At 59.9% G+C, this 55,565-nt stretch carries 58 protein-coding genes and 1 pseudogene (2 of these 59 running past the window's edge); 31 read left to right on the top strand and 28 right to left on the bottom strand.

The genetic code is table 11. From position 1 onward, the window contains the following. A protein-coding gene (locus HU724_RS11805; protein WP_186569273.1) for an SDR family oxidoreductase crosses the window boundary here: on the bottom strand, window positions 1-722 show its 5' portion. The gene continues 43 nt to the left of window position 1, outside the view; only the first 722 of its 765 coding nucleotides appear in the window; its start codon is at window positions 720-722; the stop codon falls past the left edge of the window. Between the two features lie 116 nt (window positions 723-838). Here HU724_RS11805 and HU724_RS11810 point away from each other — a divergent pair, with 116 nt between their 5' ends. From HU724_RS11810 to HU724_RS11830, 5 genes are all read left to right on the top strand, one after another. Next, on the top strand, window positions 839-1,783 hold the full coding sequence (locus HU724_RS11810) for a GlxA family transcriptional regulator (RefSeq protein ID WP_133339968.1): 945 nt from the start codon (window positions 839-841) through the stop codon (window positions 1,781-1,783). 432 nt (window positions 1,784-2,215) lie between these two features. Further along, complete coding sequence (locus HU724_RS11815; protein ID WP_186569274.1) at window positions 2,216-2,575, top strand: DUF6124 family protein; 360 nt, start codon at window positions 2,216-2,218, stop codon at window positions 2,573-2,575. Window positions 2,576-2,711: 136 nt separating this feature from the next. Beyond that, a complete protein-coding gene (locus HU724_RS11820; RefSeq protein WP_186569275.1) occupies window positions 2,712-4,253 on the top strand; it encodes a T6SS phospholipase effector Tle1-like catalytic domain-containing protein in 1,542 nt (513 codons plus the stop codon). Continuing rightward, window positions 4,253-4,909: a DUF2931 family protein gene (locus tag HU724_RS11825; protein ID WP_186569276.1), complete on the top strand. Its 657-nt coding sequence runs from the start codon at window positions 4,253-4,255 to the stop codon at window positions 4,907-4,909. The genes HU724_RS11820 and HU724_RS11825 overlap by 1 nt, the downstream gene beginning before the upstream one ends. 80 nt (window positions 4,910-4,989) lie before the next feature. Next, the gene (locus HU724_RS11830) at window positions 4,990-5,280 is read left to right on the top strand and encodes a hypothetical protein (protein ID WP_016774284.1); all 291 of its coding nucleotides are present in this window, start codon (window positions 4,990-4,992) and stop codon (window positions 5,278-5,280) included. 63 nt (window positions 5,281-5,343) lie between these two features. On the opposite strand, the gene HU724_RS11835 is transcribed toward HU724_RS11830, so the two are convergent. Both HU724_RS11835 and HU724_RS11840 read right to left on the bottom strand, forming a co-directional pair. Next, a complete protein-coding gene (locus tag HU724_RS11835) occupies window positions 5,344-6,303 on the bottom strand; it encodes an EamA family transporter (RefSeq protein ID WP_186569277.1) in 960 nt (319 codons plus the stop codon). A gap of 145 nt (window positions 6,304-6,448) precedes the next feature. Further along, a complete protein-coding gene (locus HU724_RS11840; protein WP_186569278.1) occupies window positions 6,449-7,399 on the bottom strand; it encodes a LysR family transcriptional regulator in 951 nt (316 codons plus the stop codon). A 106-nt stretch (window positions 7,400-7,505) separates the two neighbouring features. On the opposite strand from HU724_RS11840, the gene HU724_RS11845 reads away from it, so the two are divergent. From HU724_RS11845 to HU724_RS11875, 7 genes are all read left to right on the top strand, one after another. After that, entirely contained in the window at window positions 7,506-8,099 is a 594-nt protein-coding gene (locus tag HU724_RS11845) for an NADPH-dependent F420 reductase (RefSeq protein WP_186569279.1), read from the top strand. Window positions 8,100-8,147: 48 nt separating this feature from the next. After that, the gene (locus HU724_RS11850) at window positions 8,148-8,546 is read left to right on the top strand and encodes a nuclear transport factor 2 family protein (protein WP_186569280.1); all 399 of its coding nucleotides are present in this window, start codon (window positions 8,148-8,150) and stop codon (window positions 8,544-8,546) included. A gap of 107 nt (window positions 8,547-8,653) precedes the next feature. Then, on the top strand, window positions 8,654-8,956 hold the full coding sequence (locus HU724_RS11855; protein WP_024012559.1) for an ArsR/SmtB family transcription factor: 303 nt from the start codon (window positions 8,654-8,656) through the stop codon (window positions 8,954-8,956). Between the two features lie 63 nt (window positions 8,957-9,019). Further along, a complete protein-coding gene (locus HU724_RS11860) occupies window positions 9,020-9,994 on the top strand; it encodes a zinc-dependent alcohol dehydrogenase family protein (RefSeq protein ID WP_186569281.1) in 975 nt (324 codons plus the stop codon). A gap of 28 nt (window positions 9,995-10,022) precedes the next feature. Beyond that, window positions 10,023-10,364 carry an antibiotic biosynthesis monooxygenase family protein gene (locus HU724_RS11865; protein WP_186569282.1) on the top strand — a complete coding sequence of 114 codons (342 nt, stop codon included), beginning with the start codon at window positions 10,023-10,025 and terminating at the stop codon, window positions 10,362-10,364. 163 nt (window positions 10,365-10,527) lie between these two features. After that, window positions 10,528-11,229 carry a DUF695 domain-containing protein gene (locus HU724_RS11870; protein ID WP_186569283.1) on the top strand — a complete coding sequence of 234 codons (702 nt, stop codon included), beginning with the start codon at window positions 10,528-10,530 and terminating at the stop codon, window positions 11,227-11,229. 268 nt (window positions 11,230-11,497) lie between these two features. Then, entirely contained in the window at window positions 11,498-12,643 is a 1,146-nt protein-coding gene (locus HU724_RS11875) for a sensor histidine kinase (protein WP_186569284.1), read from the top strand. A 39-nt stretch (window positions 12,644-12,682) separates the two neighbouring features. Here HU724_RS11875 and HU724_RS11880 read toward each other — a convergent pair whose 3' ends face one another. Then, window positions 12,683-14,539, bottom strand: coding sequence for an ABC transporter ATP-binding protein (locus tag HU724_RS11880; RefSeq protein ID WP_056784851.1), 1,857 nt, complete (start codon window positions 14,537-14,539; stop codon window positions 12,683-12,685). A gap of 299 nt (window positions 14,540-14,838) precedes the next feature. Here HU724_RS11880 and HU724_RS11885 point away from each other — a divergent pair, with 299 nt between their 5' ends. From HU724_RS11885 to HU724_RS11895, 3 genes are read left to right on the top strand one after another with little or no spacing between them, the layout of a single operon-like run. Next, complete coding sequence (locus HU724_RS11885; RefSeq protein ID WP_123442758.1) at window positions 14,839-15,489, top strand: hypothetical protein; 651 nt, start codon at window positions 14,839-14,841, stop codon at window positions 15,487-15,489. Continuing rightward, window positions 15,489-15,917 (top strand): phage holin family protein, encoded by a 429-nt coding sequence (locus tag HU724_RS11890; RefSeq protein ID WP_024012566.1) that lies wholly within the window; start codon window positions 15,489-15,491, stop codon window positions 15,915-15,917. The genes HU724_RS11885 and HU724_RS11890 overlap by 1 nt, the downstream gene beginning before the upstream one ends. Beyond that, complete coding sequence (locus HU724_RS11895) at window positions 15,914-16,726, top strand: DUF3618 domain-containing protein (protein ID WP_186569285.1); 813 nt, start codon at window positions 15,914-15,916, stop codon at window positions 16,724-16,726. Before HU724_RS11890 ends, HU724_RS11895 begins: the two co-directional genes overlap by 4 nt. Before the next feature lie 54 nt (window positions 16,727-16,780). On the opposite strand, the gene HU724_RS11900 is transcribed toward HU724_RS11895, so the two are convergent. Together HU724_RS11900 and HU724_RS11905 are read right to left on the bottom strand one after the other, a co-directional pair. Then, window positions 16,781-17,872, bottom strand: a complete 1,092-nt coding sequence (locus HU724_RS11900; protein WP_186569286.1) for a M28 family peptidase — start codon at window positions 17,870-17,872, stop codon at window positions 16,781-16,783. A gap of 639 nt (window positions 17,873-18,511) precedes the next feature. Next, a complete protein-coding gene (locus HU724_RS11905; RefSeq protein WP_186568947.1) occupies window positions 18,512-19,405 on the bottom strand; it encodes a LysR family transcriptional regulator in 894 nt (297 codons plus the stop codon). A 131-nt stretch (window positions 19,406-19,536) separates the two neighbouring features. On the opposite strand from HU724_RS11905, the gene HU724_RS11910 reads away from it, so the two are divergent. Continuing rightward, entirely contained in the window at window positions 19,537-20,748 is a 1,212-nt protein-coding gene (locus tag HU724_RS11910; protein ID WP_186568948.1) for an MFS transporter, read from the top strand. Between the two features lies 1 nt (window position 20,749). Here the strand turns inward: HU724_RS11910 and HU724_RS11915 are convergent, their stop codons facing one another. Continuing rightward, on the bottom strand, window positions 20,750-20,908 hold the full coding sequence (locus tag HU724_RS11915; protein ID WP_110645778.1) for a DUF2986 domain-containing protein: 159 nt from the start codon (window positions 20,906-20,908) through the stop codon (window positions 20,750-20,752). 128 nt (window positions 20,909-21,036) lie between these two features. On the opposite strand from HU724_RS11915, the gene HU724_RS11920 reads away from it, so the two are divergent. The 4 genes from HU724_RS11920 (at window position 21,037) to HU724_RS11935 (ending at window position 23,948) form a co-directional block, all read left to right on the top strand. Beyond that, window positions 21,037-21,537 (top strand): anti-virulence regulator CigR family protein, encoded by a 501-nt coding sequence (locus HU724_RS11920; RefSeq protein WP_186568949.1) that lies wholly within the window; start codon window positions 21,037-21,039, stop codon window positions 21,535-21,537. 153 nt (window positions 21,538-21,690) lie between these two features. Further along, window positions 21,691-22,665, top strand: coding sequence for a quinone oxidoreductase family protein (locus tag HU724_RS11925; RefSeq protein ID WP_186568950.1), 975 nt, complete (start codon window positions 21,691-21,693; stop codon window positions 22,663-22,665). After that, window positions 22,662-23,588 (top strand): LysR family transcriptional regulator, encoded by a 927-nt coding sequence (locus HU724_RS11930; protein WP_186568951.1) that lies wholly within the window; start codon window positions 22,662-22,664, stop codon window positions 23,586-23,588. Before HU724_RS11925 ends, HU724_RS11930 begins: the two co-directional genes overlap by 4 nt. Before the next feature lie 204 nt (window positions 23,589-23,792). Continuing rightward, window positions 23,793-23,948, top strand: coding sequence for a hypothetical protein (locus HU724_RS11935; protein WP_217847189.1), 156 nt, complete (start codon window positions 23,793-23,795; stop codon window positions 23,946-23,948). Between the two features lie 146 nt (window positions 23,949-24,094). Here HU724_RS11935 and HU724_RS11940 read toward each other — a convergent pair whose 3' ends face one another. Continuing rightward, the gene (locus HU724_RS11940; protein WP_186568952.1) at window positions 24,095-24,571 is read right to left on the bottom strand and encodes a PA2171 family ribosome-binding persister protein; all 477 of its coding nucleotides are present in this window, start codon (window positions 24,569-24,571) and stop codon (window positions 24,095-24,097) included. 253 nt (window positions 24,572-24,824) lie between these two features. Then, on the bottom strand, window positions 24,825-25,040 hold the full coding sequence (locus HU724_RS11945; RefSeq protein ID WP_016774306.1) for a PLD nuclease N-terminal domain-containing protein: 216 nt from the start codon (window positions 25,038-25,040) through the stop codon (window positions 24,825-24,827). A gap of 171 nt (window positions 25,041-25,211) precedes the next feature. Here HU724_RS11945 and HU724_RS11950 point away from each other — a divergent pair, with 171 nt between their 5' ends. Together HU724_RS11950 and HU724_RS11955 are read left to right on the top strand one after the other, a co-directional pair. Next, entirely contained in the window at window positions 25,212-26,339 is a 1,128-nt protein-coding gene (locus HU724_RS11950; protein ID WP_186568953.1) for a saccharopine dehydrogenase family protein, read from the top strand. A gap of 1 nt (window position 26,340) precedes the next feature. Beyond that, complete coding sequence (locus tag HU724_RS11955) at window positions 26,341-26,838, top strand: DUF2269 family protein (RefSeq protein WP_186568954.1); 498 nt, start codon at window positions 26,341-26,343, stop codon at window positions 26,836-26,838. Here HU724_RS11955 and HU724_RS11960 read toward each other — a convergent pair. Together HU724_RS11960 and HU724_RS11965 are read right to left on the bottom strand one after the other, a co-directional pair. Next, entirely contained in the window at window positions 26,821-27,273 is a 453-nt protein-coding gene (locus tag HU724_RS11960) for a thiol-disulfide oxidoreductase DCC family protein (protein WP_186568955.1), read from the bottom strand. The genes HU724_RS11955 and HU724_RS11960 overlap by 18 nt on opposite strands. A gap of 51 nt (window positions 27,274-27,324) precedes the next feature. Continuing rightward, complete coding sequence (locus HU724_RS11965) at window positions 27,325-28,245, bottom strand: AraC family transcriptional regulator (protein ID WP_225927679.1); 921 nt, start codon at window positions 28,243-28,245, stop codon at window positions 27,325-27,327. An 88-nt stretch (window positions 28,246-28,333) separates the two neighbouring features. On the opposite strand from HU724_RS11965, the gene HU724_RS11970 reads away from it, so the two are divergent. Next, window positions 28,334-29,302 carry an oxidoreductase gene (locus HU724_RS11970; RefSeq protein WP_186568956.1) on the top strand — a complete coding sequence of 323 codons (969 nt, stop codon included), beginning with the start codon at window positions 28,334-28,336 and terminating at the stop codon, window positions 29,300-29,302. A 225-nt stretch (window positions 29,303-29,527) separates the two neighbouring features. On the opposite strand, the gene HU724_RS11975 is transcribed toward HU724_RS11970, so the two are convergent. Beyond that, complete coding sequence (locus tag HU724_RS11975) at window positions 29,528-30,511, bottom strand: GlxA family transcriptional regulator (protein WP_186568957.1); 984 nt, start codon at window positions 30,509-30,511, stop codon at window positions 29,528-29,530. A gap of 126 nt (window positions 30,512-30,637) precedes the next feature. Between HU724_RS11975 and HU724_RS11980 the strand changes: the two genes are divergently transcribed. Beyond that, window positions 30,638-31,528, top strand: coding sequence for an MBL fold metallo-hydrolase (locus HU724_RS11980; protein ID WP_186568958.1), 891 nt, complete (start codon window positions 30,638-30,640; stop codon window positions 31,526-31,528). Window positions 31,529-31,590: 62 nt separating this feature from the next. Here HU724_RS11980 and HU724_RS11985 read toward each other — a convergent pair whose 3' ends face one another. Next, window positions 31,591-32,466 (bottom strand): LysR family transcriptional regulator, encoded by an 876-nt coding sequence (locus tag HU724_RS11985; RefSeq protein WP_186568959.1) that lies wholly within the window; start codon window positions 32,464-32,466, stop codon window positions 31,591-31,593. Between the two features lie 98 nt (window positions 32,467-32,564). Between HU724_RS11985 and HU724_RS11990 the strand changes: the two genes are divergently transcribed. The 4 genes from HU724_RS11990 to HU724_RS12005 all read left to right on the top strand — a co-directional run bounded on the left by HU724_RS11990 (window position 32,565) and on the right by HU724_RS12005 (window position 36,514). Then, the gene (locus HU724_RS11990; protein WP_024012582.1) at window positions 32,565-33,734 is read left to right on the top strand and encodes a mandelate racemase/muconate lactonizing enzyme family protein; all 1,170 of its coding nucleotides are present in this window, start codon (window positions 32,565-32,567) and stop codon (window positions 33,732-33,734) included. 102 nt (window positions 33,735-33,836) lie between these two features. Beyond that, window positions 33,837-35,144: a C4-dicarboxylate transporter DctA gene (gene dctA / locus HU724_RS11995; protein WP_016774313.1), complete on the top strand. Its 1,308-nt coding sequence runs from the start codon at window positions 33,837-33,839 to the stop codon at window positions 35,142-35,144. Between the two features lie 141 nt (window positions 35,145-35,285). Beyond that, window positions 35,286-35,717, top strand: a complete 432-nt coding sequence (locus HU724_RS12000; protein ID WP_186568960.1) for a MarR family winged helix-turn-helix transcriptional regulator — start codon at window positions 35,286-35,288, stop codon at window positions 35,715-35,717. Between the two features lie 62 nt (window positions 35,718-35,779). Then, window positions 35,780-36,514, top strand: coding sequence for an NADPH-dependent F420 reductase (locus tag HU724_RS12005; RefSeq protein ID WP_186568961.1), 735 nt, complete (start codon window positions 35,780-35,782; stop codon window positions 36,512-36,514). Here the strand turns inward: HU724_RS12005 and HU724_RS12010 are convergent, their stop codons facing one another. The 7 genes from HU724_RS12010 to HU724_RS12040 all read right to left on the bottom strand — a co-directional run bounded on the left by HU724_RS12010 (window position 36,515) and on the right by HU724_RS12040 (window position 43,571). Beyond that, window positions 36,515-36,940 carry a DUF1850 domain-containing protein gene (locus tag HU724_RS12010; RefSeq protein WP_186568962.1) on the bottom strand — a complete coding sequence of 142 codons (426 nt, stop codon included), beginning with the start codon at window positions 36,938-36,940 and terminating at the stop codon, window positions 36,515-36,517. It lies immediately after the preceding gene. Further along, entirely contained in the window at window positions 36,937-38,964 is a 2,028-nt protein-coding gene (locus HU724_RS12015) for a TRAP transporter permease (RefSeq protein ID WP_186568963.1), read from the bottom strand. Before HU724_RS12015 ends, HU724_RS12010 begins: the two co-directional genes overlap by 4 nt. A gap of 71 nt (window positions 38,965-39,035) precedes the next feature. After that, window positions 39,036-39,986: a TAXI family TRAP transporter solute-binding subunit gene (locus tag HU724_RS12020; RefSeq protein ID WP_186568964.1), complete on the bottom strand. Its 951-nt coding sequence runs from the start codon at window positions 39,984-39,986 to the stop codon at window positions 39,036-39,038. Window positions 39,987-40,069: 83 nt separating this feature from the next. Next, a complete protein-coding gene (dctM, locus tag HU724_RS12025; RefSeq protein ID WP_016774319.1) occupies window positions 40,070-41,353 on the bottom strand; it encodes a C4-dicarboxylate TRAP transporter large permease protein DctM in 1,284 nt (427 codons plus the stop codon). Then, window positions 41,350-41,982 (bottom strand): TRAP transporter small permease, encoded by a 633-nt coding sequence (locus HU724_RS12030; protein WP_024012587.1) that lies wholly within the window; start codon window positions 41,980-41,982, stop codon window positions 41,350-41,352. The genes dctM and HU724_RS12030 overlap by 4 nt, the downstream gene beginning before the upstream one ends. A gap of 62 nt (window positions 41,983-42,044) precedes the next feature. After that, window positions 42,045-43,040, bottom strand: coding sequence for a C4-dicarboxylate TRAP substrate-binding protein DctP (gene dctP, locus HU724_RS12035; RefSeq protein ID WP_122506975.1), 996 nt, complete (start codon window positions 43,038-43,040; stop codon window positions 42,045-42,047). A gap of 273 nt (window positions 43,041-43,313) precedes the next feature. Beyond that, entirely contained in the window at window positions 43,314-43,571 is a 258-nt protein-coding gene (locus tag HU724_RS12040; RefSeq protein ID WP_039758965.1) for a DUF6555 family protein, read from the bottom strand. A 445-nt stretch (window positions 43,572-44,016) separates the two neighbouring features. Between HU724_RS12040 and HU724_RS12045 the strand changes: the two genes are divergently transcribed. Then, the gene (locus HU724_RS12045) at window positions 44,017-44,235 is read left to right on the top strand and encodes a hypothetical protein (protein ID WP_186568965.1); all 219 of its coding nucleotides are present in this window, start codon (window positions 44,017-44,019) and stop codon (window positions 44,233-44,235) included. Between the two features lie 467 nt (window positions 44,236-44,702). Here HU724_RS12045 and HU724_RS12050 read toward each other — a convergent pair. The 6 genes and pseudogenes from HU724_RS12050 to xylA form a co-directional block, all read right to left on the bottom strand. Next, a pseudogene (locus tag HU724_RS12050) lies at window positions 44,703-45,457 on the bottom strand (cytosine permease). Between the two features lie 13 nt (window positions 45,458-45,470). Further along, window positions 45,471-45,773, bottom strand: coding sequence for an isochorismatase family protein (locus HU724_RS12055; protein WP_225927680.1), 303 nt, complete (start codon window positions 45,771-45,773; stop codon window positions 45,471-45,473). 28 nt (window positions 45,774-45,801) lie between these two features. Next, entirely contained in the window at window positions 45,802-46,938 is a 1,137-nt protein-coding gene (locus HU724_RS12060) for a sugar ABC transporter permease (RefSeq protein WP_186568967.1), read from the bottom strand. Further along, window positions 46,939-48,495, bottom strand: coding sequence for a D-xylose ABC transporter ATP-binding protein (xylG, locus tag HU724_RS12065; protein WP_110599153.1), 1,557 nt, complete (start codon window positions 48,493-48,495; stop codon window positions 46,939-46,941). It abuts the gene before it with no gap. A gap of 157 nt (window positions 48,496-48,652) precedes the next feature. Further along, window positions 48,653-49,654 (bottom strand): D-xylose ABC transporter substrate-binding protein, encoded by a 1,002-nt coding sequence (gene xylF / locus HU724_RS12070; RefSeq protein ID WP_186568968.1) that lies wholly within the window; start codon window positions 49,652-49,654, stop codon window positions 48,653-48,655. 147 nt (window positions 49,655-49,801) lie between these two features. Beyond that, window positions 49,802-51,118: a xylose isomerase gene (gene xylA, locus HU724_RS12075; protein WP_071171939.1), complete on the bottom strand. Its 1,317-nt coding sequence runs from the start codon at window positions 51,116-51,118 to the stop codon at window positions 49,802-49,804. A gap of 284 nt (window positions 51,119-51,402) precedes the next feature. Here xylA and HU724_RS12080 point away from each other — a divergent pair, with 284 nt between their 5' ends. After that, entirely contained in the window at window positions 51,403-52,578 is a 1,176-nt protein-coding gene (locus HU724_RS12080; protein ID WP_186568969.1) for a XylR family transcriptional regulator, read from the top strand. A 12-nt stretch (window positions 52,579-52,590) separates the two neighbouring features. On the opposite strand, the gene HU724_RS12085 is transcribed toward HU724_RS12080, so the two are convergent. Beyond that, window positions 52,591-53,757, bottom strand: coding sequence for an MFS transporter (locus HU724_RS12085; protein WP_186568970.1), 1,167 nt, complete (start codon window positions 53,755-53,757; stop codon window positions 52,591-52,593). 95 nt (window positions 53,758-53,852) lie between these two features. Here HU724_RS12085 and HU724_RS12090 point away from each other — a divergent pair, with 95 nt between their 5' ends. Beyond that, window positions 53,853-54,746: a LysR family transcriptional regulator gene (locus HU724_RS12090; protein ID WP_186568971.1), complete on the top strand. Its 894-nt coding sequence runs from the start codon at window positions 53,853-53,855 to the stop codon at window positions 54,744-54,746. A 48-nt stretch (window positions 54,747-54,794) separates the two neighbouring features. Here the strand turns inward: HU724_RS12090 and HU724_RS12095 are convergent, their stop codons facing one another. Further along, window positions 54,795-55,565, bottom strand: the 3' portion of a protein-coding gene (locus HU724_RS12095; RefSeq protein ID WP_186568972.1) for an SDR family oxidoreductase. It continues 6 nt past the right edge of the window; only the last 771 of its 777 coding nucleotides appear in the window; the start codon falls outside the window, past its right edge; it ends in the stop codon at window positions 54,795-54,797.

Consider the following 55,565-nt stretch of genomic DNA (forward strand, 5'->3'; position numbering starts at 1 on the left):
TGCTCGATCAACCCGTGCTCGTTCGCGCCCTGGTTGGCTCGCAGCGGCAAGACTCGGTCAACCAGCACTTCGGTAGTGGCGGTTTTCAGCTTGATCAGGGTTTCCTCGATAAACTCGCCCAGCGGCATGGCGCGCTCGTCGCCGCTCTTGTGAATCAGGTCGGTATCGACCCAAGGTGGCGCGATTTCCAGGACCTTGACGCTGGTGTCGCGCAGCATGAAACGCTGCGACAGCGAGTAGGAATGGATCGCCGCTTTGGTTGCCGAATACAACGCCGTGGTCGCCAGCGGCAGGTAGGCCAGCACCGAGCTGTTGTTGATGATGTAGGCCTCGGGCTGACGCTTGAGGTGTTCGACGAACGCGGCGCTGACGCGCACTGGGCCGAGGAGGTTGGTCTGCAACAGAGCGACGGCCTGCGCATCGTCGTAGTCGCCGGAACCCGCGTTGTCGAAGGGCATGATTCCGGCGTTGTTGATGATTACGTTCAACGACGGATGGCGGCGGATGACTTCGGCGGCGACGTCCTTGATCTGCTGCGCATCGTTGATGTCCAGCTGCACGGTGTCGATGCCAGGATTCGCCTGGGCAATCTCTGCCAGCAGGGTCTGGCGACGACCAGCGATGATGACCTTGTTGCCGCGCTGATGCAGGGCCTCGGCCAGTGCGCGGCCGATGCCGGAAGTGCCGCCGGTGATGAAGATCGTGTTGGCTTCAAGTTTCATGAGCTGCGTCCCGCAAGTGGATTGATTGGTATGTGAGCCATGATGGAGAAAACCTGCTCCGACCTGAATGACGTATGTGGTAGTGTTTCAGGACATTCAACAACCGGAGCGCGACCATGCATCGAGTCGGCTATCTGCTCACGGAAGGTTTTCAGGTCATGGCGCTGGCGACCCAGTCGGTGTTCGAGTTCGCCAACATCGTCACCGGCAAAGCCGTGTACAAGGTGCAGAACTTTTCCCAGGCCGGCGGCATCGTCAGCTCCTCGCTGGGCTTGCACGTCGATACGTTGCCACTGACGCAGGCGGGGCTGGCCGACAGTTGGCTGGTGGCTGGCACGCTGACTCCGCTGACGCCGCCCGATGCTGACGTGCTGCAAAGCGTGCGCGGGCTCGCCGACGGCGCACGCCGCGTGGCCGGCATCTGCACCGGCTCGTTCTTACTGGCGCAGGCCGGTGTGCTGGATAACCGCCGCGTGACCACGCACTGGGCGTTCGCCCCGGCGCTGCGCAGGATGCATCCGTCGGTGAATGTCGAGGACGACCGAATCTTCATCATCGACGGCCCGGTGTGGACATCGGCGGGCATGACCGCTGGTGTCGACATGGCGCTGGGTATGGTCGAGAAGGACCTGGGCAGCGAAATCGCCCGCTCGGTCGCCCATCGACTGGTGATGCATCAGCGTAGGTCCGGAGGCCAGTCGCAGCATTCGGAATTGCTGTCGCTGTCGCCCAAATCCGACCGCATTCAGAGTGCGCTGGATTACGCGCGCAAGCACCTCAATCGCCCGCTGAGTGTCGAAGAACTGGCCGAAGTGGTGCACCTGAGTCCGCGGCAATTCACCCGCGTGTTCACCGCCGAAACCGGCCAGTCACCAGCCAAGGCGATAGAGAGCCTAAGGCTGGAAGCGGCGCGGTTGCTGATCGAGCAAAGCAGTCACAGTCTGGATGTGGTCGCCAGGGAAACCGGGTTTCGTGACCGCCGGCACATGCGCGAGGTGTTCATGCGCGGCTTTGGCGTGCCGCCGCAGGCGGTACGGCGGGATTCGCGGCGGATGGTGTGAGGCTCGTGTTGATTAACCAACGTCCCAATACCAAGGAGCGAGCCTGCTCGCGATGACGCCAGCCCATTCACAGCCACATAAACAGAAAACCCTCAGCCCGTTTAAACAGTAACTCCAGCCTCAAGCAAACGGCTACAACGCCTTGCGCCATTCCCTACGACTACGCCAGAATCCGCCGGCTTGTGCGTCTAGGTCGCGGGTTCTATCGTCTGTCGGTCGCTGAAAAACAGTGATCGGGTTTGGTAGCCCGCCATAACTAGTCGCATCGCGCACCGTTCGCAGACCTGCTTCAGGTCGCTGCTCAATGGTGGCCATGCGCAGGACACCTTCGGGTGTGCCGGTTCCTAGTTACCGGTCTACCAACCCGCGTATGGCCGCCACCTTCGTTTGGTAGCGAATGTGAAGGCTCCTTTTCTAACTAGGAGTTTCACCATGTTCAAAGTCACACCCAATCCCCCAACCACCGACCCCGCATCGCCCTACGAATCCAGCGCCTCGAAAAAGCTTCACGAAGCCGCCGAACGCGCCCTCGATCACTACCTCGGCCCCGCCGAAATCCTGGCCAGCACCAACACTCCGGAACAGATGTTCCTCGCCAACCCGAAATACGACACCGAGTCCCTGCTGGCCAACGCCAGCGAATCCCTCGGCTCGGCCACCACCATGCTCTACGACTTCGCCGCGCTGCTCGACAACCCGCGCCGTAAAACCCTGCTGGGCATCGCCCAGGTCGTCATGCTCGGCGAAATCGCGGTAAATCAGGCTTTGGATAAAGTCGAAATAGCCAAATGACCCGCAACGCGACGAGCGCAAAACCTCGTCGCAACCCCCGGGGCGTACCATGGCTGGCACACGGCCACGGCTTGCACCACCCGGCCTCGACAGTCACCCTTCGGGCCGTTCAAGGATCAGAACAAGGAATCAAGGATTGAGTGGTTACGTTCCAAACCCGCCGAAAAACTACCGCTACGAACAAGCCAAACCCGTCGACCTGCACGCCCAGCATTGGGCCGAGTATGAGAAGCATGGGAAAGAGCCCGCGCGCGAGCCTGAGAAGACAGGCATTGCGTTGAGGATCGGGGTTTTCTTTGATGGCACAGGCAACAATGCGAACAACTCTGCTGCGGGGTTGTTGTGCGGTGCTCAGCATCCGATTGCGCCTGAGGATATTCCAGCTAGCTGCATGCCTTATATGAGCGATCCGGATAGTAGTTATGGCGCCGGGCCTACGAATATCAGGAAATTGTTTTCTCTGTATAAAAAGACCCAGAAAGCCGAAGGCGATGGCTTTCTTAAGTACGTCTCAAGCCCAATATATGTCGAAGGTATAGGCACTGAAAGCAATCAGATGGATAGCGCTGTAGGTGCTGGAACGGGGCGAGGTGAGACTGGTGTTACGAGTCGCGTACAAGCGTCCTTCACGCTGATAAAACAAGCTATCGAAGAGGCACTGCAAGAGAACCCCGACAGTGAAATTGCGTCCCTGACGTTCGATACATTTGGCTTCAGTCGTGGGGCTGCTGCTGCACGGCACTTCGCAAATGAAGTGGTGCGGGGTAAGCAAGGAGCTTTAGGAGATCTCCTGAACCGGAACGCCGCAGATTTCAGTCGCACCTTTGATAATAAATACGGAAACGGCATCAAAATCGGTTTCATCGTGCTCTTTGACACGGTGCCCTCAATTGCCGGCTTCACCAATCTTGGCCGGGTGAAAAGTCCTCTAGCTCCCGGTGTGAGGCTTTACCTAAACCGTCAATACTTCACGGATGTCGTACATCTCGTAGCCCGTGATGAGTGCCGCGCTAATTTTGCGCTCAGCCGAGTGAAGCCCGCGCACCCTGAGTACACTCTTCCCGGGGTTCATTCGGATATTGGCGGCAGCTATCTTGATGAAGTAGAGGAACGCGTGCTTGTCAGTCCGATGCAAACTCTCGCTGTACCTCGGTACGTAGACGTTTCAACGACGTCGATTTATCACGACGCCGCGCGCGTAAAAAGCGAGTGGCTTGCTAAAGGATGGCCTGCGCATCTGCTGGATATTGTCACCCCGGCTTCCTTGGAAATTCCGCAGGAGCATCAAGACAGGCTTTCACCGGGGCAGAAGCGCGTATATGCCGCTCTACAATTGAAACGTCCGGTGAGTGGAAAACTTTCGAGAGTTTATTTAAGAGTCATGTATCAGCTGGCAAAAGAAAAGGGTGTTCAATTCATTGATATACCGGAAGATGACGAATACTCCGTGCCGGCAGAGCTGCAACCTCTTTGTGACCGATTTCTCACCGGAAACTACAGAACAACTGCAGAAGAAGAGGCTTTGCTCAAGCTGAAGTACATTCATACCTCTGCAAACTGGAATCATCCCCTTGGAAGAAGAGACGGGAGCGGTATTGATGCTGTTTACATCAACGCCCCGACGGAAGACGCGATCCGTGTACAACATCCTCACGTAGCTGATTGGAAACTCTGGTAATGAAGTCTGTAATCGCTCTGCTTGTCGCCTTATCGTTAATGGGCTGCCAGAAAGGAGGTTTCGAAAGTGGAGAAAATGACCCGAAGTCCCCTTGGTGGCAAATTGGATTCGTTGAGCCGAATTACATGAAGATCTGGGTTGAGGACAGCTCGGTGCTGGATATCAATAACAGAATGTTTTTCAGAGTCGGTGGAAAATCCGCTCCCGGAGGCGAACCAGAAGATGGGACGGAGTCTGCCCGTGGTTGGGGAACAGTCGGTGGTTCTGGAGTTTTGGTTACCGGTGCTGACCTTCCTCGAATGATTTTTGTCCGTTGGCAGTCGATATCGGAGCAGAAAACCTATAAAGGCTTCATAGAGATTCCAGAAGAAGCGAGGCAACTGATGGTGCAGTCCACACATCAGCGGTGCCCGAAGACTCCCGAAAGAACCGCACGTTACTCCGCAACGCTGCTTGTGGGGCTCGCCCCGGGGGGAGTGCTTCAAGCGTGGGTCAGGGACTCCTGCCACCGCCCGATAAAAGTCTCCCATGCTCAAGGCGAACTCGAACCTCTCGGCCCCGAGCAGGGCGAGCATGGCGGGCGCTATGCCTATCCCGTGAGTGAGAAGGCCAAGCGATACATTGATAAGTTCGGCATCCCGTACGGTAGTTGGTAAATGACGTTGATGGAGCGCCATCTACTTTTCAGGCGCCAGACCGTTTCAATTTCGCTGAGTCGAATTAGCGGGGCGGCGTCTTGAGAATAGAAAAGGCCGACCGTTTCGATGATGTCGACTACGACGCAGGCTATGAGTATCGAGGGTTCAATTACCTGATTCTGGATGGTGTCGATCAGTTTCTCGTCAGAACTTACGATGACCAACCCGGTAGCGCGACGGTTGTACGCCCTGCCATGACCACAAGCACCAGACTCAGAACGCTGGCGGAATTTTTACGAACGGAGCTGGAGGTAACTGCGATTTATCTCTACAAGGGTGAAATAGGAAGCTATGCCCAGGTAGACCTTGAGAGCCTGCAATTCTGCTGATCCGGTACCGAGCCGGGAGCGATAAGCAGGACCCGCCAACCATGAGTCCCGCCACGAACCCCCTCAAACCTCAGCCTTCACCCCAACCTTCACCGGCGCTTTGCGATACGTCAGCAAAACAATCCCGCTCACCACAATCACACCACCCACGATCTGCCCTCTGCTGAGCATTTGATCCAGCACAATCCAGCCCATCAACAACGTCGCCAGTGGTTCGATATTCATCACCGGGGCGTTGCGTGGCATGTCCAGTCGGGGCACGGAAATGAACAACACAATGAAGCCGGTCCCATAGAGCACGACAAGCGTGGCAAGGGCCAGCCAGCCGGTTGAAGTGGCGGGGAGGTTGAGTCCGCCGGGGAGGGCGCCGGTCAGGCCGGCCAGGTTGACGCTGCTGAACACGATGAAAATGGTCAGCAGGCTGCGCACCGAGCCGCGCACTTGCGACAGTTTGTGGTCGGTGATCCACAGCGCGCAGGCGAAGACGCTGGCGGCGCAGAAGGCGAGTGCGACGCCCAGTAGCCATTCCGGGCCGACGCTCGCGCTGTCTGACAGACGTCCGGGGACGTCCAGTACGAACACCAATCCCACGAGAATCAAGCCCATCAACATCGCGGTGCGCGCGCTTGGTCGTGGGCCGCCCAGCGCCCAGGTCAGCAAGGCGAGCAGGATCGGAAACACGTTGGCCACCAGCAGCGCCAAAGCGACCGGGACCCGCGCGACAGCGGAGTACAGACACAGGCTCTGCGCAGTAATCAGCAGGCCCAACAACAGTTGCCAACGCCGCGCGCCTGCCGGCAGACGCAGACTTTGCCGCTGCCACAGGACGAGAATGGCCAGCACCAGCAAGGTCCCGCCCGAGCGCATCAGAATTGCCAGCAGCACTCCTGCGCCATCATCAAAAGCGACCCGTGCCGCGACGTGGTTGCCGGCGAACGCACAACCCATGCACAACAGAATGATCACGGCGAGATAACGGGGGAAGGGCGGCGGTACGGTAGGCGCAAACTCAGGACGGGACATGGCAGATCTCAAAAATGATAGCCACTCGGGGTGGCTCAGGTTTTTATTATGTTGTCGTACAACTTCCCGATTTGTACCGTAATCGAGCAGGCGCGGCAAGCTCGAAAGGCTTGAGAAACCGCTTAAGCGTGATGCTGGTTGAGTTTCAGAGGTCGTATGACTTGCTTTTTTCAATCCGAGCATCGAGTCGAGTTGCCCACTCATCCAGTCGAGCTTGGCCGACCAGAAAATCCACAAACGCCCGGGTTTTGGCCGGCAGCAGTTTCTGGCTGGAAAAGTACAAATAGATCTGTCCCGCATCGACATGCCAGCCCGGCAAAACCCTTTCCAGCGTGCCGTCCCGCAGATAAGGCAGCACATCGGGAACCGCCAACAGCGCAACCCCCAATCCCAAGCGCGCGCACTGACACAGCGCTTGCGGGTCGTTGACCAACAAGCGCGGCGTCAATTCCAGCGGTGCTCGTTGCCCGTCGGGCCCTTGCAGCATCCAGCTGCGCACCTTGCCGGTCTGTACCGAGCGCATGGCCAGATGATCCAGCGTCGCCAGCTCTTCGATGTGCCGGATGCGCTGGTGTGCCGAGAGGTATTCCTTCGATGCCACCAGAATCAGATGCGCCGGGGCGATGGCCCTGGCGACCACACCTTGCGCCAGCTCGATGCCGCCACCGATGGCCGCATCAAACCCGTCCGCGATGAGATCGACCTGGCGATTGTCGACGTGCCATTCAGGGGTCACGGCGGGGTATTGCTTGAGAAACTCGGGCATCAGCGGCAGCAGAAAATCCCTGGCGAAGCCCGGTGCCGCACTTAGACGCAGGGTGCCGGCAGGCTCTCCGGCATTGCCGGCCACGTCGGCAATCGCCGCTTGAACACTCTCCAGTCCCGAACCGACGTTGGCCAGAAAGCGTTCTCCCGCTTCGGTCAGCGTGAGTTTGCGTGTGCTGCGCTGAAACAAGCGTACGCCGAGGTTGGCTTCCAGTTGCGCGACATTGCGACTGACCGCCGCGGGTGTCAGGCCCAGGCGCCGCGCCGCCGCAGAGAAGCTTCCCGCCTCGGCGCTGCGCACGAATGAGAGCAAATTGCCTAAGGTTTCCATCTGCGAACCTTCAATGAATGATTGAAAGTGATTCTAGTGGGCTTCCACTACTGCTGGAAGATCAAAAGGCGTCTCATAGCCTCATCACCTACATGAGGAAACAGACATGACTATCAGCATCATTGGTACTGGCTCCATCGGCACCGCCATCGCTCGGTTGCTCGTCAACGCAGGCCTGCCGGTCAACCTCGCCAACAGCCGCGTGCCGCAGAGCCTTGACGGTTTGGTCGACGAATTGGGTCCACTCGCACAAGCGGTGACCGCTCAGCAAGCCAGTCAGGCGGACATTGTTTTTCTGGCGGTGAACTGGTCGAAAATCCCCGACGCGGTGCGCGATCTCGGGCCTTGGGATGGGCGCATCGTGATCGATGCCAACAACCCGATCGAGGCACCACTGTTCAAGCCGTTCGATCTGGGCGGCCAGCCGTCTACGCAAGTGGTGGCGCAGATGCTGCCCGGTGCGCACGTGGTCAAGGCCTTCAACCATTTGCTCGCGGCTCTGCTGAGCGATCCCTCCGCCGAGGGCGGCAAGCGTGTGCTGTTTTATTCCGGTGAAGATGCCGCGAGCAAAACCAAAGTTGCAGAGCTGATTACTCAACTCGGTTTTTACGGCATCGACCTGGGCGGTGTGCAGCAGGGAATGCTTGCGCAGTTCCCGGGCGGACCGCTGCCAGCCTTGAACCTGGTCAAACATGGTTGACCGCTGAGCCCGGGCAGCCGGGCTTCACATACCAATCGAGGATTCAAAATGTCTGGCTCAGATTCGCGAAATATCAATGAGGTGGAAAACTACGATGCCTTGCTGCGGGCCAACCTGCAGCGCGTGTTCAACGAGCGCGATGCACAGAAGCGCATTGCAGCGGTGCAGGAGCTTTTTGCAGACACACCGACGATGTACGAACCGACTGGCATCGTCACCGGGCGGGCGGCGATTTCAGAGGTGGCCGGTGCGTTGCTGGATCAGTTTGGGGCGGACTTCGCTTTTGTTCCGGAGGGGCGGGCGGTTGGGCATCATGGCTTGGGTTACCTGCGCTGGCATGCGGGCCCGAGCGCTGGGCCGGTAGCCGTCAGTGGCGTCGACGTGGCAGAAATCAAAGCGGGGAAAATCGTGCGGTTGTGGGTGTTGCTGGATGCGCCCCAAGGCTGAGCCGCACGGCAGGGTGGCAAAGGGGATCCCGTTGCCGCCTGTCGCCGACTGCCTATCAGATTAATATCGCGCATTGACATATCGAAAAATCTCGATATCCTCGGCGCATGGAACTGATCGAAATCTTCAAAGCCCTCTCGAACCCGACGCGCCTCAAGATCCTTGAAGGCCTGAAGGATCCCGTCAAGAACTTCCCCCCGCAGGATGAGGGTGACGTTCTCGTCGAGGGTGTCTGCGTGAGCAGCATCCAGGAAGGTATCGGCTTGTCGCAGTCGACGGTGTCGAGTTACCTGGCCACGTTGCAGCGGGTGGGGCTGGTGGAAGTGCGGCGCATCGGTCAATGGACCTACTACAAACGCAATGAGGCTGCGATCAGCGCGCTTGCAGAGATCATAGGGAAAGAGCTGTAAATTTTTTTACTACAGGATATCTAGAATTCTCGATATCCCTCTTTGTCGATACGAGGTTTTGCCATGAAAGCGATGATTTTGAAATCCTTCGGCGGTCCTGATTCGTTCGAACTCAGCGACGTGCCCAAACCGGTTCCGCAAGCCGGCCAAGTGCTGGTCCGAGTGCACGCCACTTCCATCAATCCGCTGGATTATCAGGTTCGGCGCGGTGACTATCCCGACCTGGTGCCGCTGCCAGCCATTACCGGCCACGACGTATCGGGCGTGGTCGAGGCTATCGGGCCGGGCGTCAGCGCCTTCGCACCTGGCGACGAGGTCTGGTACACCCCGCAGATATTCGACGGGCAGGGCAGTTATGCCGAATACCACGTCGCAGCCGAAAACATCATCGCCAGAAAGCCTGCGTCGCTGAGCCACCTCGAGGCGGCCAGTCTGAGTTTGGTCGGCGGCACGGTTTGGGAAGCGCTGACCGTGCGCGCTGTGCTCCGCGTTGGCGAAAGCATTCTGATCCACGGCGGCGCCGGCGGGGTCGGCCATGTGGCGATTCAGGTGGCCAAAGCCATGGGCGCCAGAGTCTTTACGACCGTGCGCGAGGCCAACGCCGATTTCGTCCGCAGCCTGGGTGCCGACGTGGTGATCGATTACACCCAAGAGGATTACGTCGAAGCGATCATGCGCGAAACCGCCGGGCATGGCGTTGATGTGGTGTTCGACACCATCGGCGGCGATACCCTGTCTCGCAGTGCCGACGCGCTTGCCCAGCTTGGCCGCGTCGTCTCGATCGTCGATATCGCGCAGCCACAAAACCTCGTTCAGGCCTGGGGCAAGAACGCCAGCTACCACTTCGTCTTCACCCGGCAGAATCGCGGCAAGCTCGATGAATTGAGCGCGTTGGTCGAGCGCGGCCAGTTGCGGCCCCACGTTGGCGCGGTCTATTCGCTCGGCGACATCCCGCTCGCCCACGCTCGACTGGAGAGCGCCAACAACGGTCTGCTGGGAAAAATCGCTATCGCCGTCGAGCCTTCACTCATCGTCTGAATCCGCTCACTGATTCTGGAGAAACATCATGGTTTACGAGATCGCTGTGCTGCCCGTTCACCCGCATCAGACTGAAGCCTTCCGACGCGCATTTGCCGAAGTCGAACCGTTGCTCACCCGCGCCAAGGGATACGGCGGCCACTTGCTGGCGCAAGGTATTGAAACCCCCGAGCAGTTCAATCTGATCGTGCGCTGGCAATCGCTTGAGGATCACTCGCCGGGGTTTGAAGAAAGCGAAGATCACCAGCGGTTCATGCTGGGGCTGGAGGATTATTTTTCGGCTGAGCCGAGGGTCTATCACATTGAGGGTGGTGCTTTTCCGGGTGGCGATTTTGGCGTACCGGACAACGGTGCCAGCGTAGGCATCTGAGCGAGCATGTGGCTGTTCGTCACACGTGGCTGTAGCTGGTCGAGCCTGCTTGTGATGAATTGCCACATTAATTGCGCTTCGGCCTGTTCATTGGGCAGGGGTGGCAGGCAAGATGCGCCGTTTTCCATATGTCTCGTACTGCTGCTCATCCAAGGAAGGCCACTTGAAAGTCACTCTCCACGCTTCCCTGCGCCCTGAAATCTGGCCAGCCGTTGTTTTATTGCTGCTGGCAAGCCTGATCACGACCGGCTGCACGCGCTCCCATTCTCCAAAACCGGTGGAGCGCGATCCTTGTCTGGATGCCGGTCCAGCACATACAACGGCCTACGCCAAATGCATGAGCGAGCGGAAAGAGCGCCAAGCTGAAGCGCTCAGAATACTGCTCAGTGATGATCCTGCGGACAATCCGCAACGGCAAGTAGCCGTGCCAGGCGACAGCGATTTCCAACCGTCAGATTTTCCTGACGACCCGATGCCAGCGAGTTTTCGCATGCCTTCCGACCTCAATCTCAAGGATACCCGGGCGTTTCCTTACAAGGCTCGCATCAGCTGGAAATACGTGTCGGATCGCTTCCTGCCGAGTTCAAAGGAATCCGCGCGGATGATGCAGGTGGACCGCCTGATTAAGGCGGCCGTAACGGCGGATGAGTTCGCAAAGTGGGGGTGCACGGTCACTGGAGGACAACGCTTGGAGTGGGTTTTCTACACGCTGGACGACGCGGCCTTTGTCAGCCGTGTGCAGGCAGCTCTGGCGCAGACCGGGCCTTATCCGATTGAATTCAGCAGCCGTAAACAGGCAGATGTCAGTGCTGAGGTGCAGAATGCCGAGCAAACTCGATTGACACCCAAGCGATGCCTGGAGTGAAGACTCTCAACGGATAACCTCTTCAAACGGACTTCTCTCATCGCAAGGAGTCTGTAGTCGCTTCAGAGGCGTTCGTTGCGGGCGCAGCGATCATCTCATGCCGACCGCAACCTCTTCAGCACACCGATTTTCCTCCAACGTTAGCCCAGCGCTTTGGTGGTAGGCTGCATCCCCTCAGCCGTACTTTCTGTACTCCTGAATTGCCCTTTCCGAAATCTGCGCCGGCTCAGTTGCTGGCGTTGATGGATTTCCCCTGCGGACTACAGCCATGCGCCTGCCAGATTTCATTCTCGAAAACCTAGAGCCGATCCTGCAGGCCTGGGAAGATTTCGCCCGCACCATCGAGACGCCGGGGGTGGAGCTCGATAACGTCGCGCTGCGCGATCACGCCGAGCAGATGTTGCGCGCCATCGTCATCGATCTGCGGACCAAGCAGACCATGAGCGAACAAATCGCCAAAGCCCAGGGCCAAGCGCCGCGCGACGATGAAGAAACAGCTGCGGAAACCCACGCGGTGACGCGGCTGATGGCCGGTTTTACCATCGATCAGATGGTGTCGGAATATCGCGCGCTGCGCACCAGTGTGCTGAGCCAGTGGCTGCGTCAGGTCAAGGATGGCAAATCGGTGAATGTCGACGACATGACGCGTTTTCACGAAGCCATCGACCAGGCGCTGGCCGAGTCGATTGCCAGCTATTCACGCGCCGTCGAGGCTTCGCGCAACGTGTTTCTGGGGATTCTCGGCCATGACTTGCGCACGCCGCTGGGGGCGATTCTGCTCGGTGCGGATATGTTGCGTCGTACCGAAGCCACCGACCCGCGCACCGGCAAAGTCGCCAGGCAGATCTACGCCAGCGTGCAGCGCGCCAGCCAGATCGTTGGCGACCTGCTGGATCTGACGCGCTGCCAGATGGGGCCGGGGATTCCGGTGAAAAAAAACCTGATCGATCTCAGCCCTGTGTGCGAGCGGGTTATCGAGGAAATCCGCGCCTTTCATCCACAGGCCAACGTGCGGTTCGATGCAAAGGAAGCGGTGATGGGAGCGTTCGATGGCGCCAGGATGGAACAGGTGTTTTCCAACATCATCAGCAATGCGGTGACCCACGGCGATAATCAGTTTCCGGTTTCGGTTGCACTGGAAGCTCAGGAGGATTTCGCGGTGTTCACAGTGCACAACGGCGGGGAACCGATTCCGGAAGACGTGTTGCCGTTCATCTTCAACCCGATGGGGCGCTTCTCGCAGCGCTCCGTAGTTGATCACGGACCCGTCGCTGGCCTCGGGCTGGGCCTGTTTATCGCCTCGGAAATCGTCGCCTCGCATGCCGGCTCGATCGAAGTCAGCTCTGACCTGAAGGGCGGAACCGTGTTTCGCGTAAAGCTTCCGATTGATGCCGAAAGCCCCGTCACCATCTAGGCCAATCGATGGAGGGCCGGCCCCGGCCCTCCAGCCTGATCACTCCTCCATCACCTCAACCAAACCGCGATCCTCACCCAGGAACCCGCCGCTCTGGTGCTGCCACAGCCGCGCATAGGTGCCGTTCTTCTCGAGCAGTTGCGCGTGGGTGCCTTGTTCGATGATGCGGCCTTCGTCCATGACGATCAGCCGGTCCATGGCCGCAATGGTCGACAAGCGGTGGGCGATGGCGATCACGGTTTTGCCCTGCATCATTTCATCGAGGCTTTCCTGAATCGCGACTTCAACTTCGGAATCCAGTGCGCTGGTGGCTTCGTCGAGCAGCAAGATCGGTGCGTTCTTCAGCATCACCCGGGCGATGGCGATGCGTTGGCGCTGCCCGCCGGAGAGCTTGATACCGCGTTCGCCGACCAGCGTGTCGTAGCCGCTGTGGCCCTGCTTGTCGCTCAACTGGCTGATAAAACCATCGGCCTGAGCGTTCACCGCCGCGCGATGGATGTCTTCGTCGGTGGCGTCCGGGCGACCGTAGGCGATGTTGTCGCGGATCGAACGGTGCAACAGCGAGGTGTCCTGGGTGACCATGCCGATCACGCTGCGCAGGCTGTCCTGGGTGACCTCGGCGATGTTCTGCCCATCGATGCGGATCTCGCCGCGATCAACGTCATAGAAGCGCAGCAGCAGGTTGATCAGCGTCGACTTGCCAGCACCTGAGCGACCGACCAGACCGATTTTCTCGCCGGGGCGAATGTGCAGGGTCAAGCCGTCGAGCACCTGGCGTTCGCCGTTGTAGTTGAAGCTGACATTGTCGAAAACCACTTCGCCACCGGCCGGCTCCAGCACTTTGGCATCCGGTGCGTCCTGGACTTTCGGACCGCTGGTCAGGGTGGCCATCCCGTCCTGGACGGTGCCGATGTTTTCGAACAGCGAAGTCATCTGCCACATGATCCAGTGCGACATGCCATTGATGCGCAGCGCCATGGCGGTGATCGCCGCGACGGCGCCAGTGCCGACTTCGCCCTGATGCCACAGCCACAGCGCGTAACCGCCGGCACCGAGAATCAACGCCACCACCAGCGCCTGATTGACGATTTCGAACTGGCTGACCAGACGCATCTGGCGGAAGCCGGTGAGCTTGAAATCTTCCATCGCCGCGCGGGCAAAGTGCGCTTCACGCTTGGAGTGCGAGAACAGTTTGACCGTGGTGATGTTGGTGTAGGCGTCGGCAATCCGCCCGGTCATCGACGAGCGCGCATCGGCCTGTTCCTGGCCGACCTTGCCCAGACGCGGGACGAAATACACCATCGCCAGCCCGAACAGAACGATCCACGCCAGAAACGGCAGCATCAGCTTCAGCGCAAAGCCACCGGCCAGCGCAATGATCGCGATGAAGTACACGCCAATGCCGGGGAGGATTTCGATCAGGGTAAACAGCACCTCGCGCACCGACAGCGCAGTCTGCATGACCTTGGTCGTGACCCGGCCGGAGAACTCGTCGGAGAAGAACGACAGACTTTGCCGCAGCATCAACCGGTGAAAGTCCCAGCGCAGGCGCAGCGGCAGATTGATCGCGAGGATCTGGTGCTGAACCATCGTGCGCAGCGCCACCAGCCCGATGCTGACCACCAGCACAATGCCGATGCCCCATAACACGCGACTTTCCTCATCACCGGCGGCGCCGCCGGATTGCCAGGTCGAGAGCAGATCCACCACTTGCCCAAGGAAGGAAAACAGCCACGCCTCGTAGATCGACACGCTGGCGCTGAGCAGGGCGAAGGCCAGAATGTAGCCGCGCGCGCCCCGGGTGCAGGCCCACAAGAAGCGCATCAGGCCGACTGGCGGTGGCGGCGCCTCGTCGGGCGGGAAGGGGTCGAGCCTTTCTTCAAACAGGCGAAGCATTGCGGTCTCCGAAGTGATCAGGGTGTGGGGATTCTGCCATCTATCGGCGGCGTTGCGGGGTTCACTGTAGTCATCAGGACGAATCCGTGTGCCTTGTCTTGACCGCAGCCAGGCGCAGAAGCTCAACGCAATCGTGCCAAGCGCAACCTTTCGTCGCTGATCCAGACCTGACACGGCACGCTCATCAACCTCTTTGAACTCTCGCGCAAGCTGCTCCGTCATCTTCTATGTGGGGGCTCGAGGCAATGTTGCCGTGTAGTCCCGTTTTTCCGTTTTCAAGTCAGAACGCGAGGGGCCACATGAATACTCAAGACAGCAGGGCAGGCTTTGAATCAGGTGATCCGAACAGCAAGCCTGGACAGGCTTTTGAACATTTGAAGGACGACGTCAACGAAGCAATTGGCGGCGCGCGGCAACAGGCCGACGCGCAATTCGGACAGTACCGCGACACCGCGGCCGAACAGATAGAAGCATTGGCCCAAGGGGCAAAGAGCTTCGTCTCCGAGTTGCAGGACAAGGACACGCTGGGCATGTCCGACTACCTGACGGATATGGCGGACTCCATGACCGGGCTGGCGGGCAACTTGCGCGGCAAGAGTGCCGAGCAATTGCTGCACGATGCGGCGGATCTGGCGCGCAGCAATCCGGGCCTGTTCATCGCCGGCAGCATTGCTATCGGTTTCGGCCTGTCGCGGTTTCTCAAAGCCGGCACGGCCGCAGCAGCGACGGTCAGCGCCGAACATGATCCGGCGGCGGGCACGACATCGACGCCACCGCCAGCCGATTACGGTGCGCAGCGACCCTATGAATCGTCAGTGCCGTCATCGGCCCACGCCAATCCGGGACTGGCCACCGGCATCACCCCGACCTCGCCCAGTGACAGCGATCACCCCGCTGATTTTGCCGCGGCTTCCGTACCGCACGCACCCGATGCCAAAGGAGAACTGTGATGAACAGAGATGAATCTGATCTGAGCGGGGCAAGGCCCCTCGGCCAAACGGATGACGCTTCGGTGGTCGGCCTGTTGCGACAACTGTCCCGTGAAGTGCCAGCGTTGTTCACCAAGGAACTGGCATTGGCCAAAGCCGAACTGCAGAACAGCCTCAGCACGCTGAAGGCGGGCATCGGTGCGGTGGCCGGTGGTGCGATCGTGTTCCTCGCCGGCTTCATCATTCTGCTGATGTCGGCGGTGTACGGCCTGAGCATGTTCATGGCGCCATGGTTGGCCGCGCTGATCGTCGGCGTGGTGGTGATGATCATCGGCTTCGCCATGCTGCAATCCGGGAAGAAGCAATTCGAGCCATCTCACTTCAAACCTGATCGCACCCTCGACGCCTTGAACAAGGATCAGGAAGCGCTGCGGAGGAAAGTCTCATGAAAAGCGAACTGGATATCGAAGCGGAAAAAAGCCCGGAGCAGATCGAGCGCGAAATCGATGCGCAACGCGCGAGCATCGGCAACATCGTCGATCAATTGGAAAGCAAGTTCACTCCCGGGCAGATGATCGATCAGGCTTGGGGAATGATGCAGAGCAACGGCTCGACGTTCTTCACCAATCTCGGCACCAGCGTGCGCAATAACCCGATGCCGGCGGTGCTGACTTCGGTGGGCCTGCTCTGGTTGATGATGAGCCAGAATCGCCCGCCAGTGCCGCAACCGACCTATCGCAGCGGGCCGGATCAGGACAAGGCCGGCGAGTGGGCCGACGGTTTGGCCGACGGCATCGACAGCGCCCGCGGGCATTTGCACTCGACTACTGACTCGCTGAAGGACGGCTACCAGTCGCTGAAAGGCAAGGCCAGCCATCTCGGGGAAAACGTCGGTGCGGCGAAGGAAGATCTGACCCATGCGATGCATGACGCCAGTGATCGACTGTCGCGTAATTCGCAAGTGCTTGGCCAGCAATTCAGCCACCTGCTCAAGGAGCAACCGCTGATGGTGGCTGCCGCCGGGGTTGCGCTCGGTGCATTGCTCGGCGCGGCGTTGCCGACCACTTCAACTGAGCAGCGCTACATGGGCCGTACCAGCGCTGGCATGGTCGACAAGGCCAAGCAAAAAGCTCAGGAAGGTTACGAGGCCGTGCGTGACACGGTGACTCGGACCACTGAACAGACCGAGGTTGAAACCAAGCCTGATCCGGCGCGGCCGTCGTCTTCGGATTTGTCACAGGGTCTGGGTACGTCTTGAAAGTGAGCAACAAGGGAGGCCTGTAATGGGCCTCCCTTTTTATTGGACTGCGGGTCAGGTCAGGCCTTTCAAATATTCGACCAACGTCTGCGCGCAGGCTTCAATTGCGCCGTCGACTACCAGTTCGAAACCATGGGTATTTTCGGTCGGGATCGCGATGCAGCCGGCCTGGGCGCTGATGCCTGAACTCATCACCGCACTGGCGTCGGAAGCGAAATCCACCAGCAGCGCGAACTGTGGATCGAAGCCGCAACGCTTGGCGGCGTCGGCCAAAGCCATGACCACGCCGCGCGAGTAGTAGCCTTTCTGGTCGCCGGTATCGATGATCGGGTCGACTCCCAATCGCGTTGCGTATTCGCTCATCACTGGGCCGACCTCCACGGCAATTGTGGTGTCACCGGGCAGGTGCGCAGCGGCATACATCGCACCGGCGTTGCTTTCTTCCTCGAGGGTGGTGAAGACAAAGTAGGTGTCGTGCGCCAATTCGGTCGGGCTGCGCTTGAGTTGCTCGGCGGCCTGGAGCATGGCGACGACGGGCGCGCGGTCATCGAGAAAATGCGCAGCGGTGGCATCGCCCACTCTGAACGGCGTACGCCAGTGCTGGCTGAGCACGACGCGGGTGCCGGGACGCACGCCCATGTCTTGCAAGGTTTGCGGGTCGTGGCGGGTGATGATGTGCACGTCTTTCCACTCCACCGCGCCGCTCATCACATCCTGGCCCTGCGGCGAACCTGTGGTGGCGTGCATCGAGCCGAATGAAAGCACGCCGGGCAGGGTTTGCGCATCGCCGAGAATATCCACCGGACAGACACCGAAATTCACCGGGTTCGCACCGCCGAGGGCAACCACCCGCAACGTACCGTCCGGCTCGACGCGTTTGACCAGCATGGCGATCTCGTCCATGTGGCCCATGATGCGCACAGCGTGCTCGCCGTCCGGATCGGGCTCGCGACCCTTGAGCAGGCCGATGACATTCCGGGCCCGATCGGTCCAGACCTCGTCGCAATGGTGCCGCAGTTCTTCCAGGCAGATCGCCCGGACCTCGTCCTCCTGACCGCCGGGCCCGCGTGCCATGAGCAAGCGGCTCAATAGTGTTTGGGTGGATTGCTGTGTGTTGCGCGGCAAAGGCGTTTGGTTATCCGACATGCGTACTGACCCTCCTTGCATCGGCGGACGTGTATCGGCCGCTCAGAATTTAGGGGGCAGATTGGCGGGAAAATTCAGATTGCGTGGTGCCAGGCTATTCGCGATGCCGCTGGACCTGTGGGAGCGAGCCTGCTCGCGAAAGCGGTGTGTCATTCAATGTAGATGTGTCTGATCTGGCGCCTTCGCGAGCAGGCTCGCTCCCACAGGGATTTGGGTTGCGCTGAAGACTGTGGCCTTGCCCCGGACCATTGTGGGAGCGAGCCTGCTCGCGAAAGCGCTGGGTCAGGCGATGATGATGTTGAATGTGCCGGCGCCTTCGCGAGCAGGCTCGCTCCCACAGGGATTTGGGTTGGGCTGAAGATTGTGGCCTTGCACCGGACCATTGTGGGAGCGAGCCTGCTCGCGATAGCGCTGGGTCAGGCGATGATGATGTTGAATGTGCCGACGCCTTCGCGGGCAAGCCCGCTCCCACAGGGATTTTGGGTGCGCTGAAGATTGTGGCCTTGCACCGGAACATTGTGGGAGCGAGCTTGCTCGCGAAAGCGGTGGGTCAGGCGATGATGATGTTGAATGTGCCGACGCCTTCGCGGGCAAGCCCGCTCCCACAGGGATTTGAGTTGGATTGAAGAGTTGCGTTTGTCAGCGGTTGTATTTCAGCGCTTCGACAAACGCTGCAAACGCTGCCGAGCTCTGGCGCCTGTTGGGGTAATACAGGTGATAGCCCTGAAACGTCGGGCACCACTCTTCCAGCACTTCCACCAGTCGCCCATCGGCCAGATACGGCGCGACCAATTGCTCGGGCACGTAGGCCACGCCGATGCCGTCCACGGCGGCGTTGAGCACATGCATGATGCTGTTGAACACCAACTGCCCATCGACCTTCACGCTGAAATCCTGGCCCTTGTGCGCAAACTCCCAGGCGTATATCGCGCCGGCCGGTTGGTGGCGGATGTTGATGCAGGTGTGTTCCGTCAACTGATGGGGCGTGGCGGGGGCCGGGTGGCGGGCGAAGTAATCGGGCGAGGCGACCACGGCCAGACGCCAGTCCGGGCCGATGCGCACGGCGATCATGTCTTTGCTGATCGATTCACCGAGACGAATGCCGGCGTCGAAGCGGTCCTTGACCACATTGGTAAATCCGTAATCGACGTAAAACTCCAAGGTGATGTCCGGGTAGTCCTGCAAAAACTTTGCAAGCATCGGCCGAATGCACAATTCGATCTGATCGTCTGTGCAGGAAACGCGGATCGTGCCGCTGGGCTTGTCGCGCAATTCGCCGAGGGCTTCGAGCTCGGTGTTGATCTGCTCAAACAGCGGCGCAATTGAGTGCATCAAGCGTTCGCCAGCCTCGGTCGGCGAGACATTGCGCGTCGTACGAGCGAGCAAGCGGACACCCAGACGCTGCTCCAGCGCGCGAACCGTATGACTCAGCGCAGACGGCGTGACGCCGAGGCGGGCGGCAGCCTTGGTGAAGCTTTGCTCCTGCGCCACCGCCAGAAAGGCCTGCAGGTCGTTGACTTTGGCGTTGCTCATTGCTGAATTTTTCTCAAAAGCACATGAAGATTACCGCTACTAATCAAGTTAAGCCCGATCCGTCAAGCTTTGCAGCCTGAGTAACGGGGCAGAAGTGCCTCGATGATTTCTTCTTCAAGACAGGTTTTCGCATGACGGCTCAAGTAATCGATACCCCGACAGCCCAGCCCATGGAAGCGTCCACTGCCGGCGAACAACCGGCGTACTGGAGCGGTGTGTTCGCCATGACCCTGTGCGTCTTCGCCCTGATCGCTTCCGAGTTCATGCCGGTCAGTCTGCTCACGCCAATGGCTACGGACTTGCACATCAGTGAAGGCCTGGCCGGCTACGGCATTGCCATCTCTGGCGCGTTCGCGGTGCTGACCAGCCTGACGATCAGCAGGCTCGCCGGCTTGATGGATCGCAAGCGCCTGTTGCTGCTGTTGACTGCGCTGATGTGCGCGTCCGGGCTGGTGGTGGGCCTGGCGCCCAATTACACGGTGTATATGATCGGTCGCGCATTGATCGGCGTGGTAATCGGTGGCTTCTGGTCGATGTCGGCGGCGTTGGCCATGCGTCTGGTACCATCTGCCAGCGTGCCCAAGGCGCTGGCCATTTTTAACGGCGGCAATGCCCTGGCGACCGTCGTGGCGGCGCCGTTGGGCAGTTATCTGGGCAGCGTGATTGGCTGGCGCGGGGCATTTTTCTGCCTGATACCGGTGGCGCTGATTGCGCTGCTCTGGCAATGGAGCAGCTTGCCCGCGCTGCCGGCCGCGCCACGCAAAGCCAGCGCAGCCAATGTTTTTGCGTTGTTCAAAAGCCGCCGGGTGGCGTTGGGCATGCTCGGCGCCGGCCTGTTCTTCATGGGCCAGTTTGTTCTGTTTACCTACCTGCGACCGTTTCTGGAGACCGTGACGCGGGTCGACGTTTCGATGCTGTCGATCATCCTGCTGGTCATTGGTGTGACCGGGTTTATCGGCACCGTGGTCATCGGTTCGGTGCTGAAGAAGGGGCTATATCGCGTGGTGATCGCCATCCCGCTGTTGATGGCGATGATCGCGGTGGCGCTCATTGGGATGGGCAGTTCAGTGGTCGCGACATTCGTGTTGCTGGGCTTGTGGGGATTGGTCGCCACTGCCGCGCCGGTGGGCTGGTGGTCGTGGCTGGCGCGCACGCTGCCCGACGATGCCGAAGCCGGCGGTGGGCTGATGGTGGCGGTGGTGCAGTTGTCGATTGCCTCGGGTTCTACCATCGGTGGTCTGATGTTCGACGGCAGCGGTTATCGGCTGACGTTTTTCGCCAGCGCGGCATTGCTGGTGCTGGCGGCGCTGATGACCTGGCTGACGTCGCGGCAGACGGCCTGAATCAGCTTTCGGTGTTTTCGGCCGCCGCCTGCGCCGCTTCGGCTTCCAGCTTCAGGCGGTCGGCCTTGCAGATGTATTTGGGCTTTTTCGGCGCCAGTTTGGCATTGGCCTTTTTGGCCTTTTCCTTGAACAACTGCTGCAGCTTCTTTTGACGATTCATGATTTTTCGATCAGGGGTGGAGAGGGTGGGAATCCTGACGCAAGGCCGAGTGGTCAGCAAGAAGAAATCCACTAAGCTGAGCACATTCGCCCATACTCAAGAGCATCCCCCAACCGAAGGAATCGCACATGAGAAAAGCTCGCAGATTGATAACCGCGTTGTCTTGCCTCGCGCTTGTAATCGGCAGCACGACGGCACTGGCTGACCCCGGCAATGGCAAGGGGCAGGGTGGTCAGGGCGGCCAGGGCAACGGCAAGGGCAAACCGCAAAACATGCAGGATCACGGCAAACAGGGCGGGGGCGGCCAAGGCAATGGCAACAAGGGCCAGCAATCCTCTGGCAATCGCGGCGGTGGTCCGAGCGTTGATCGCGGCAATATTCTCGGCATCATCGATGGTTATCGCGGCGAATACTGGAATCCGGGGCCGCCGCTGCCGCCAGGTATTCAAAAGAATCTGGCGCGGGGCAAACCGCTGCCACCGGGCATCGCCAAGAAGTTGGACGGGCGCATGCTCGGCCATTTGCCGCACTATGACGGCTACGAATGGCAACAGGTGGGCACCGACCTGATCCTTGTTGCGCTGGCCACCGGGCTGATCTACGAGGTGCTCAACGGCGCGTTCGATTGATTGTTGAAAGAGGAGCGGCAGCATGTGCCGCTCCTTTTTTATGTGTGTATTGCTGCAGCCTTTGCAGCAATGAACTGCGTTCAGGCTGGGTTGTTCGTTGAGTGCTGCGCTTTCAGACTGAGCTTAATGCTTAACGAATGAATGGAGATGACCATGGCCAACGCAATTCGCTTCACCGAAACGGGCGCACCGGATGTCCTGCAATTGCACGCTGTCAGCGAACAGGCACCCGGGTCCGGCGAGGTCTGGCTGGAGCAAGCGGCGGTGGGCGTCAATTACCTCGATGTCAGCCAGCGCAAAGGTGCGGTGCCGGTGGCGTTGCCCTCGGGGCTGGGGCTGGAAGGCGCGGGTCGGGTGGCGGCGGTCGGTGCCGGTGTGAGCAATGTGCGCGTCGGTGATCGGGTCGCTTACGCCACTGGCCCCTTGGGCGGTTACGCCTCGGCGCGGCTGTTTCCGGCAGAGCGTCTGGTGAAGATTCCCGAAGAGTTGTCGTTCGAAGATGCGGCGGCGGTGCTGTTCAAAGGCATCACCGCGCAGTATCTGCTGAAGACGACTTACCCGGTCGGGCCGGGCACGACGATGCTGCTTTACGGCGTCGCGGGTGGTCTGGGGGAAATCATGGTGCCGTGGGCCAAACACCTTGGCGCAACGGTGATCGGTGTGGTGTCGAAGCAGGCCAGTGTCGACAAGGCTCGCGCGTCCGGTTGTGACGAAGTACTGGTGTTCGATGCCGAGACTCTCGCCGCCGATGTGGTGCGTATCACCCAGGGGCGCAAGGTCGATGTGGTGTATGACCCGATTGGTCGGGTGTCTTTTCAGGCCTCGCTGGACAGCTTGCGCCCACGCGGGCTGATGGTCTCGTTCGGCGCGCAGACCGGCGCGCCGACGGCGGTGGAAATGGCCACGCTGAACGCCAAGGGCTCGCTGTTCCTGACCCGTCCGTCGCTGGCCGCGCACACCGCCACGACAGCTGAATATCAGGAGCGCGCGCAAGATGTGCTGGCCGCTGTTGCCGCCGGTATCATCACGCCGCAAATCCGCGCGCGTTATTCATTGGCTGACGCGGCACAAGCGCACGCCGATCTTGAATCGGGCCGATCATCAGGGGCGATCATTTTACAACCATGAATCTGGATGTTCTGAGCAACCCGCACAGCGATGAAATCGCTGCTTTCCTGGCCGTCGCTGCGCAAGGCTCGTTTGTCGCGGCGGGGCGTTTGTTGCAGCGCCATCCGACCATCGTTTCCAAGCGCCTTGCGGCGATGGAAAAGCGACTCGGCGTGCGGCTGGTGGAGCGCTCGACGCGACACGTGCGTATCACCGAGGCTGGCCTGCAACTCGAACAGCGCCTGCGCGCGGCCGTCGAGTTGATGAACGAAGCGCAGCAGCAAGCGGTGCAGGGCGCCAGCGAAGTACGCGGCATCTTGCGCCTGGCGTTGCCGGCGGCGATGGGGCGGTTATGGCTGGGGCCGCTATTGCCGGAATTTCTCAAGGTCCATCCGCACGTCTCGCTCGTGGCCGATTACAGCGAAGGCCTGGTCGACATCATCGAGCAGGGCTTCGACGCGGCTATTCGCATCGGCGAACTGGACGACAATCGCCTGATCGCAAAAAAGCTCAGTGACCATCGGCGGATTCTCTGCGCGTCACCGGGCTACATCGAGGCGCACGGCATGCCGCAAATCCCGCAGGATCTGCTGCAGCACAATTGCCTGCGCTTCAGCGGGCTGGCGTCGTTCCCGCTGTGGCGTCTGCATCGCGGCAACGAAGTGCAGACCATTACGCCACACGGCAACCTGACCGCCAGCGACAGCGAATCCCTGCTCGCCGCCGCCCGCGCCGATGCCGGCATACTCGGTGCCGGCGACTGGCTGATGAGCCGCGATCTGGCGGCAGGGCGGCTGATTCACGTGCTGCCCGACTGGCATCTGGATTCGGCGGGCGGCGTTTATCTGGTCAGACCGTCATCGCGGTTTCCAGCGGCGGCGGTGGTGGCGTTCAAGGAGTGGATCGAAGCGAAATTCGAGACCGGGCCACCTTGGGCTGTCTGAGCAAAGTTTGCATCAATACCGACACTGGCCCTGTGGGAGCGTGCCTGCTCGCGAAAGCGGAGTGTCAGTCATAGTTGATGTGGCTGACCTGACGCCTTCGCGAGCAGGCTCGCTCCCACAGGTTTCGCGGCTTGCTCAGGAATTGCCGAACATACGTATATCCAATGTGGGAGCGAGCCTGCTCGCGAAAGCGGAGTGTCAGTCATGGATGATCTGATTGACCTGACGCCTTCGCGAGCAGGCTCGGTCCCACAGGTTTCGTGGTTTGCTCAGGAATTGCCGAACATACGTATATCCAATGTGGGAGCGAGCCTGCTCGCGAAAGCGGAGTGTCAGTCATGGATGATGTGGCTGACCTGACGCCTTCGCGAGCAGGCTCGCTCCCACAGGTTTCGCGGCTTGCTCAGGAATTGCCGAACATACGTATATCCAATGTGGGAGCGAGGGCCAATTTGGGCGCACAAAAAAGCCCGGCATCGCTGCCGGGCTTTGGTGTCTTCAACGCTTTACGCGGCGATCTTGTTGGCCGCCATTTCCTTTTTGTGGCTCGCCTTCATGGCTTCCATTTGCGCACCCAGTTCCTCGAGTTTCGCCTTGCCCAGCAGCTTCTGCGCTTTCGGAAACATTTCCTGTTCTTCCTCTTCGATGTGGTGCTCCAGCAGTTCCTTGACCACTTTGACCCGACCGGCAAATTCCGGGGTGCCTGGATCGGTTTCTTTCAGATCAGGCAGTACCAGCGAATCCACGGTGCGGTGCTCTTCCTTGGCTTCGTAGTACATGATGTCTTCTTCCTTGCTGCCGGCTTCCTTGAACGCAGGGTAGAGAATCTCTTCTTCGAGGCGGGTGTGAATGGTGATTTCCATTTCCAGTTTGCCCAGCAACTCGACGCGTTTTTTCAGCGCGCGGTCGGTGGACTCACTCAGTTGGCTGAGGATGGCTTTGACTTTTTCATGGTCGGCTTTGAGAAGTTCGATGGCATTCATTTTTTGAGGCCTCTGCTTATCACGGATTGAACACAGCGATCTTTTTCGCGCCGCTGTGTATTCAGGAAGAGGCTATCGCAGGACTCATGCCAACTCGCCGATCAAGCGCAACCCTTCTAAATCAAGGGCTGGCATCGAAGCAGGCACAATGCTTTCGTGCAGCCTGCAAGAAATCCGCGCAGCAGACATTGCATATAACAAGCCCGGCAAAAGCCGGGCTGTGGTGATACTTGAGACGGGCCTGCGTCGTTGCTTACCGGCTGGCCTGGGAAGGTGAGCCGCGACCGATATGCTTGGGCCCCGCCAACGCCCAGGCGATCAGGCCGAACAGCGGCACGAACACGATCAGCACGATCCACACGCCTTTATTGCTCGATTTCCCCTCGCTTTTGCGCACCCGGTTGATGGCCCAAAGCTCGATCAGCACGAGAATGACCGCCAATACGATCCACACGGTTTCGATTTGCATAGGCTTAACTCCTGATGGTCTGTGCGTTAGGCGGCGAGAGGTGCGTTGGGTTCATTCTTTTTGCCTGGGACGAGCGGACGCGGTGATACCCGGTTGCAAAATAAATGTCTGGTCGCCGCTGCGCCCTATATCCTCTGCGCCACACGTTTGGGCTGGAACAGGGACAGGGCAATGGCATTCAGGGTGATGGTCGTCGGTGGTTACGGCAATTTCGGCAGCATCGTTTGTCGGCATCTGGCGCAGATGCCAGAGATTGAACTGCTGCTGTCGGGCCGCGATGCGCGCAAGTTGCAGTGCAGGGTCGATGAGCTGCAAGCGCAGTCGGGCCGAGCTTGCGAAGGCTGGTGCGGTAATGCGATGGGCGCGGATTTTCAATCGGTGTTGCGAGAGTTGAATATTCAATTGGTCGTGCACACCGGCGGGCCGTTTCAGGGGCAATCCTACGCAGTTGCTGAAAGCTGCATCGATGCCGGGGTCAATTACTGCGATCTGGCTGACTGCCGCACCTTCGTCAACGGCATCGATGTCCTCGACGCCCGCGCCAGGGAGGCGGGTGTGGCCGTGCTCAGCGGTTGCAGTTCGGTGCCGACCTTGTCTTCGGCAATCATTGACCAGCAGCGCTCGCGTTTTGCGCGAATCGATTCGATCGAGCATGGCATTTCTTCCTCGGCAAAAATGCCGGGGCTGTCCACGGTCGAAGGCGTGCTCGCTTACGCAGGCAAACCGATCAAACAGTTGAAGAACGGCCAGGCTCACGAAGTACTGGGCTGGCTCGATCTGACCCTGCGCAGCATGCCGCAACTGGGCAAGCGGGTGCTGGCCAATGTCGATGTGCCGGACATGGATATTTTCGCGCGCCGCTATGGCGCACAGACGCTGCGCTTCAAGGCTGGCGCCGGCCTGAAGCTCGGCGGCGTCGCCAATGCCTTGCTGGCGCAAGCCTTGCGCTTCGGTCTGCTGCGCGATCATGCGCGCTGGGCGGCGCGCCTGCATCGACTGGGAACGTGGTTCGAACGCTTCGGTGATGGCAAAAGCGCGATGTACATCGATGTTCAAGGCATTGGAGTTGACGACCAGCCGCTGAGCATGACCGCGCAACTCACCGCACTGAATGACAAAGGCCCGGAAATCCCCAGCTGCGCCGCCGTCGCTCTCGCGAGCAAAATGGCTCGGGGTTATGTACCGCAGGCCGGCGCGCGGCCGTGTGTTGGCGAAATCAGCGTCGATGAATATCTGGCGGCGATCAACGATCCCGCCAATTTGAGCCTGTCGGTTCAGTTCGCCGAAGGGCAGCGTTGAGATGCTCTATCTCTGCCTGAAGTACCTGCACGTCATTGCGGCGATTTTCCTCTTTGGTTTCGGCATGGGCTCCTACCTCTACCTGATCGCCGCCAGCCGCAGCGGCAACCCGCAAGTGATCGCCCATGTCGCACGAATGGTGGTGCGCTTTGATACGTGGATCACCACGCCGGCAGGGATTGTGCAGGTCATCACTGGCTATCTGCTGATGCGGATCTCGGGGCTTTCGATGAGCACCGAATGGCTGCTGACTTCGCTGATCATTTTCTTCTGTGTCGGCGCGTTGTGGCTGCCGGTGCTGGTATTGCAAAAGCGTTTGCAGAGCATGGCGCTGGACGCGGGCGAAGGTAGCCTGCCTTCGGATGATCGCTACGCGAGCACGTACCGCTGGTGGTTCTGGATGGGCGTCGCCGGGTTCGCCGGGATGTTTGTCATCGTGCTGATGATGGTGACGAAGATGACGCCGCTGCAACTGATCGGGTCAGCCGTGGGCTTTTAGAAAACGGCTTTCGTGATCCGCAGTCGGCAGCAGGCAAGTGTCGTACTTGCCGAACAGCCGATAGCGGTTCAGCGCGATGCGATCGTAAGCCCAGTCGCGCAGACGACGCGGGAAGATCCGCAGCAGTTTCAGCGGCTGCCAGCGCATTGGCAGTTGCCCGACCACTTCAAGAAATGCATCTGATCGTTCCCAATAATTGCGGTCGCGGATCACCGCCATGGTGTCGAACTCGTCCAGCGGCAAACCGGCCCACGCCAGCAAGGCCTGACCCTCGGGCGATTGCACGGTCGCCAGCCGCACGCGGCGCTGACGGTCATAGCGAATCAGAAACCGCGCCCAGCCGTTGCACAGTTTGCACACGCCGTCGAACAGCACCACGGTTTCACCGGGCTTGAGCATTGGCGCGGAGGTGGGGCGGGTTTTCATGGCAGGCATCGGCGGATGTCCTTGGCGGCGGTTGTCGCGATCATAACCTTGATCACCGGACTATAAGAGTGGATCGCGGCGGTATTGCCCCGGCGATATTCCGTGCACGCGGCGGAATGCAGCGCCAAACGCCGCGTCGGACAGATAGCCCAGTGACGCGGCGACAGTGGCCACATTGTCCCGACCATTGCGCAAGCGGAACGCGGCCACGCGCATCCGCCAGCGCGTGGCGTACTCGACCGGCGCTACACCCATGCAAGTTTTGAATAACACCGCGAAACCCGATCGCGACATGCAGGCAATCTCGGCCATTTGCGTCAGTCGCCAGGCCTTTTCCGGAGCAGCGTGAATGGCGCGCAACACGCCGGCAATCGCCGGTTCCCGCAGTCCGCCCAGCCACGCCAGTTGTTCGGCATCCGCGCTGTTGATGTGATGGCGCAGCGCATGGATGAAGATCAGCCGCAGCAGGTCGTTGCACATCGCCTGCGAGCCAGGCTGATGCGACGGCCACTCGCGGCCCAGTTCATCAAGCAGCCAACCGAACGACGAGGCGCCTGCGGTTTCGGCACGAATGATCAGCGAGGTCGGCAGCACGTCGAGCAGTTCAGTTGCGCCGGGTCCCGACAGCGACACGCTGCCGCCCAGCAACTCGACTTCCTCGCCGACGCCAAAGGTCGCCGAGGCTTCGTCATGGGCGAAAACCTCCGCTGCATTCACCGCCTCGACGTCGGCGCCGCTGGCCAGAATGAACGGCGTGCGCGACACCACAAAACAGTCGCCGGCCTGCAACAGGCGCGCCGGCATGCCTTGCATGCGCAGCCAGCATTCGCCTCGTCGCACCACGTTGAATTTCAGTTCGATGGGTTGGAAACGCAGCGCCCAGACACCGCCCGCTTGCAAGCGAACCGAGCAGGCTGCGCGCAGTTCCGAGAGTGCCAATACGGCAGAGAGTGGATCGCCAGCAGGATTTTGGATGATCACGACAGAAACCTGGATTTATCAGACTGTTTCGTCCCGAGAGCTTAGCCAAGAATGAAGGCCTTCGATAGCTCACTCAGGATTAAGGCTCATGGCCACGCTTCAACAACCTGTGCAATCACCGTTCAACGCCGCCAGCACAGCGGCTGAAGTCATGGCCGGCATCGATCTGCGCGGGCAGCTCGCTGTGGTCACCGGCGGCTATTCCGGCCTCGGTCTGCTGACGGTAAAAAGCCTGGCGGCGGCAGGGGCGCAAATTATCGTGCCGGCCAGAGATACCGCGCGAGCTGAGGCTGCATTGGCTGGAGTGGACGGTGTCCGCGTGATGCCCATGGACCTCATGCAGGCCGAGTCGGTGGCGGCGTTCAGCCACAGCGTGGTCAGCGCGGGTCAGCCAGTGTCATTGCTGATCAACTGCGCCGGAATCATGGCCGCGCCGTTGCTGCGCGATGTCGATGGCCATGAAAGCCAGTTCGCGACCAACCATCTCGGTCATTACCGCCTGACCTGCGGCCTCTGGCCGGCGCTGGTCAAAGCTGGGCAGGCGCGGGTGCTGTCGGTGTCATCGCGCGGGCATCAGATTGCCGGGGTGGACTTTGATGACATCGATTTCTCGCAGCGGCCGTATGACAAATGGGTCGCCTATGGCCAGTCGAAAACGGCCAATGCCTTGTTCGCGATTGCACTGGATCAGCGTGGGCGTAGCCATGGCGTCCGCGCATTCTCGTTGCATCCCGGGCAGATTCTGACGGATCTGGCACGGCACCTCAGCACAGCGGAACTTGCCGCATTCGATGCGCTGGATGAGCAGGGCCGGCCACGGCTGGATGCGCACAATGGACTGAAAACTGTCGAGCAAGGCGCGGCGACGGGGTTGTGGTGTGCGACCAGTGCATTGCTTGCGGATTTGGGTGGCGTGTATTGCGAAGACTGCAATGTTGCGCCGGTCAATGAACCGGAAGCAGGCCGCAAGGGTGTTGCGAAATGGGCGGCGGATGCTGAGCTGGCTGAGCGACTTTGGGCGGTTTCGGAGCTACGGACGGGGCTCACGGTCGCATAAATCGAGTCAATGGCCAAAAGCCCCTCACCCTAACCCTCTCCCGGAGGGAGAGGGGACTGACCGAGGTGTTCAGTAGAAATTCGCCGACCTGAAATACCGGGTCGAACTCAGTTCTAGAACAGCACCCAAATCGGCTCCCTCTCCCTCGGGAGAGGGCTGGGCGGGCGGCGTTCCGATGAGGGGCTGCCGCGCCGCCGGAATCAAGTCGCCCCCAAAAAGTGCTCGTCACGCCCGTGCACCGCGTTCGCGCTTCACCCCAAGACAAAACATCTTTCGATAATCCGAAGGCGACGTCCCCAAGTGCGCCGCAAACTGCTGCCGCAACGACAGCGGCGTGCCAAACCCGGCTTCCCCGGCAATGCATTCAACCGGCAAATCCGTGGTTTCCAGTAACGCCTGCGCTTTGATCACACGCTCGGCGTTAAGCCATTTGAATACTGTCGTACCGGTGGTTTCTTTGAAGCGCCGGGTAAAAGTGCGGCGACTCATTCGGGCTTTCTCCGCCAAAAGGTCCAGCGACAGATTTTCACCCAGATGCATGCGCGCCCAATCCAGAACTTCAGCCAGATGCGTTTCGCTCGACAGCTGTGGCACCGGGTGCTCGACGTATTGCGCCTGGCCGCCTTGCCGGTGCGGTGGCGTGACCAGCATTTTCGCCGTGTGATTGGCCACGTCAGCCCCGAACCGCTGGCGCACCAGATGCAGACAACAGTCGATGGCCGCTACGGTGCCCGCTGAGGTCATCAGATTGTCGTCGGTGACATACAACACCTCGGGGCGAAAGCGAACCCTGGGAAAGCGTTGGGCAAACTCGTCGCGCGCCGCCCAGTGCGTCGTGGCTTCCTTGCCATCAAGCAACCCGGCATCGCCCAGCACAAACGCGCCCAGGCATAAACCGACGATCAATTTGCCTTCGGCGTGGACATTCTGCAGCGCCTGTACAAGCGCTGCCGAAGCAGTGATCGATTGATCACCCCATGCCGGAATGATGATGACGTCGGACGCCGCCATCAATTCCAGGCCATGAGCGACCGCCAGGCCGATGCCTTGGTCACTGGCGACCATGCCGGGTACTTCCGCGCAGTAATTGATCTGGTAACGAGGCTCAGTCGACGCTGGATTCGCCGTCGCCAGGACGATGCCCGGCACCGACAGGTGGAACAGGCTGACGCCGTCGAACGCCAGAACAGCAACGCGAATGGGGGACATAAAATAAATCTCGGTTGCACACTATCGGGTTGGCCCGATTATATCGATATATGTCTTTCAGGCCACTGTTGGCTGCGCCAGGCTTCAGCAAAAATGGACCCATTCATAAATAACAGGATGATTCCGATGACACTCAAGACTCTACCGTTTGCCCTGAGCATTGCTTGCGCCGCTGCTACCGCACCAGCCTTCGCAGAGACAGAAACGCGGGCAAACCCTGAAGCTGCACACAAGCTGAATCTGCAGCAAGTGCGTAATGCCACGGTGAAGATCACCTACGGCGACACGACCTTTCTGATCGATCCGATGCTGGCGAAAAAGGGCGCGTACCCAGGGTTCGAAAATACCTACCGCAGCAACCTGCGTAACCCGCTGGTCGACCTGACTGAGTCCCCGGAGCAGGTGATTGCGGGCGTTGATGCCGTTATCGTAACGCATACGCACCTGGACCACTGGGATGACGCGGCACAGAAAGCGCTGCCCAAAGACATCCCTCTGTTCGCCCAGCATGAAGAAGATGCGCAACTGATCCGCTCGCAAGGCTTCAAGAACGTGCGCGTGCTGACGAATGAGGCTGAGTTCGGCGGCGTGAAGATCAGCAAAACCGGCGGCCAGCACGGCACTGACGAAATGTATGCCGTGCCGGCCCTCGCCAAACCGCTGGGCGAAGCCATGGGCGTGGTGTTCCAGGCGCCCGGCTACAAAACACTCTATCTGGCCGGCGATACCATCTGGCGCCCGGAAGTCGACCAGGCCATCGAGAAATTCCAGCCTGAGGTGATTGTGCTCAACGCCGGCAAAGCGAAAATGAGCGGTTACGAAGGCTCGATCATCATGGGCGAGGAAGATGTACTGCGAGCGACGCAGGTAGCGAAAGACGCAAAAATCGTCGCCGTGCACATGGACGCGATCAACCACATGTCGCTGACCCGCGCTGAGCTGCGCAGCTACCTGCAAAAGCACGGCATCGAGAACCGCGTGGACATCCCGGCGGACGGTGCTGCGTTGCAGTTCTGATTGATTCAGGCCTGCCTGGGCGTGTCGCCGACGCGCCCAGGCTCAAGAGGCTGACTGGCATATCACTCGCCCAGCTTCGCCCAGAACTCCTCGGCCGAAGGGCTGATCGGTGCCGTCGGGCGAGTCAGGTGGATTTCCAGGGGAATATCCCAACTTTCATCCAGTGCCCTGACCAGACGCCCGTCAGCCATTTCCTGTTCGGTCAGGCTTTTCGGCAGCCAGGCCACGCCTTTGCTTTCCAGCGCCATCGACATCAGCACTGCGGCCAAGTGGCTGCTGAACAGCGGTTTCAGGTGCAGATAATCAGCCTTGCCATGCAGTCTGTGGGCGACGATTCGGCCCAGGCCGGATTCGTGGGTGTAGGCCAGATAGGGCAGGGTTTCAGGCGACGTGCCGAACTGGGCTGAAGCACTCGCCAGCGGTACAAGTACATCCTCGCCAACCTTCTTGCCAATGAACTGATCCGGCGCCAGTAATGGCGGAACGTCGGGGTGGCGGTGGCACAGCAGGAACTGCACTTGGCCATGAATCAGCATCTGTTCGCACACGGCCATGCTGTCGTAATGCAGGCGAACCGCATCGATCGGCGCGCCACTTTCGGCGCTGCGCAACCAGCGTGGGAAGAAGGTGAATGACAGCGAGTGAGTGGCAGCAAACTGCAAGGTTTTCGCCGCCATGCCAGCCACTTCCTGGGCCTCGGAGCGCATGCGGTAAAAGCGTCTGGCCGCTTCCTGGGCGCTGGGCAGAATCTGCCTGCCGGCCTCGGTCAACGTTGCACCTTGCGGGGTGCGCACGAACAATTCGACACCCATCCAGTTCTCCAGCGAGCGCACTCGGCGACTGAACGCCGGCTGCGTCACATGGCGCGCTTCAGCGGCCCGGACAAAGCTGCCGTACTCGGCCAGTGCTGAAAAATCCTCAAGCCAAACCAGTTCCAAGGGCAATGCCTCCTGTGCATAGGGCGCGGCATTAATAGCATTGGGCGGGTGTCGTCGCAACGCATAACGTTGGGTCACCACAACAAGAGGAACCCGTCATGCGTATCGTCGATATCCGTGAAAAAACCGTCTCCATTGCTTCCCCGATCGCCAATGCCTATATCGATTTTTCGAAGATGACCTGCTCGGTCGTCGCGGTCATTACCGACGTGATTCGCGACGGCAAACCGGTCATCGGTTACGGCTTCAACTCCAATGGTCGCTACGGCCAGGGCGCGTTGATGCGCGATCGCTTTCTGGCGCGGATCACTGAAGCCGACCCGGAAACCCTGATTGATCACGAGAACAATAACCTCGATCCGTTCGCCATCTGGAAAACCCTGATGACCAACGAAAAACCGGGCGGGCATGGCGAGCGTTCAGTAGCGGTCGGCACCATCGATATGGCGGTGTGGGACGCGGTGGCGAAGATCGAAGGCAAGCCACTGTATCGCCTGCTTGCCGATCGTTATCGCAACGGTGTGGCCGATGACAAAGTCTGGGTGTATGCGGCCGGTGGTTATTACTACCCGGGCAAGGACCAGAGCAAGCTCAAGGCGGAAATGCAGAGCTACCTGGATCGTGGCTACGACGTAGTCAAGATGAAGATTGGCGCGGTGCCGCTGGATGAAGATATCCGCCGCATCGAAGCGGTGCTCGAAGTGGTTGGCGACGGCCAGCGCCTGGCGGTCGACGCCAACGGCCGCTTCGATCTGCAGACCGGTATCGCCTACGCCGAAGCGATCAAGAAGTACAACCTGTTCTGGTACGAAGAAGTCGGCGACCCGCTGGATTATGCGCTCCAGGCCGAGCTGGCCAATCACTACGAACTGCCGATGGCCACCGGCGAAAACCTGTTCTCTCACCAGGATGCCCGCAACCTGTTGCGCCACGGCGGCATGCGCCCGGACCGCGACTACCTGCAATTCGACTGCGCGCTGTCCTACGGTCTTGTCGAGTACATGCGCACCCTGAAAGTGATGGAAGAGCTGGGTTGGTCTTCGCGTCGCGTGGTGCCACATGGCGGTCACCAGATGTCGCTGAACATCGCTGCCGGTCTGCACCTGGGCGGCAACGAATCGTACCCGGACGTGTTCCAGCCGTTCGGCGGTTTTGCCGATGGCATCCGCGTGGAAAACGGCTACGTCGGGCTGCCAGATATTCCGGGTGTCGGCTTCGAAGCCAAATCTGCGCTGTATGCCGTCATGCGCGAACTGGGCGAGGGCTGATTCGGTTTCACCTGCGGCCTCGTTCGCCGAGGCCGCACTTTCAGGCGTCATCCTCGACGCCAAAGCCACATGCCCACCACAACAATAAAATGAGGTGCTTCCGTGGAAACTTCAAAATCACGCTGGTACAGCCAGCTCTATGTGCAAGTGCTGATCGGCATCGTCATCGGCGCTGCCATCGGTTACTTCGTGCCCGACATCGGCGCCAAGCTACAGCCGTTTGCCGACGGTTTCATCAAGCTGATCAAGATGCTCCTGGCGCCGATTATTTTCGGCACCGTCGTAGTCGGTATCGCCAAGATGGGCAGCATCAAAGAGGTCGGACGGATCGGTGTGAAAGCGCTGATCTACTTCGAGATTCTTTCCACCATCGCACTGGTGGTCGGCCTTATCGTAGTCAACGTGGTCAAGCCCGGCGCCGGCATGAACATCAACGCCGGCACCCTCGATGGCAGCGCTGTCAACAAATACAGCCAGGCGGCGAGCGAGCAGGGCGGCCTCGTCGAATTCTTCCTCAATATCATTCCGCACACCTTCCTCGGCGCTTTCTCCAATGGCGTCATGCTGCAAGTGATTCTGTTGTCGGTGCTGATGGGCGTCGCCTTGGTGCAGATGGGCGAAACCAGCAAACCGCTGATCAACACCATCGATCTGTTCCTGCAAGGTCTGTTCAAAATCGTCGCGATGGTCATGCGTCTGGCGCCGTTGGGCGCGGGGGCTGGCATGGCGTTCACTATCGGTAAATACGGCATCGGCACTCTGCTGTCGCTGGGGCAGTTGCTGGTCGCGCTGTACATCACCACGCTGATTTTCATCGTCGTTGTTTTGGGTGCGGTGGCGCGATGGTCGGGCATGCCGTTGATGCAGTTTCTGCGTTATTTCAAAGATGAAATCCTGATCACGCTCGGCACCTGCTCGACCGAGGCGGTGCTGCCGCGAATGATGGTCAAACTGGAAAAACTCGGCTGCAAGAAATCCGTGGTCGGCATGGTCCTGCCGACGGGCTACACCTTCAACGCGGACGGCACCTGCATCTACCTGACGATGGCGGCGATCTTCATCGCCCAGGCGACCAACACACCGCTGACCTTCATGGACCAGATGATCCTGCTCGGCGTGTTCCTGCTGACCTCCAAGGGCTCGGCCGGCGTGGCGGGAGCAGGGTTCGTGACCCTGGCGGCCACGCTCACCACCATTCACTCGATACCTCTGGTGGGCCTGGTGTTGCTGTTGGGCATCGACCGCTTCCTCAACGAGGCGCGAGCGGTGACCAACCTGATCGGCAACGGCATCGGCACCATTGCCATTGCCAAGTGGGACAACTCCTTCGATGTCGAAGCGTGCGAGCGGGAAATCGCCGCCATGAAACACGCCAAGGCTGCACGCAAGGCGCTGCTGGCGCACAAGTAAACCAAGCGTGGCGATTAGCACCTCTGTTGGCGATCCGGATCGCTGACAGAGATGCTGATCGACACCGCACGGGCTGCCTGGGTTGACACTCCTTTCGTACTCATGAAACATATAGTGCACTATACAATAGCGAACTATTAAATGAGCTCGAACCGAAATCACGTGGGAACGCAGCTGTCGTTTGCACTCTACGCCGCTGCCAACCGTGTCGTGCGTTTGCACAAGCCGTATCTGGAACCACTGGGCTTAACCTTTCCGCAGTATCTGGTGATCCTGCAGCTTCTGTATGGCGCGCCATTGTCTGTGGGCGAACTCGGCACTTACCTGGCCATGGACGCGGGAACCATCACGCCGCTACTCAAACGTCTGGAAGGCGCCGGATTGGTCACGCGCAAGCGCGATCCGGCAGACGAGCGCCGCGTGCTGATCGACCTGACGCCCGAAAGCCGGGCCATGGAAGACGACATCAGAGCCATCACCGGCAAGATCAAGACGGCCTGCCAGCTTGATGAGCAGGGGATTGAGGCGCTTCGTCTGACGCTGGATGCGCTTGCCCATCCGGCGGCTGACTGAGCCCACCAGTCCAAAAGCGCGCTCAACCGGGCGATAACACACGTAACAGAGAGGGTTTTGAAATGAACATCGGAATTATCGGCGCCGGCCACATCGGCGCAACACTGGCGCGCAAGCTGGCTGCGTGCGGTCATAAGATCAAACTGGCCAACTCGAAAGACCCGCAAAGCATTCAGGCACTCGCTGAAGAAGTCGGTGCCAAGGCTGTCACCAAAGAGCAGGCTGTGTCCGATGTCGATGTGATCATCCTGTCGATTCCCTTCGCCCGATACCCTGATTTGAAGCAGACGCTGAGCCAGGTTCCCGAGCAAGTCGTGGTCATCGATACCTCCAATTACTATCCGCAGCGTGACGGGGCGATCAAGGAAGTGGACGAGGGCAAACCTGAAAGCGTCTGGGTCAGCGAGCAGATCGGCCGCCCGCTGATCAAAGCGTGGAATGCCGTACTCGCCGCTACGCTGGCCGATCAAGGTCAATCTGCCGAATCCGCAACTCGCATCGCCTTGCCAGTCGCCGGCGATGATGTGCGTGCCGAGGCGATCGCGCAGGATCTGGTCGAAGAAACCGGATTCACCGCGCTCGCTGCGGGCAGCCTTCAGGAGTCATGGCGTCAACAACCCGGGACCCCGGCTTACTGCACCGAACTGACCTTGCCGGAACTGAAGCAGGCGCTCGAAGCTGCGGACAAGGCCCGCGCGCCGCTGAACCGCGATGCCTTGATGGCCCGATTCATGGCCCCCGACACTGAATTCACCCGCGAGCAGATGGTTGCGATCAATCGGGAAATGACCGCTTGATTAGAAATGAGCGGCTTGGCGTTCATGCGATGGCGATAGCGTGGTCATCTCACACCCCCACAACTGCAAAAACGGCTCGCTGACAGTGGCCGGCCCAACCCATCGGCTGACCAGTTCGCACTTGCCATCCATGCATAACTGGTAATCGCCGGCCTGCGGGGTTCGGCCCAATTGCAGTGGTTGCAGCGGCGGCAAGGGGCGTCGGAAATGCCAACTGCCGTTCTCCAGCCGGGCATCGTCGGGTATCTCCATGCCTGCGCCGTTGCCGCGAACCCTGGCCTGCTCAAGAACCAGCCCTTGGGCCGTGACGCGGTAGTCTTCCTCCCAACGGATCTTTTCGATGCTGTGGTTCCAGGCCAGGGTGAAATTCGCTACCGGCAACTGTGCCCAGATACTGCCGGCCAGACCCAGGCACAAGCCGATCATGCATTGGCCGCTGCTGCGCGCCGCGAGCGCCAGACGTGTTGCACGATTACCAGAATCCCGAATGCGAAGCCGATTTCATCGGTCACTGGCAGTGCCACGATCAGCAGGGCGCCCGCACCAAGACTCAGCAAACGTTCCCAAAGCAGCATTTTCTGTTGCAGAAAACCGGTAGACGCCATGCCCCACAGACCAACCGCCAGAAGAGTCTTGATCAGCATGTAGGCAGTCGCCCACAGGTTGTCGCCTTGCAGCATCAGCGCCGGGTTGTAGACCGCCATGAACGGGATGACGAAACCGGCCAGCGCAATGCGCACCGCCCACAGGCTGATCTTGAAGCCGCTTTCCTTGGCGATCGGTGCGGCGGCAAAACAGGCGAGGGCGACCGGCGGGGTCAGGTCGGCGAGGATGCCAAAGTAGAACACGAACATGTGCGACACGATCAGTGGCACGCCCAGCTCCAGCAGGGCGGGCGCGGCGATCGAGCTGGTGATGATGTAGTTGGGAATGGTCGGAATGCCCATCCCCAGCACCAGGCAAGTGATCATCGTCAGGATCAGCGACAGCAGCAGGTTGTCGCGGCCGATGGCGAGAATGTAGCCAGCGAACGTCGAAGCGACGCCGGTGAGCGAAACGATGCCGATGATGACGCCGACCAGTGCGCAGGCGATGCCTACCGGTACCGCGTGGCGGGCGCCCTCGACCAGCGCGTGCAGGCAGATCAGCAGCGTGTCGCGACCACCCTTGATGAAAGCGCAGACCAGCACCAGGACGGCAATGACTGCAAAAATCACCGCGATGCCAAGCTGGAAAAAACCTGTGCAGAGCACGCCGAGTGCAATCCAGAACGCACAACGCAGGCCAAAGCTGTGCACCCGGAAAATGATCGCTGAGCCGAGAATCACGATGGCGGTCAATGCCAGGCCGACCATGCCCGAGAACAGCGGTGTGCGTCCGGAAAACAGCAGGTACACCAGAACCAGCAGAGGAATCAGCAAATACCAGCGGGCTTTAACCGCGCCCCAAGCGCTGGGGCATTGGTCTTTGGGCAGGCCCTTGAGGTTGGAGCGCTTGGCTTCCAGATGGACCATCCAGAATACTGAACCGAAATACAGCAGGGCCGGAATCAGCGCCGCCTTGGCGATTTCGACGAAGGGCACATTGATGGTTTCAGCCATGATGAAGGCGACCGCGCCCATCACCGGAGGCATGATCTGGCTGCCCATGCTGGAGGTGGCTTCCACGCCGCCGGCGAACGCGGCGCGATAGCCAAAGCGCTTCATCAGCGGGATGGTGAATTGGCCGGTGGTCACGACGTTGGCAATCCCGGAGCCGGTAATTGTCCCCATCAAGGCCGACGAGGCCACGGCCACTTTCGCCGGGCCTCCCAGCTTGTGCCCGAACAAGCCCATGGCGAAGTCGGTAAACAGCTTGATCATGCCGGCCTGCTCAAGGAATGCGCCAAACAGGATGAACAGGAAAATGTAGGTCGCCGATACGTAGGTCGGCGTGCCGTACAGCCCTTCGGTGCCGAACGACAGTTGATTGATGATCTGGTCGAAACCGTAGCCGCGATGGGCCAGTTCGCCGGGCAAGTATTCCCCGAACAGGCCGTACGCCAGGAACAGCCCGCAAATCACCGGCAGCGCAATGCCCATCACGCGTCGCGCGGCTTCGAAAACCAGGGCGATCAACACGATGCCGATCATCAGGTCGGCCGAGGTGAGGTCACCGGAACGCTGGATCAGATCGGCCTCGAACACCCATTGATACAGCGCGGTAGCGATGGCGGCCAGGCTCAGCAGCCACGCCAGCGGTTGCCATGGACGGTCTGTGCCGCGTGCGGGGTAACTGAGAAACACCACCCACAGCAGGAAGCCGACGTGCACCGCACGCAGCACCTGGCTGGAGAGGGGGGAAAAGGCTGCGGTGACGATCTGGAAAATCGAGAACAGCAACGCTACGTAAAACAGGGTTTTCGGCCAGTCTCGCGGGTTCGCGGAAATACCGTGATGCTCGTCACTCATTGGCTGCCTTCCTCATGACCACGCAAAGGAATTGACGCTGCAGTGGCCGTCACGCCACTGCGCACAAGCGCTTATAAAGCGCCTTTTTCCTTGTAGTAGCGCTCGGCGCCGGGGTGCAGCGCGATCGGCAGGTTTTTCGCAGCCGCTTCCAGCTTGATGTCCTTGGCCGCCGAATGGGAGTTACCCAAGCGCCCCAGGTTGTCGAACAGCAGGCGGGTCATGTCATAGACGACGTCATCCGGCAGGTCGGCGCGGGTCACCAGAATATTGGTGATTGCCACGGTGGGCACGGCTTCGGCCTGTCCGTCGTAGGTGTTGGCCGGGATCATTGCGCTCTGATACGCCGGATTGCCGATTTTTGTCACCACCTCGCTCGGGACGGCGACGTAGTTCAGCGGCATCACCGACGACAGGTCACGAATGGCGGCCATGCCCAGTCCCGACGACTGCAGGGTGGCATCCAGTTGCCGGTTCTTGATCAATTCCACCGATTCGGCAAACGGCAGATATTGCACCTTGCCCATGTCCTCGTAGGTCAGGCCGGCCGCCTTGAATATCGCCCGCGCATTCAATTCGGTGCCGGATTTAGGGGCGCCGACCGAGATGGTCTTGCCCTTGAGATCGGCGAGGGTTTTGATCCCCGACTCTTTGCTGGCGACGATTTGAATGTAATTGGGATAGGCGCCGCCCAAGGCGCGCAATTTGGTCAGTGGCGCTTTGAAACCGGCGTCCTCCACGCCGTTTTTGGCGTCGGCCACTGAGTCGCCCAAAGCCAGGGCCAATTCGCCGCGACCGGCCTGTAGCAGGTTGAGGTTTTCTACCGACGCTTTGGTGGCCTGCACCGATGTCTTCGAGCCGGCAATACCGTCGCTGTAGATTTGCGACAGACCGACCCCGATCGGGTAGTAAACCCCACTGGTTCCGCCGGTGAGGATATTGATGAACACGGGCGCGGCCTGCGCAGCACTGCTAAGGGTCAGCGTGGCGGCGGCCAGCAGGGCAAAGCGTGTTTTGACTCGCATGGGGGCACTTCTCCGTCTTGTTATGGTTTTAAGCAGAGTGATTGCACTCTAGCCGGTCCCGGCTGAACGTGATCGTCACGACGTCAGTTCATCCCCAGCCAGTTCGGCAGCACCAGTGAGATCCATGGCACGTAAGTAATCAGGATCAGGAACAACAGCAAAATCGACAACCAGGGCATCGCGGCTTTGACTGTGGCGGGCAAGGACATGCCGGTCACCGCCGAGGTCACGAACAGGTTCAGGCCCACCGGTGGCGTGATCAGGCCGATCTCAAGGTTGACCACCATGATGATGCCGAGGTGAATCGGATCGATGCCCAGTTTCATCGCGATAGGAAAAAGGATGGGCGCCAGGATCAGGATGATCGCTGACGGTTCCATGAACGCGCCGGCAATCAACAGCACAATGTTGACCACCAGCAGGAACGTCACCGGCGTCAGGCCGGCGTCGATCACCCAGGCAGTGATTTGTTGAGGTAACTGTTCGGTGGTCAGCACGTGGGCGAACAGCATGGCGTTGGCAATGATGAACATCAGCATGATGCTCAGCTTGGCCGAGTCGAGCAGAACCTTAGGGGTCTCGCGAAAGGTCAGATCCTTGTAAACGAACAAAGCGATGAAGGCCGAATAGACGGCTGCCACTGCGGCAGCTTCGGTCGGGGTGAACATGCCCGAATAGATGCCGCCGAGGATGATCACCATCAGCAACAGGCCCCATATTGCCTTGCGTGCCGTACTCAGAAACTCGCGAAGCGTCGCACGCGGCAAGGCGGGCAGATTTTTCTTCACCGCGACGATGTAGATCGCCACCATCAATGCCGTGCCCAGCAGCAGGCCAGGCACCACGCCGGCCATGAACAGCTTGCCCACGGAGGTTTCTGTAGCGGCGGCGTAAACCACCATCACAATCGACGGCGGGATCAGGATGCCCAGCGTACCGGCGTTGCAGATGATCCCTGCGCCGAACGCCTGCGGGTAGCCGGAACGGACCATCCCGGCAATCGCAATCGAGCCCACCGCAGCGACCGTGGCGGGACTTGAACCGGAGAGGGCGGCAAACAGCATGCAGGCCAGCACCGCCGCGATGGCCAGGCCGCCGCGAATATGCCCGACACAGGCGTTGGCGAAGTCGATCAGCCGGCGGGCGACGCCGCCGGTGGTCATGAAGGCCCCGGCCAGCAGGAAAAACGGAATGGCCAGCAGCGTGTAGTGTTCCGAGGTCTCGAACAGTTTGATCGCCAGCGAGCGCACCGAGTCGGGACTGAAGAAAATGATCGTCAGGGAGCCGGCCAGCCCCAGCGAGATGGCGATCGGCACGCCGATGAACATCAAGGCGAACAGGGCCACGAACAGGAAGGCGATGGTCATGGCTTGTCATCCTCGTGTTCGGCAAGTTTCAGCGCGTCGGCCGCTTCATCGGCCAGGCCGAGGCCGGTCTGACGGTTAAGCAGGATGCGCAGGAGAATTTCAGCGAAGCGGATGAACACCAGCGCGAAGCCCAGCGGCACGATCAACCCGATATGCCACTGCATCACGCCGAAATGGCCGAGATCCTCGGCACCGATACCGGCGTTCATCAAGGTTTCGATCCATTCGAAGCTGGCGACGGCAAGCAGCCCCGCGTAGGCCAGACAGCACAGGCAGGCGAGGATGCCGATGTAACGCTGTACCGATCTGCGCGCCAGTTTGACCAGTGCGTCGACACCGATATGCCCGGCGGTGCGCACGCCATAGGCCAGGCCGAAAAAAATCAGCCAGCCAAACAGCGCTTTGGTCAGGGCGGTGCTCCAGGTCATGGCCTGCGCCATGCCCATGATCTGATCGCCAACGGCGAACAGCGGGACACTCGCTGCCGGCCAATGATCGGCGAGCCAGTAAAACAGACTGTAGAAGTTATTGAGGATCACGTAGACAAACGTGACGAGGGTCATGGCCGCCAGAAGGAAGACGATGAAGCCTTCCTCGAAGTGTTCCCAGATTCGCCGAAGCGCTTTCATGGATGGCATCTCACGTCGAGTGAAGACGGGCAGGCGCCGACGCAGCGGCGCCTGCCTTGCGATTATTGCGCCTGGTTTGCGGCTTCGGCGGCAGAGATCAGCTCAGCGCCGATTTCGCCTTCGAACTTCTTCCACACCGGTTTCATCGCGTCGCGCCATTGCGCACGTTCTTCTGGCGTAAGCGTGATGATTTCCGTGGTTTTGGCGGCAAGGATGCGCTGCTTGTCACCCTCGTTCAGTTGCTGGGCTTCCTTGTTCACGTGGGTGGTGACTTCCACGACGATCTTGTCCAGTTCGCTGCGCACGTCGGGTGGCAGGCCGTTCCAGAACTTGGTGTTGGTGATCAGCATGTAGTCCAGTACACCGTGGTTGGATTCAGTGATGTATTTCTGCACTTCATGCATCTTCTGGCTGTAGATGTTCGAGTAAGGATTCTCTGCGCCGTTGACCACACCGGTCTGCAGGCCTTGATATACCTCGGCAAAACTCATCTTGCGCGGATTGGCGCGCACCGCCTTGAATTGCTCTTCCAGCACCGCCGAGGCCTGCACCCGGAACTTCAAGCCGCGCGCATCAGCGGGTACACGCAGTGGCTTGTTGGCCGACAGTTGTTTCATGCCGTTGTGCCAATAAGCCAGGCCGGTGATGTTTTTGCTTTCCATGGATTTGAGCAGGCCCTGACCCTGCGGGCTCAGTTGAAAGCGGTCGACAGCGTTGATGTCATTGAAGAGGAAGGGCAGGTCGAACAACTGCACGGTCTTGGTGTACTGCTCGAACTTGGCCAGCGACGGCGCAATCATCTGCACATCGCCGAGCAACAGCGCTTCCATTTCCTTGCCGTCACCAAAGAGCGAGGAGTTGGGATACACCTCGACCTTGACCTTGCCCGGCAAGCGTTCCTCGACCAGTTTCTTGAACAGCAACGCACCTTGCCCCTTGGGCGTCTGGTCAGCGACCACATGCGAGAACTTTATGATCACCGGGTCTGCCGCCATGGCCGGGTTCATGCTGCTTACCGCCAAAGCGCAGGCAAGTGCGCTGAACAGAGATCTGAGCATCTGGGTGATTCCTCTTGTTTTTATTGTGATGACCGCTCGACGCGCTGAACGCGTTAAAGTGCCGAGACATGTTCAAGTCTAGGCAGAAATATCTGATTTGCCGGGGAATTGACCAGAAAACCGCAAAACAGTGGCGAGTGAACTGAGTACGTGGTTCCGTCAGGGCCGTGAACGGTATGGGGATTACCCGGCAATGAGTGATGTTTGAATTTCAAGTGCCCGCTGCTGAAGGTGAACCGGGCAGATAGGCCTCGGGTTGGCGGCGCGGGATTGTCATATCGCCAGGTCCTCGTCCCAACACACGGCCTTTGATTCGTGCCATTGCACGTCGGTGACGCCGAATCGCTCGGCCATCGGTTTCGAGAAGCGCTTCAATGGAGGCCGGCCTGGCTTGGGAATTGGCGTCAAGCCGGCATCACAACTCGCCCACTGCCAGGCTTCTGCGTTGTTCATCAATTTGGCGCGGATAATGAAGGATTTGGGCACACCGTGAAGTCGGTACTTGATCATGTACAAATCTGTCTGGCTCATGAGGCTCTCCTGTTACTCATGAAAGAGGGATGTTCCTCGCGCCAGGAAATTCACAGTTTTTTCTAACATCTCGACATGCGTCCGCACCGGTTGAAAAATTACTTATACAAGCATGCGCTTGCGGTATAACAACGCTCCTTATGTGATTGCGAAAGTTTGATCAGCGTAACTAAGCGAAACGGCAAAATATATCGACGCTTGTCCGGTGTGATGGCGTTTGAATGTCATTTGATATTGACGAGGAACATCGCTGCGTTTAACTAGCGCGTAATCTGTAGATCGCTGCCGATACTGTAAAATTGGTACGTTGGTGCAGTTAACCAGTGGAATATTTTAGTTAGCAAGCTTCGCAAGCGAGGCGATAAACGAACAATTTCCTGTACAGATTCAGCGAAGCTCATGTAATGGTTAATGACCCGATTGTGCCTTGACAGGAAGAAGGGCCATGGAAAACGACGAGCTGCGCCACACTTGTACAAAGTGCAATAAGCTGTACAAAACCTCGCCGCAAGCGGAGCGTTATAAGGCAAGTGCCGGACATGCCGGGCTTTGTGAAAAATGTCTCAAAAACGAGCAGGAGCGGGTGATCAGTCAGCGCCTGGCCTTGTGTGCCGCGAAGATGTTGGAAATTGATCGTCAGTTCAAGCCATCAGCGAAACGCTGATGTTCGCTTCAGCTTTCAAACGAGGCGGATGGTAAAAAGCCAGCGATTAGCGCTGCGCTTGTATAACAGCAGCGAATTGATTGGGCCGTTGGTCAGGTCCCCGTCAATAAGATTAATACCATCGTAAACAGCAGGATCTTATTAAGCAGGCAAGCTGTTAAACGAATGGCTGGGTTTACCTGCAATTCAATCGTCAAGTTCTCTCGATTGTTACGTAGTGGCACAAAGCTATGAATCCTGTTTCTTCAAAAGTAATAAAGTGCACCCATCCCTATATACGCAAGGGATATTATTTGGGGCTTGAAGCGGATGTGTACGTTTGCGTTACATGCGGGGTGAGTCGGCCATCGGCACAATGGCCGGATCTTGAGCGGCGGCGCAAGGCTGCACAGGAAGGAAGAGGCCCGTGAATACGGGCCTCAGTACTGTTCCGATAAAAGAGCACAAACGCTCTTAGCCTGCGAGCATCAAACTTGCGATGCCTTGATCAACAGCGAACCGCGCCGGCGCATGAGGGCGTAATAAGCGCACGCAGGGCACAGCAAGCCAACGCCCACGCCAGGTCGACGCCTTGCAGGCTGGTGGCAACAGGCCCGACGTACATCGAGGTGTTCATGAACGGAATCTCCAGAGCAATGGTGCAAAGGAATACTGCGATTGCTGTCCAGTTCACCCGACCGTAGATACCTGCCGGATCGAAGATGTCGGTAATCCGGTAAACGCCTTTGCGCAGCGCGTAGTAGTCGACAAGATTGATCGCCGTCCAGGGGATCAGAAAGTAGCTCATGAAAAAGATGAAATTCAGGAAGAACTGCAGAAAGTCGCCCTGCGCCAGAGGGCTCAACGGGCTCAGGTCGCTCACCGCCTGAGCAGCCAACAGCGTGTTGCTGACGAAAAAGCCCAAGTAGATAAGCATGACGAACAGCAGCGGGACGATGGCGCCGAAAACCCCGAATTGTGCCCGGCTCTGGATCATCTGCGGAATACCCAGTCTCGGCCCCTGCGCGGAGTGCGAAGCCATGAAGATTGCACCAATCAGCGAACCGATAAGGATCGATAGCGCACTCCAGAAAAGATTGAGTCCCAGGCTGATGGGCAACACTCCAGCCGCTACCGTGGTGATGTTGGCGTTGGCACCAAACCAGACGAAGAACAGGGAACGGGGCCGACCGTGACGCTCGCTCTCTGGGATAAAGTCGATGCTGCGTTTTTCAACTTTCATGTCTGTTCTCCTTTCAGCAGGCGTCGACGAGGCGGCGTTGAAAGCGCGCTACGACTTGTGGGAATTCATCTGGCTGGAAGGCGAGGTGATCGGGTTCTGCGGTTCGAAGCGATGTTGCCGGCTCGTTGTTCCAGCGTCTCGACAACTGCTCGGTGGTGAAGAGCTCCAGCCCGTACAGCCAGTTGGAAAGGATGAACAGTGCCGAGTAATGCGCTCCCTCTGTAGTCGCACTACAGGCGTCAGCGACAAGGCTGATCTGGAAGTCGTGCTGATAGGCGTCGAACAGACTGCTCATGACACACACATCCGTCAGCACGCCGATGATATCTCCAGATTTGCCGCGATCAACGCCGCGCCGTGCGCGTACTCACATCCACCCAGACCGCTAAGACCAGAATGCTGCCCTTGACGATCATCTGCCAGTAGCTATCCACGTCGAGCATGGACATGCCGTTATCCAGGCTGGTAATCACCAGTGCGCCGAGGAGGGCGCCGTAGACGGTGCCGGAGCCGCCGCGCATGGAGGTGCCGCCGATGAAGCAGGCGGCGATGGCGTCGAGCTCGCCCATGCTGCCGGCGGACGGTGAGCCGGCGGCGAGGCGTGCGGTGTTGACCACGCCGGCGAGGGCGCACATCACGCCCATGATGCCGAAAATCCACAGCTTGACCGCCTGCACATTGATGCCTGACAGGCGCGTGGCTTCCATGTTGCTGCCGACCGAATAGACCCGGCGGCCGAACACGGTCTGGCTGGTGACGTAGCTGAACACGCCGAGCAGAATCAGCAACAGCAGCACCGGCACGGGAATGCCGCCATAGCTATTGAGGGTCTGAACAAAACCCGCCAGCACCGCGCCGATCACCAGCACGCGCACAACATCACGCACCAGCGAATGCGCCGCCAGGCCATGCAAGGCGCGATTGCGTCGCTGCTTCCAGGTCAGAAAAATCGTCAGCACGAACAGCACAATCCCCAGACCGGTGCCGATCGCGTGGGGCAGATAACCCTGGCCGACGTAGACCAGCTCCGGCGATACCGGGGCGATGGTGGTGCCGCCGGTGATCCCCAGCAAAATGCCGCGAAACGCCAACATACCACCGAGGCCGACGATAAATGACGGTATGCGCAAGTACGCCGCCATGTAGCCGTTGGCGAGGCCGATCATCAGGCCGCACAGGGCGACCAGGCTCAGATTCGCCAGCAGCGGAATGTGATAGACCACGTCGAGTATCGCCGCGAGGCCGCCGAGCAGGCCGAGCAATGAGCCCACCGACAAATCGATCTCGCCGCTGATGATAACCAGCACCATGCCGCAGGCGAGGATGCCGGTGATCGACATCTGCCGCAGCAGGTTGGAAAGGTTGCGCGGAGTGAGGAAGCCGCCCTCGGTCTGCCAGCTGAAGAACAGCCAGATCAGCACCACGGCAAATACCAGCGCGAGCATCTTGTAGCGGGTGAACAGTTGTTTGACCTGATTCATTTACGCGGTTTTCCGATCATTATTGTTATGGCTGCCCGGCTGACTGAGGGCGGCGGCGAGTACCTGTTCCTGGGTCAGTTCATGGTTGACGAAGTCGCCGCGCAATTGGCCCTCGCCGATCACCAGCACGCGGTCGGACACGCCAAGCACTTCGGCCAGTTCCGACGAAACCATGATGATCGACACGCCTTCGGCGGCCAGCGCGCCCATCAACTTGTAGATCTCATACTTGGCGCCGACGTCCACGCCTCGGGTCGGCTCGTCGAGAATCAGTACGCGCGGTTTGGCCAGCAGCATTTTCGCCAGAACGGCTTTCTGCTGGTTACCGCCCGACAGGCTGGTGATCGGCAGGGACGGACTTGCGGTCTTCAGATGCAGACGGGAGATTTCCCGGTCGATGCAGCCCAGCTCGGCTTCGGCATCGATGCGGGTCATTTTCGAATAGCTCTCGAGCACGGCGAGGGTGATGTTCTGACCGACACCGAGATCGGGAATGATGCCCTGACGCTTGCGATCTTCGGGCACCAGGCACAGGCCGGCGCGGATCGCTTTCAGCGGCGTGCGCGTGTCGATCGGTCGGCCGTCTAGCCAGACTTCGCCTTCGTGACGGCCGGGGTAAGCGCCGAACAGTGCGGTGACCAGTTCGGTGCGGCCGGCCCCGACCAGCCCGGCAATGCCGAGGATCTCGCCGCGCTTGAGGCTGAAGGAAATGTCGTCGACCCGTTTGCGCTTGGGGTTGTCGACGTCGTAGCAAGTGATGTGACGCGCCTCGAAAATCACCTCGCCAATCTCATGCGGCTCGCTCGGATAAAGGTTGCTCATTTCGCGCCCGACCATCTGCGTGATGATCTGCGGAATGTCCATGTCGGCCATGGCGGTGGTGGCGATGTGTTTGCCGTCGCGGATCACCGAAATGGTGTCGCACACGGCGGCGACTTCATCGAGTTTGTGCGAGATGTAGACGCAGGCGACGCCCTTGGCCTTGAGGTCGCGGATGATGTCGAGCAGCACTTCGATTTCCGAACGGCTCAGGGCCGAGGAGGGCTCGTCGAGAATCAGCAGACGCGCCTGTTTGTTCAGGGCCTTGGCGATTTCCACCAGTTGCTGATAACCGCCGCCGTACTGCGAAACCGGCAGCGACACGTTCATGTCCGGCACTTTCAATTCACGCATCAACGCTTCGGCGCGGTGGATCATCGCCGGGTAGTTCATGCGCCCGCCCGGCAGCGTCAGCTCATGGCCCATGAAGATGTTTTCCGCCACCGACAAGTCCGGCACCAGGGTCAGTTCCTGATGGATGATGACGATGCCGGCGGCTTCGGTTTCGCTGATCGACTGCGCCCGGAGCGGCTGCCCGTCCCAGAGGATTTCGCCGTCCCAGGTGCCATGGGGATAGACCGCCGAAAGGATCTTCATCAGCGTCGACTTGCCGGCGCCATTCTCGCCGCACAGGCCCACGCATTCACCGGGCCGGACCTTGATGTCGATGCCGTTGAGCGCTTTGACACCGCCGAAGGTTTTGACGATGCCGTTCATTTGCAGCAGATAGTCGGACATGGAAAAGGCTCGTATACCAAGGACTCAAACACCACTGAACCTGTGTGGGAGCGAGCCTGCTCGCGAAGGGGCCTTTTCAGCCAGAGCTTTACTGACTGACACTCCGCTTTCGCGAGCAGGCTCGCTCCCACAGGTCTGATCAAGATTTACGACCGGATCACTGCCCGGCAATCTGCGCCTTGGTGTAGAAGCCGTCCTGTTCGAGCAAGTCGATGTTGTCCTTGGTCAACGGCGTTGGCGTGAGCAGGATGGTGTCGACTTTCTTGCTGCCGTTGTCGTACTGCGAGGTGTAGGCCGGTTTTTCGTTGCGCGCCAGTTGCACCGAGAGCTTGGCTGCTTCGGAGGCGATGAGTTTCAGCGGTTTGTACACGGTCATGGTTTGCGTGCCGGCGATCACGCGTTTGACTGCTGCGAGGTCGGCGTCCTGACCGGAAATCGGCACCTTGCCGGCCAGCTGCTGCGCGGCCAGTGCCTGGATGGCACCGCCAGCGGTGGCGTCGTTGGAGGCGACGATGCCGTCGATTTTGTTGTCGTTACGGGTCAGGGCGTTCTCAACGATGCTCAGCGCTTCGGTCGGGTTCCATTCCTTGACCCACTGCTGGCCGACGATCTTGATATCACCCTTGTCGATGGCCGGTTGCAGCACCTTCATCTGGCCTTCACGGAGGATCTTGGCGTTGTTGTCGGTGGGCGCGCCACCCAGCAAGAAGTAATTGCCCTTGGGCGCCGCTTTCAGCACGCCGCCGGCCTGCATCTCGCCGACCTTTTCGTTATCGAAGGAGATATAGGCGTCGACATCGGCGTTGAGAATCAGCCGGTCGTAAGACACCACTTTGATCCCGGCTTTCTTCGCTTCGGCCACCGCATTGGTCAGCACCGTGGCGTTGAACGGCACGATGACGATCACATCGACGCCACGAGAGATGAGGTTTTCGATCTGCGAAATCTGCTTCTGCTCGTTGGCGTCCGCCGATTGCACGAAGACTTTGGCGTCCATTTTTTCTGCCGCCGCGACGAAGTAATCGCGATCGCGCGACCAGCGTTCCAGACGCAGATCGTCAATGGAGAAACCGATTTTCGGGTGGGTGGCGTCGGCCATTACCGGCAGGGCCAACAACGCCAGGGCACTGGCCAACAGCGTACGTTTCAAGTTCTTCATGGTGGTGCGTCCTTTTATTTTTGTTGGAAAGACACGGCCTGACGATGAATCGGGCTGGTAGAACTGTAGAGAATCTGCCGACGCAGCAGGCACAGAATTGTCGTGCAATTGTCACAGCGTCGTTGCGTCGGCAGCCTCCCTTGGCGATCAGCGATACAGGTAACGGTTGACGATGTTTTCGAGCATTTCCTGGCGGCCGCTGACGGCTTGCGGGTTCAACTCGTTGCTGAACGCGTGCTCGGCCAGCGACTCGAGATTGAAGTCGCCCGCCATCACCGCTTGCCCGAACGGCTGACGCCAGCCGGCGTAGCGTTGGTCCTTGAGCACTTGCAGTTGATCGTTCTCGACCATCGCGGCGGCGCGTTCCAGCGACAAGGCCAGAACGTCCATGGCGCCAACGTGGCCGTGGAACAGGTCGATCTCGTCGAGGCTCTGCCGGCGCACCTTGGAGTCGAAATTGAAACCGCCATTCTTGAAACCGCCGGCCTTGAGGATTTCATAGGTCGCCAAGGTCATTTCTTCGACGCTGTTGGGGAACTGGTCGGTGTCCCAGCCGTTTTGCGGATCGCCACGGTTGGCGTCGATGCTGCCGAAAATCCCCAGCGAGGCGGCAGTGGCAATTTCGTGATGAAAGCTATGGCCGGCCAGGGTCGCGTGGTTGGCCTCGATGTTGACCTTGATTTCCTTCTCCAGACCGTACTGCTGGAGGAAGCCGAACACCGTGGCGCTGTCGTAATCGTACTGGTGCTTGGTCGGCTCCTGCGGCTTGGGCTCGATCAGCAGGTCACCGGTGAAACCGATCTTGTGCTTGTGCTCGACCACCATGCGCATGAAACGCCCGAGTTGTTCGCGCTCGCGTTTCAAGTCGGTATTGAGCAGAGTTTCGTAACCTTCACGACCGCCCCACAGCACGTAGTTGGAACCCTTGAGCCGATGGGTGGCATTCATTGCGCTGAACACTTGCGCGGCGGCGCAGGCGAACACTTCCGGATCGGGATTGCTCGCGGCACCGGCGGCGAAACGCGGATTGCTGAAGCAGTTGGCGGTGCCCCAGAGCAACTTGATGCCGCTTTGTTCCTGATGCTGTTCGAGGCGATCGACCATTTGCGCGAAGTGTTCGCGGTACTCCTTCAGCGAGTTGCCTTCTGGGGCGACGTCCGTGTCGTGAAAGCAGTAGTAATCGATGCCCAGTTTGCTGAAGAACTCGAATGCGGCTTGAGCTTTGCCGATGGCCAGTTCCATCGGTTCGCCACTGCGTTGCCATGGGCGTTTGAAGGTGCCGGCACCGAACACATCGGAGCCCGGCCAGACGAAGGTGTGCCAGTAGCAGGCGGCCATGCGCAGGTGTTCGCGCATGGGTTTGCCGAGGATCAGCTTGTCGGCGTCGTAGTGACGGAATGCGAGGGGCGAATCACTGTTCGGGCCTTCGTAGCGAACCGGCTCGATATTGGGGAAATACTGCATGGACCTTGTCCTTGTTGTTCTTGGCGGTGTCTCGATACTAGCAACGGCCCCGTGCCCGCTGATTATGAAAAGCCTCAACTGCGAGTGCGATTTTGCGTATTGAGCTTCAGCGCGCGCAGGCCTAGTCTGTGTCCATCGTCGCCGCGACATGGCGGCCCGGAACAAAAATAATTTGAGGCCGCTTTCGCGAGCAGGCTTGCTCCCACATTTGATTCGTGTCGTTCACAAAACCGTGTGGGAGCGAGCCTGCTCGCGAATGGCTTGACGCAAAATCCGGATACTGAATGAAGAGCCTACCGCCCGTGCACCGCATCGCCCTGTTGTTCAACGGCAGCAAGATCTACGACCGTGGCATCATCAGCGGCATTGGCAACTACCTGAGCAGCACCCGCGCTTCCTGGGACCTGTTTCTGGAAGAGGATTTTCTCTGCCGCCTGAAAGGCATCGAGCGCTGGCAGGGCGACGGGATCATTGCCGACTTCGACGATCCGCTGATTGGCGAGGCGCTGGCCGACATTCATTTGCCGGTGGTGGCGGTGGGCGGTTCCTACGAGGATGCTCGCGCTTATCCGAAAGCGATTCCCTATGTCGCCACCGATAACAACGCATTGATCACCCTGGCTTACTCGCATCTGGTCGAGGCGGGGTTGCAGCGCTTTGCCTGTTTCAGCCTGCCGGAAGCGCAGGCCAATCGCTGGGCGCAGGAGCGGGAAAAGGCCTTTCGCAAACTGATGCAACGAGACGGCCTGCACGCCGAGATCTATCGCGGCATGGGCACCAGCGCGCCGCTGTGGGACAGCGCCGTCGAACAACTGATCGCCTGGCTGCACAGCCTGCCGAAACCGATCGGCATCATCGCCGTCAGCGACGCCCGCGCCCGGCAGTTGCTGCAAGCCTGCCTGACCGCCGGCATTGCCGTGCCCGAGCAGGTCGCGCTGATCGGCATCGATAACGACCCGCTGACCCGCAGCCTGACTCGCGTACCGCTGAGTTCAGTGATTCAGGGCACCGAAACCATGGGCCGCACCGCTGCGCAATTGCTGCACCAGATGCTCCACGGCATGCCGTCCACCGGCACGCAGATTCTGATTCCGCCGGACGCGGTCAACGTGCAGGTGTCGAGCCTGCACCAATCGCTGGGCAATCCCTACGTCATGCAAGCGCTGCTGTTCATCCGCCAATATGCCTGTCAGGGCATCAAGACCGCGCAAGTGGCGGCGTATGTCGGGGTGTCGCGCTCATCGCTGGAAGCGCATTTCCGCGCCGAGCGCGGTTGCAGCGTGCATGACGAGATTCTGCGTTTCAAACTGGCGGCGGCTACCAGCGGTTTGAAGAACACCGATGCGGCGATTGCCGACATTGCCCAGGCCTGCGGCTTCAAGTCTGCGCAATATCTGCACACGGTGTTCCGTCGCGAGTTCGGCTGCACGCCCCGCGAATATCAGCAGGGCGGGGCGTAGCGCTGCGAAGACTTACGCCAGCGCAGCGGCACTGGCTCTGGAGCGCCAGGCGAACGTCAGCACCATCAGCAGGCCCAGACCAGCCATCGCCGCGCCGGCCAGGGAAATCGCCGGATAACCCAGCCCGGCATTGATCACCGCGCCACCCAGCGCCGCGCCGATCGCGTTGCCGAAATTGAACGCGCCGATGTTCACCGCCGAAGCGAGATTCGGCGCGTCTTTGGCCGCTTCCATCACGCGCATCTGCAGCGGCGGCACCAGAGCGAAGCTGGCGATACCCCAGATCAGAATGGCCACGGCGGCCGGCAGCGGCCAGCGCATCAGCACCGTGAACGCCAGCAACACCACAATCAATGCGCTCAGCGACACGATCAGGGTGCGGTCGATCGAACGGTCGGCAGCCTTGCCACCCCACATGTTGCCCAGCGTCAAACCGATTCCGAACAACACCAGCATGGCGGTGATGAACGCGGCGGACGCGTGGGTTTCGCTGCTGAGAATTGGCGCGATGTAAGTGAACACAGTGAACATTGCGCTTGAGCCGACCACGGTCAGGGCCAGCGCGGCCAGTACCGGACCTCGGCCTAGCACACGAATTTCCGCCAGCGCCCCCGCGCCTTGCTCTGCTTTCAGATTGGGCAGGGCGAACCACAAGGCGATCATGGTCAGCACGCCGAGGCCGGTAATGCCCCAGAACGCCGTGCGCCAGCCAAACAGGTCACCAAACCAGGCTGCCAGCGGCACACCGCCGATGGTCGCCAACGTCAGGCCCATGAACATCGCCGCCACGGCGCCGGCACGTTTTTCCGGCGCGACCACGCTGGCGGCGACCACGGAGCCCACCCCAAAGAACGCACCGTGATTGAGCGAGGTGATCACTCGGGCGACCATCAGGCTGGAGTAATCGGTGGCCAGCGCTGACATCAGGTTACCCAAGGTGAAAATCGCCATCAGCCCGATCAGCAGATAGCGCCGCGGGATCTTGCCGGTGGTCAGGGTCATCAGCGGCGCGCCGAGCAGCACGCCCAAGGCGTAGGCACTGACCAACAACCCCGCAGCGGGAATGGAAACGCCGAGATCGGCGGCGATGCCGGGCAACATGCCCATCGGCGCGAACTCGGTGACGCCGATGCCAAAGGCGCCGACAGCGAGTGCAACAAGTGGTGGATTGATACGCATGGAAAGTCTCCTCATCTATGCCGCCAATGCTACGATCCATCGTTTTCCGGCGGTAGATGGCGATTTTGGCAATCACCTTTGCGTAAGAGGCACGAATGGACTTCAACGGCAGGTCAGGGGAAATGAGTGTGTTCGTCACCGTGGCGCAGGAGGGCAGCCTCTCAGCGGCTGCGCGTGCGCTGGGGCTGACGCCTTCGGCGGTCAGTCGGATCATCGCCCGCGCCGAACAACGACTCGGCACTCGTCTGTTGCTGCGCACCACCCGCGCGCTGACGTTTACCGCCGAGGGCGAGGCCTTCCTGCGCGGTGCCCGGCGAATTCTTGCCGACATGGACGAAGTGGAAGGGGCCATTACCGATCAAGGCGTACCCAAGGGCCGCTTGCGTGTCAGTGCCGCCCTTGGCCATGGACGGCTGACCATTGTGCCACTGGTCGCAGCCTTCACTGCCCGTTACCCGAACATCGTCGTTGACCTCAGCCTTGGCGACGAAGTAGTCGACATCCTTGCCGGTCAGGCGGACGTCGCCATCCGCTTCGGCCATCTGCCCGACAGCCCGTTGACCGCACGCCGGCTCGGCCACACCGGCCAGGTCGTGGTGGCATCGCCCGACTATCTGCAACGTCATGGCACGCCTCAGCAACCCGAAGACCTGCTCAAGCACAACTGCCTGCGCTTCAACTTCCGCCGCGCCGAAGCCAACTGGCCGTTTATCCGCGACGGCAAGGAGTTCTCGCTGAAAGTCAGCGGCAACATCGAATGCAGCAGCGGCGAAGCACTGGCCCAGTTCGCCAGGCTCGGCGCAGGCGTTGCGCGCATTGGCGAGTTCACCGTCAGGGAAGACTTGCAGCGCGGCACGCTGATCCCGCTGCTGCAAACGTTTAACCCGGGCGATGAGGAGCCGATTCATGCGGTGTTCGTCGGCGGCGCGGCGATGCCGGTGCGGGTGCGGTTGTTTGTGGATTTTTTGCTGGAGCAGCATCGGATGTAAGCGTGCCGGTCGGATTCAGCGAGTCGTCCTTGACCCGCAGGCTGGCGGCTAGATTGTCGGGATGGTCCCGCCGTCGATCACAAATTCACTTCCTGTGATCGACGCCGCTCGCGGCGACGCCACTAACCCGATCAGCTCAGCCACTTCTGCTGGCGTCGATGGGCGGCCGAGCGGGATACCGCCCAAGGCTTGCATGATGATGTCCTTGCCACCCTGATAGTCAGTGCCTGCCTCCTGCGCGAGTCGCTCGGCCAATGCCACCGAAGCTTCGGTTTCGACCCAGCCCGGGGAAACCCGAACCACACGGACCCCTTTGGGCGACACCTCTTTCGACAGGCTCTTGCTGTAGGTCGACAGCGCAGCCTTGGCCGCCGCGTACGCTGTGGTGGATTCCGGCAGTGGCAGTCGACTCTGGATGGAGGTGACATGGATCACCACGCCATCCCGGCGCTCGAGCATGCCTGGGAGCAGGGCGCGATCGAGGCGCACCGCTGGCAGCAAATTCAGATTGAGCTCGCGTTGCCACTGCTCCTCGTCCAGCGCTGCAAAACCACCACCGGGGGCCGACGAGCCACCCAGAACATGGATCACTATGTCGACGCCGCCCAGTTGCTGTTCGACCGCAGCGATGAGTAGGTCACAACCTTCCCGGGTCGAAAGATCAGCCGCAACCAGCAGTGCGCCCGGCATTTCGACATCCACTTGCCGAGCCGAAGTGATGACCTTTGCCTCCTCGGCCAGGAACCACTCGACCACTGCTTTGCCGATTCCCTTGGTGCCGCCAGTGACGAGGACCCGCTTGCCAGTCAATCCTGAATT

The organism is Pseudomonas iranensis, assembly GCF_014268585.2.
Taxonomy (GTDB): domain Bacteria; phylum Pseudomonadota; class Gammaproteobacteria; order Pseudomonadales; family Pseudomonadaceae; genus Aquipseudomonas; species Aquipseudomonas iranensis.

Excerpts from the sequence above, each read along its gene's own strand:
- HU724_RS11810 (WP_133339968.1), top strand. The coding sequence starts at position 839 with ATGCATCGAGTCGGCTATCTGCTCACGGAAGGTTTTCAGGTCATGGCG.
- HU724_RS11815 (WP_186569274.1), top strand. The coding sequence starts at position 2,216 with ATGTTCAAAGTCACACCCAATCCCCCAACCACCGACCCCGCATCGCCC.
- HU724_RS11825 (WP_186569276.1), top strand. The coding sequence starts at position 4,253 with ATGAAGTCTGTAATCGCTCTGCTTGTCGCCTTATCGTTAATGGGCTGC.
- HU724_RS11835 (WP_186569277.1), bottom strand. The coding sequence starts at position 6,303 with ATGTCCCGTCCTGAGTTTGCGCCTACCGTACCGCCGCCCTTCCCCCGT.
- HU724_RS11840 (WP_186569278.1), bottom strand. The coding sequence starts at position 7,399 with ATGGAAACCTTAGGCAATTTGCTCTCATTCGTGCGCAGCGCCGAGGCG.
- HU724_RS11845 (WP_186569279.1), top strand. The coding sequence starts at position 7,506 with ATGACTATCAGCATCATTGGTACTGGCTCCATCGGCACCGCCATCGCT.
- HU724_RS11850 (WP_186569280.1), top strand. The coding sequence starts at position 8,148 with ATGTCTGGCTCAGATTCGCGAAATATCAATGAGGTGGAAAACTACGAT.
- HU724_RS11855 (WP_024012559.1), top strand. The coding sequence starts at position 8,654 with ATGGAACTGATCGAAATCTTCAAAGCCCTCTCGAACCCGACGCGCCTC.
- HU724_RS11860 (WP_186569281.1), top strand. The coding sequence starts at position 9,020 with ATGAAAGCGATGATTTTGAAATCCTTCGGCGGTCCTGATTCGTTCGAA.
- HU724_RS11865 (WP_186569282.1), top strand. The coding sequence starts at position 10,023 with ATGGTTTACGAGATCGCTGTGCTGCCCGTTCACCCGCATCAGACTGAA.
- HU724_RS11875 (WP_186569284.1), top strand. The coding sequence starts at position 11,498 with ATGCGCCTGCCAGATTTCATTCTCGAAAACCTAGAGCCGATCCTGCAG.
- HU724_RS11880 (WP_056784851.1), bottom strand. The coding sequence starts at position 14,539 with ATGCTTCGCCTGTTTGAAGAAAGGCTCGACCCCTTCCCGCCCGACGAG.
- HU724_RS11885 (WP_123442758.1), top strand. The coding sequence starts at position 14,839 with ATGAATACTCAAGACAGCAGGGCAGGCTTTGAATCAGGTGATCCGAAC.
- HU724_RS11890 (WP_024012566.1), top strand. The coding sequence starts at position 15,489 with ATGAACAGAGATGAATCTGATCTGAGCGGGGCAAGGCCCCTCGGCCAA.
- HU724_RS11895 (WP_186569285.1), top strand. The coding sequence starts at position 15,914 with ATGAAAAGCGAACTGGATATCGAAGCGGAAAAAAGCCCGGAGCAGATC.
- HU724_RS11900 (WP_186569286.1), bottom strand. The coding sequence starts at position 17,872 with ATGTCGGATAACCAAACGCCTTTGCCGCGCAACACACAGCAATCCACC.
- HU724_RS11905 (WP_186568947.1), bottom strand. The coding sequence starts at position 19,405 with ATGAGCAACGCCAAAGTCAACGACCTGCAGGCCTTTCTGGCGGTGGCG.
- HU724_RS11910 (WP_186568948.1), top strand. The coding sequence starts at position 19,537 with ATGACGGCTCAAGTAATCGATACCCCGACAGCCCAGCCCATGGAAGCG.
- HU724_RS11915 (WP_110645778.1), bottom strand. The coding sequence starts at position 20,908 with ATGAATCGTCAAAAGAAGCTGCAGCAGTTGTTCAAGGAAAAGGCCAAA.
- HU724_RS11920 (WP_186568949.1), top strand. The coding sequence starts at position 21,037 with ATGAGAAAAGCTCGCAGATTGATAACCGCGTTGTCTTGCCTCGCGCTT.
- HU724_RS11925 (WP_186568950.1), top strand. The coding sequence starts at position 21,691 with ATGGCCAACGCAATTCGCTTCACCGAAACGGGCGCACCGGATGTCCTG.
- HU724_RS11930 (WP_186568951.1), top strand. The coding sequence starts at position 22,662 with ATGAATCTGGATGTTCTGAGCAACCCGCACAGCGATGAAATCGCTGCT.
- HU724_RS11935 (WP_217847189.1), top strand. The coding sequence starts at position 23,793 with ATGGATGATCTGATTGACCTGACGCCTTCGCGAGCAGGCTCGGTCCCA.
- HU724_RS11940 (WP_186568952.1), bottom strand. The coding sequence starts at position 24,571 with ATGAATGCCATCGAACTTCTCAAAGCCGACCATGAAAAAGTCAAAGCC.
- HU724_RS11945 (WP_016774306.1), bottom strand. The coding sequence starts at position 25,040 with ATGCAAATCGAAACCGTGTGGATCGTATTGGCGGTCATTCTCGTGCTG.
- HU724_RS11950 (WP_186568953.1), top strand. The coding sequence starts at position 25,212 with ATGGCATTCAGGGTGATGGTCGTCGGTGGTTACGGCAATTTCGGCAGC.
- HU724_RS11955 (WP_186568954.1), top strand. The coding sequence starts at position 26,341 with ATGCTCTATCTCTGCCTGAAGTACCTGCACGTCATTGCGGCGATTTTC.
- HU724_RS11960 (WP_186568955.1), bottom strand. The coding sequence starts at position 27,273 with ATGCCTGCCATGAAAACCCGCCCCACCTCCGCGCCAATGCTCAAGCCC.
- HU724_RS11970 (WP_186568956.1), top strand. The coding sequence starts at position 28,334 with ATGGCCACGCTTCAACAACCTGTGCAATCACCGTTCAACGCCGCCAGC.
- HU724_RS11975 (WP_186568957.1), bottom strand. The coding sequence starts at position 30,511 with ATGTCCCCCATTCGCGTTGCTGTTCTGGCGTTCGACGGCGTCAGCCTG.
- HU724_RS11980 (WP_186568958.1), top strand. The coding sequence starts at position 30,638 with ATGACACTCAAGACTCTACCGTTTGCCCTGAGCATTGCTTGCGCCGCT.
- HU724_RS11990 (WP_024012582.1), top strand. The coding sequence starts at position 32,565 with ATGCGTATCGTCGATATCCGTGAAAAAACCGTCTCCATTGCTTCCCCG.
- HU724_RS12000 (WP_186568960.1), top strand. The coding sequence starts at position 35,286 with ATGAGCTCGAACCGAAATCACGTGGGAACGCAGCTGTCGTTTGCACTC.
- HU724_RS12005 (WP_186568961.1), top strand. The coding sequence starts at position 35,780 with ATGAACATCGGAATTATCGGCGCCGGCCACATCGGCGCAACACTGGCG.
- HU724_RS12010 (WP_186568962.1), bottom strand. The coding sequence starts at position 36,940 with ATGATCGGCTTGTGCCTGGGTCTGGCCGGCAGTATCTGGGCACAGTTG.
- HU724_RS12015 (WP_186568963.1), bottom strand. The coding sequence starts at position 38,964 with ATGAGTGACGAGCATCACGGTATTTCCGCGAACCCGCGAGACTGGCCG.
- HU724_RS12020 (WP_186568964.1), bottom strand. The coding sequence starts at position 39,986 with ATGCGAGTCAAAACACGCTTTGCCCTGCTGGCCGCCGCCACGCTGACC.
- dctM (WP_016774319.1), bottom strand. The coding sequence starts at position 41,353 with ATGACCATCGCCTTCCTGTTCGTGGCCCTGTTCGCCTTGATGTTCATC.
- HU724_RS12030 (WP_024012587.1), bottom strand. The coding sequence starts at position 41,982 with ATGAAAGCGCTTCGGCGAATCTGGGAACACTTCGAGGAAGGCTTCATC.
- dctP (WP_122506975.1), bottom strand. The coding sequence starts at position 43,040 with ATGCTCAGATCTCTGTTCAGCGCACTTGCCTGCGCTTTGGCGGTAAGC.
- HU724_RS12040 (WP_039758965.1), bottom strand. The coding sequence starts at position 43,571 with ATGAGCCAGACAGATTTGTACATGATCAAGTACCGACTTCACGGTGTG.
- HU724_RS12045 (WP_186568965.1), top strand. The coding sequence starts at position 44,017 with ATGGAAAACGACGAGCTGCGCCACACTTGTACAAAGTGCAATAAGCTG.
- HU724_RS12060 (WP_186568967.1), bottom strand. The coding sequence starts at position 46,938 with ATGAATCAGGTCAAACAACTGTTCACCCGCTACAAGATGCTCGCGCTG.
- xylG (WP_110599153.1), bottom strand. The coding sequence starts at position 48,495 with ATGTCCGACTATCTGCTGCAAATGAACGGCATCGTCAAAACCTTCGGC.
- xylF (WP_186568968.1), bottom strand. The coding sequence starts at position 49,654 with ATGAAGAACTTGAAACGTACGCTGTTGGCCAGTGCCCTGGCGTTGTTG.
- xylA (WP_071171939.1), bottom strand. The coding sequence starts at position 51,118 with ATGCAGTATTTCCCCAATATCGAGCCGGTTCGCTACGAAGGCCCGAAC.
- HU724_RS12080 (WP_186568969.1), top strand. The coding sequence starts at position 51,403 with ATGAAGAGCCTACCGCCCGTGCACCGCATCGCCCTGTTGTTCAACGGC.
- HU724_RS12085 (WP_186568970.1), bottom strand. The coding sequence starts at position 53,757 with ATGCGTATCAATCCACCACTTGTTGCACTCGCTGTCGGCGCCTTTGGC.
- HU724_RS12090 (WP_186568971.1), top strand. The coding sequence starts at position 53,853 with ATGGACTTCAACGGCAGGTCAGGGGAAATGAGTGTGTTCGTCACCGTG.